The 57,671-nt window shown below is 42.3% G+C and carries 45 protein-coding genes and 2 tRNA genes (1 of these 47 running past the window's edge); 22 read left to right on the forward strand and 25 right to left on the reverse strand.

Translation table 11 applies throughout. The features are described from left to right. The 4 genes from ACSX1H_RS11785 to ACSX1H_RS11800 all read right to left on the reverse strand — a co-directional run. A partial coding sequence (locus ACSX1H_RS11785; protein WP_439184173.1) for an efflux RND transporter periplasmic adaptor subunit occupies positions 1-1,676 on the reverse strand: 1,676 nt, incomplete at its 3' end. Between the two features lie 26 nt (positions 1,677-1,702). Beyond that, positions 1,703-2,929, reverse strand: a complete 1,227-nt coding sequence (locus ACSX1H_RS11790; RefSeq protein WP_439184174.1) for a TolC family protein — start codon at positions 2,927-2,929, stop codon at positions 1,703-1,705. 12 nt (positions 2,930-2,941) lie between these two features. Beyond that, entirely contained in the window at positions 2,942-6,739 is a 3,798-nt protein-coding gene (locus ACSX1H_RS11795) for an efflux RND transporter permease subunit (RefSeq protein ID WP_439184175.1), read from the reverse strand. 93 nt (positions 6,740-6,832) lie between these two features. Then, positions 6,833-7,213, reverse strand: coding sequence for an HYC_CC_PP family protein (locus tag ACSX1H_RS11800; RefSeq protein WP_439184176.1), 381 nt, complete (start codon positions 7,211-7,213; stop codon positions 6,833-6,835). A 182-nt stretch (positions 7,214-7,395) separates the two neighbouring features. On the opposite strand from ACSX1H_RS11800, the gene porE reads away from it, so the two are divergent. Continuing rightward, the gene (gene porE, locus ACSX1H_RS11805; protein WP_439184178.1) at positions 7,396-9,372 is read left to right on the forward strand and encodes a PorE family type IX secretion system protein; all 1,977 of its coding nucleotides are present in this window, start codon (positions 7,396-7,398) and stop codon (positions 9,370-9,372) included. Between the two features lie 24 nt (positions 9,373-9,396). Here porE and ACSX1H_RS11810 read toward each other — a convergent pair whose 3' ends face one another. Both ACSX1H_RS11810 and ACSX1H_RS11815 read right to left on the reverse strand, forming a co-directional pair. Beyond that, positions 9,397-9,837: a VTT domain-containing protein gene (locus ACSX1H_RS11810; protein ID WP_439184179.1), complete on the reverse strand. Its 441-nt coding sequence runs from the start codon at positions 9,835-9,837 to the stop codon at positions 9,397-9,399. 79 nt (positions 9,838-9,916) lie between these two features. Continuing rightward, positions 9,917-10,885: a bile acid:sodium symporter family protein gene (locus ACSX1H_RS11815; protein ID WP_439184180.1), complete on the reverse strand. Its 969-nt coding sequence runs from the start codon at positions 10,883-10,885 to the stop codon at positions 9,917-9,919. A 168-nt stretch (positions 10,886-11,053) separates the two neighbouring features. Between ACSX1H_RS11815 and ACSX1H_RS11820 the strand changes: the two genes are divergently transcribed. The 11 genes from ACSX1H_RS11820 (at position 11,054) to ACSX1H_RS11870 (ending at position 24,954) form a co-directional block, all read left to right on the forward strand. Continuing rightward, complete coding sequence (locus ACSX1H_RS11820; protein ID WP_439184181.1) at positions 11,054-12,223, forward strand: AIR synthase related protein; 1,170 nt, start codon at positions 11,054-11,056, stop codon at positions 12,221-12,223. A gap of 73 nt (positions 12,224-12,296) precedes the next feature. After that, entirely contained in the window at positions 12,297-13,385 is a 1,089-nt protein-coding gene (gene prfA / locus ACSX1H_RS11825; RefSeq protein WP_439184183.1) for a peptide chain release factor 1, read from the forward strand. Positions 13,386-13,477: 92 nt separating this feature from the next. Continuing rightward, positions 13,478-14,305 carry an orotidine-5'-phosphate decarboxylase gene (gene pyrF / locus ACSX1H_RS11830; protein WP_439184184.1) on the forward strand — a complete coding sequence of 276 codons (828 nt, stop codon included), beginning with the start codon at positions 13,478-13,480 and terminating at the stop codon, positions 14,303-14,305. Between the two features lie 116 nt (positions 14,306-14,421). After that, complete coding sequence (locus ACSX1H_RS11835) at positions 14,422-15,693, forward strand: DUF2851 family protein (protein ID WP_439184185.1); 1,272 nt, start codon at positions 14,422-14,424, stop codon at positions 15,691-15,693. Then, on the forward strand, positions 15,681-16,736 hold the full coding sequence (locus ACSX1H_RS11840) for a potassium channel family protein (RefSeq protein ID WP_439184186.1): 1,056 nt from the start codon (positions 15,681-15,683) through the stop codon (positions 16,734-16,736). Before ACSX1H_RS11835 ends, ACSX1H_RS11840 begins: the two co-directional genes overlap by 13 nt. A 197-nt stretch (positions 16,737-16,933) precedes the next feature. After that, positions 16,934-17,521, forward strand: coding sequence for a hypothetical protein (locus tag ACSX1H_RS11845; RefSeq protein WP_439184187.1), 588 nt, complete (start codon positions 16,934-16,936; stop codon positions 17,519-17,521). 139 nt (positions 17,522-17,660) lie between these two features. Beyond that, the gene (gene rpsO / locus ACSX1H_RS11850; protein WP_439184188.1) at positions 17,661-17,930 is read left to right on the forward strand and encodes a 30S ribosomal protein S15; all 270 of its coding nucleotides are present in this window, start codon (positions 17,661-17,663) and stop codon (positions 17,928-17,930) included. 212 nt (positions 17,931-18,142) lie between these two features. Continuing rightward, positions 18,143-20,290: a polyribonucleotide nucleotidyltransferase gene (gene pnp / locus ACSX1H_RS11855; RefSeq protein ID WP_439184190.1), complete on the forward strand. Its 2,148-nt coding sequence runs from the start codon at positions 18,143-18,145 to the stop codon at positions 20,288-20,290. 110 nt (positions 20,291-20,400) lie between these two features. Next, a complete protein-coding gene (locus ACSX1H_RS11860; protein ID WP_439184191.1) occupies positions 20,401-20,880 on the forward strand; it encodes a hypothetical protein in 480 nt (159 codons plus the stop codon). Between the two features lie 9 nt (positions 20,881-20,889). After that, positions 20,890-23,016 carry a prolyl oligopeptidase family serine peptidase gene (locus tag ACSX1H_RS11865; protein WP_439184192.1) on the forward strand — a complete coding sequence of 709 codons (2,127 nt, stop codon included), beginning with the start codon at positions 20,890-20,892 and terminating at the stop codon, positions 23,014-23,016. 213 nt (positions 23,017-23,229) lie between these two features. Then, entirely contained in the window at positions 23,230-24,954 is a 1,725-nt protein-coding gene (locus ACSX1H_RS11870; protein ID WP_439184194.1) for a tetratricopeptide repeat protein, read from the forward strand. A gap of 74 nt (positions 24,955-25,028) precedes the next feature. Here ACSX1H_RS11870 and ACSX1H_RS11875 read toward each other — a convergent pair whose 3' ends face one another. Then, positions 25,029-25,559 (reverse strand): RNA methyltransferase, encoded by a 531-nt coding sequence (locus ACSX1H_RS11875; RefSeq protein ID WP_439184196.1) that lies wholly within the window; start codon positions 25,557-25,559, stop codon positions 25,029-25,031. A 94-nt stretch (positions 25,560-25,653) separates the two neighbouring features. On the opposite strand from ACSX1H_RS11875, the gene sucC reads away from it, so the two are divergent. Beyond that, positions 25,654-26,844 (forward strand): ADP-forming succinate--CoA ligase subunit beta, encoded by a 1,191-nt coding sequence (sucC, locus tag ACSX1H_RS11880; protein WP_439184198.1) that lies wholly within the window; start codon positions 25,654-25,656, stop codon positions 26,842-26,844. A gap of 86 nt (positions 26,845-26,930) precedes the next feature. Here the strand turns inward: sucC and ACSX1H_RS11885 are convergent, their stop codons facing one another. Together ACSX1H_RS11885 and ACSX1H_RS11890 are read right to left on the reverse strand one after the other, a co-directional pair. After that, the gene (locus tag ACSX1H_RS11885; RefSeq protein WP_439184199.1) at positions 26,931-28,193 is read right to left on the reverse strand and encodes an arginine deiminase; all 1,263 of its coding nucleotides are present in this window, start codon (positions 28,191-28,193) and stop codon (positions 26,931-26,933) included. Positions 28,194-28,325: 132 nt separating this feature from the next. Continuing rightward, a complete protein-coding gene (locus tag ACSX1H_RS11890; RefSeq protein WP_439184201.1) occupies positions 28,326-29,555 on the reverse strand; it encodes an NAD(P)/FAD-dependent oxidoreductase in 1,230 nt (409 codons plus the stop codon). A 102-nt stretch (positions 29,556-29,657) separates the two neighbouring features. On the opposite strand from ACSX1H_RS11890, the gene ACSX1H_RS11895 reads away from it, so the two are divergent. From ACSX1H_RS11895 to elbB, 6 genes are all read left to right on the forward strand, one after another. Next, positions 29,658-30,416, forward strand: a complete 759-nt coding sequence (locus ACSX1H_RS11895; protein WP_439184202.1) for a DUF2490 domain-containing protein — start codon at positions 29,658-29,660, stop codon at positions 30,414-30,416. A 50-nt stretch (positions 30,417-30,466) separates the two neighbouring features. Next, entirely contained in the window at positions 30,467-31,741 is a 1,275-nt protein-coding gene (locus tag ACSX1H_RS11900; RefSeq protein WP_439184204.1) for a cytochrome b N-terminal domain-containing protein, read from the forward strand. 113 nt (positions 31,742-31,854) lie between these two features. After that, entirely contained in the window at positions 31,855-32,328 is a 474-nt protein-coding gene (locus tag ACSX1H_RS11905) for a QcrA and Rieske domain-containing protein (RefSeq protein WP_439184205.1), read from the forward strand. Further along, a complete protein-coding gene (locus ACSX1H_RS11910; protein WP_439184206.1) occupies positions 32,329-34,647 on the forward strand; it encodes a multiheme c-type cytochrome in 2,319 nt (772 codons plus the stop codon). A gap of 227 nt (positions 34,648-34,874) precedes the next feature. Beyond that, entirely contained in the window at positions 34,875-37,688 is a 2,814-nt protein-coding gene (locus tag ACSX1H_RS11915) for a M16 family metallopeptidase (RefSeq protein ID WP_439184207.1), read from the forward strand. A gap of 266 nt (positions 37,689-37,954) precedes the next feature. Beyond that, entirely contained in the window at positions 37,955-38,611 is a 657-nt protein-coding gene (elbB, locus tag ACSX1H_RS11920) for an isoprenoid biosynthesis glyoxalase ElbB (RefSeq protein ID WP_439184208.1), read from the forward strand. Positions 38,612-38,705: 94 nt separating this feature from the next. On the opposite strand, the gene ACSX1H_RS11925 is transcribed toward elbB, so the two are convergent. The 3 genes from ACSX1H_RS11925 to ACSX1H_RS11935 form a co-directional block, all read right to left on the reverse strand. Continuing rightward, a complete protein-coding gene (locus ACSX1H_RS11925) occupies positions 38,706-40,895 on the reverse strand; it encodes a glutamine synthetase III family protein (RefSeq protein WP_439184209.1) in 2,190 nt (729 codons plus the stop codon). Between the two features lie 270 nt (positions 40,896-41,165). Further along, entirely contained in the window at positions 41,166-42,536 is a 1,371-nt protein-coding gene (locus tag ACSX1H_RS11930; protein WP_439184210.1) for a dipeptidase, read from the reverse strand. 178 nt (positions 42,537-42,714) lie between these two features. Next, positions 42,715-43,425, reverse strand: a complete 711-nt coding sequence (locus ACSX1H_RS11935; RefSeq protein ID WP_439184212.1) for a YebC/PmpR family DNA-binding transcriptional regulator — start codon at positions 43,423-43,425, stop codon at positions 42,715-42,717. Between the two features lie 198 nt (positions 43,426-43,623). On the opposite strand from ACSX1H_RS11935, the gene ACSX1H_RS11940 reads away from it, so the two are divergent. Beyond that, positions 43,624-43,875 carry a hypothetical protein gene (locus tag ACSX1H_RS11940; RefSeq protein ID WP_439184214.1) on the forward strand — a complete coding sequence of 84 codons (252 nt, stop codon included), beginning with the start codon at positions 43,624-43,626 and terminating at the stop codon, positions 43,873-43,875. A gap of 9 nt (positions 43,876-43,884) precedes the next feature. On the opposite strand, the gene ACSX1H_RS11945 is transcribed toward ACSX1H_RS11940, so the two are convergent. The 12 genes from ACSX1H_RS11945 to ACSX1H_RS12000 form a co-directional block, all read right to left on the reverse strand. Beyond that, entirely contained in the window at positions 43,885-45,363 is a 1,479-nt protein-coding gene (locus ACSX1H_RS11945; RefSeq protein ID WP_439184215.1) for a carboxypeptidase-like regulatory domain-containing protein, read from the reverse strand. A gap of 6 nt (positions 45,364-45,369) precedes the next feature. After that, positions 45,370-46,758, reverse strand: coding sequence for a CsgG/HfaB family protein (locus ACSX1H_RS11950; protein WP_439184216.1), 1,389 nt, complete (start codon positions 46,756-46,758; stop codon positions 45,370-45,372). Positions 46,759-46,785: 27 nt separating this feature from the next. Further along, entirely contained in the window at positions 46,786-47,199 is a 414-nt protein-coding gene (locus ACSX1H_RS11955; protein ID WP_439184217.1) for a curli production assembly/transport component CsgF, read from the reverse strand. A gap of 15 nt (positions 47,200-47,214) precedes the next feature. Continuing rightward, positions 47,215-47,643: a CsgE family curli-type amyloid fiber assembly protein gene (locus ACSX1H_RS11960; protein WP_439184219.1), complete on the reverse strand. Its 429-nt coding sequence runs from the start codon at positions 47,641-47,643 to the stop codon at positions 47,215-47,217. A gap of 86 nt (positions 47,644-47,729) precedes the next feature. Further along, a complete protein-coding gene (locus tag ACSX1H_RS11965) occupies positions 47,730-48,233 on the reverse strand; it encodes a hypothetical protein (RefSeq protein ID WP_439184221.1) in 504 nt (167 codons plus the stop codon). Between the two features lie 148 nt (positions 48,234-48,381). Beyond that, a complete protein-coding gene (locus ACSX1H_RS11970; RefSeq protein ID WP_439184223.1) occupies positions 48,382-50,037 on the reverse strand; it encodes a hypothetical protein in 1,656 nt (551 codons plus the stop codon). Positions 50,038-50,082: 45 nt separating this feature from the next. Continuing rightward, positions 50,083-50,853 (reverse strand): hypothetical protein, encoded by a 771-nt coding sequence (locus ACSX1H_RS11975; RefSeq protein WP_439184224.1) that lies wholly within the window; start codon positions 50,851-50,853, stop codon positions 50,083-50,085. Between the two features lie 334 nt (positions 50,854-51,187). Further along, complete coding sequence (locus tag ACSX1H_RS11980) at positions 51,188-52,546, reverse strand: sigma-54-dependent transcriptional regulator (RefSeq protein ID WP_439184226.1); 1,359 nt, start codon at positions 52,544-52,546, stop codon at positions 51,188-51,190. Between the two features lie 92 nt (positions 52,547-52,638). Continuing rightward, positions 52,639-54,105 (reverse strand): sensor histidine kinase, encoded by a 1,467-nt coding sequence (locus ACSX1H_RS11985; RefSeq protein WP_439184227.1) that lies wholly within the window; start codon positions 54,103-54,105, stop codon positions 52,639-52,641. A gap of 133 nt (positions 54,106-54,238) precedes the next feature. Further along, entirely contained in the window at positions 54,239-54,730 is a 492-nt protein-coding gene (locus ACSX1H_RS11990; RefSeq protein WP_439184228.1) for a flavodoxin, read from the reverse strand. Positions 54,731-54,780: 50 nt separating this feature from the next. Continuing rightward, the gene (locus tag ACSX1H_RS11995; protein WP_439184231.1) at positions 54,781-55,425 is read right to left on the reverse strand and encodes an O-methyltransferase; all 645 of its coding nucleotides are present in this window, start codon (positions 55,423-55,425) and stop codon (positions 54,781-54,783) included. Between the two features lie 2 nt (positions 55,426-55,427). Continuing rightward, the gene (locus ACSX1H_RS12000; RefSeq protein ID WP_439184234.1) at positions 55,428-56,651 is read right to left on the reverse strand and encodes a M16 family metallopeptidase; all 1,224 of its coding nucleotides are present in this window, start codon (positions 56,649-56,651) and stop codon (positions 55,428-55,430) included. A gap of 177 nt (positions 56,652-56,828) precedes the next feature. Between ACSX1H_RS12000 and ACSX1H_RS12005 the strand changes: the two genes are divergently transcribed. Together ACSX1H_RS12005 and ACSX1H_RS12010 are read left to right on the forward strand one after the other, a co-directional pair. Beyond that, positions 56,829-56,904, forward strand: a tRNA-Phe gene (locus ACSX1H_RS12005). 108 nt (positions 56,905-57,012) lie between these two features. Then, positions 57,013-57,085, forward strand: a tRNA-Phe gene (locus tag ACSX1H_RS12010). Positions 57,086-57,540: 455 nt separating this feature from the next. Here ACSX1H_RS12010 and cobT read toward each other — a convergent pair. Next, positions 57,541-57,671, reverse strand: partial view of a nicotinate-nucleotide--dimethylbenzimidazole phosphoribosyltransferase gene (gene cobT / locus ACSX1H_RS12015; RefSeq protein WP_439184236.1) — the final stretch only. The gene runs 937 nt beyond the window's last position; the window shows 131 of its 1,068 coding nt (coding positions 938-1,068); its start codon lies off the right edge, out of view; it ends in the stop codon at positions 57,541-57,543.

Genomic DNA, 57,671 nt, shown 5'->3' on the forward strand with positions numbered 1-57,671 from the left:
CATTTGGCAGAGCTCACTCCTTTTACCGACAGGGCGGCCTCTTCAATGCGCTCCTGACACATGCCACAGTTACCCGCCACCTTAAACATGGCGTGCTTAGCCTCTTTCGTTGGGCTGGTTGATGACTTTACAACAGCTTGCTGATCCAGCCGTTCATATAGGCAACAACTGTGTAACTCTTCGTAAACCGCATCATCGGCTTTATATTTTTCGGTATCGTGACCCACTTTCGCAATGGCCTTTTGAATGGCATCCACATTGCTATGCTCCGGATCAAATACCACTTCCACCTGCTGTGCATCGGCCGACCACTGGGCACTTACCACCCCAAACACCGACAAAGCCGCATTTTCGATGCGTTCCTTACACATATCGCAATTACCGGCTACCGTAAAACTGGCCGTCTGCTTATTTTCGGTATCAGGCGCATTCATCATGCTCTTCAGGCCCATAAGCTGCGCCGATGCATCAATTTTAAACACGCCGTTGGTAGCAATTTCCTCGCCTACCTCTAAGCCCTCTTTAACTACATAATGATCACCGGCATCAGGTCCAAGTGTAATTTCCCTGAACAAAAAGGTAGGCGTTTCGCGCTCCTTAACCTTGGTGTAAACAACCGCTCGCTTACCGGTCCATAGCACAGCTGATTTAGGAATGACGATCATGTTCTCATCAGACAGGCGCGTTTCTAAAACCGCATTGGCAAACATCTCCGGCTTTAATTGCAGACGACTATTATCCACCTCAACGCGCACTTTAGCCACGCGTGTTGTCGCATCAATCATCGGATCCACATAGCTCACTTTGGCAGTAAATGTTTCTCCGGGCAAAGCTTCGAGGGAAAAACTAACTTTATCCCCTTTATTTACCCATGGCAAATCAGATTCATAGGCATCAAACAGCGCCCACACGCGTCTGAGGTCCACCACCTGAAACAAGGGTACGCCTTCTTTCACATAGTCGCCCAAAGCAACATTACGCGCCATCACCGTGCCTGATATGGGTGATAAAATATCGAAATAGACCTGAGGCTCGCCACTTTTTTCGATGACGGCAATTTGCGCTTCGGTTAAATCCCAGGAGCGCAGTTTGGCTTTTGAGGCCTGGTATAAAGAAGGATTACTTTCCTTCACGGAAAAAGCCTCAATCAATTCCCGCTGGGCGCTAACCAGGTCGGGTGAATAGATGGTGGCCAGCTTCTGTCCTTTTCGCACATTCTGCCCTGTAAAATTGATGTCGAGCTTTTCAATACGCCCGCCAAAACGAGCCGTTAGTTCAGCAATACGGCGCTCATCCACACTTATCTTCCCTTGCAAATAAATTTCCTTCACAGGTAAGCCCCATTGCACGATGCTGGTTTGTACCTCAGCCAGTTTAGCGGCCGCTTCGGTCATCACCACTTCATTGGGGTCGGCCCCTTCAGCTGCCTCCATACCTTCCAGAGGAATCAGATCCATGGCGCAAATAGGACACAAACCCGGTTCATTCTGTTTAATTTGTGGGTGCATAGAGCAGGTCCATACCGTTTCTTTTTCATGCTGATGCGCCTCATGAGCATCGCCCTGAGTGCTGCTGTTTCCTGATGGTGCGATGGCCCATCCTACCAACAAACCGATAAGCAGTGTTATGAGTACCGGCTTGTAATTATCTTTTATATATTGAATGATTGTATTCATCTTATCCTTTATTAAATATTAACAAACTATTTACCCATCAGATAACTAATAAAGGCGATGGCCGCCTGCTTATCTGTTTTGGCCTTTTCCAACTCCAGCTGATACTGCAATAGACGACGCTCTATACGCAATATTTCTTCAAAATTTTTATTGGCGTAGGCATACTCTGTTTCCAACAGCTTCATGGCCTTTTGAGCCAAGCCTAGCTGAGCCTGAAATAGCTCAATCCGGCGGCGCGCATCGGTGTAATCTTTCCAGGTATTTTCAAAGATAACCTCCAGGGCATTGACCTTATCAACACGCTCAAAGTCTTTGGCCTTTTCGAGATAAACCACCTCCTGCACCATGCTCTTGTATTTATTTCGATACAAAGGAATGGTTATGCCCACTTTAGGAAAAGCAATGGCATCTTTGCCGGACATATTATTGGCGCCTTTACCGATGGATACATAATCAATTCCCAAACTAAACGACGGAGCGCCCTCCTTTTTAGCAATCTGCTTTCTTAGCTCCAGGGATTCAATTTGCCGGTCAATACTTAACAACTGGTGGTTATTGGCTTTTATTGAATCAAGCGCCGCTGTTTTATTCAAATAAAAATCGGTTGTCCACAAGCTATCGGGCCATGTGAGGGTAATGGGTTCCTGCACATTCAACAGTTTATTAAATTCCAACTCAAGCACATATTGCTTATCGCGCAAATCAGCCAGTTGATTCTCCAAATCATTTATTTCCATCTCAATACGATACTGATCCACCGCCGACACCTTTCCGGCCTCCACTTTAACAGTCGCCAGTTTTTTAAATGTGTTGAGAATATCAATGTTTTCCAAAGTGATGGCCACTGCCTTATTATTAAAATACAGGTTGTACCAACTGGCTTTAACCTCATTAAACAGTTTGGACCGCTTATCATTAAACATGCCATATTGAGCCATGGCCTGTTTAAATGTAGCTGTTTCTTTGGCTTTTAAGGTGCCAAACCATGGAAACATTTGAGTAGCCGAAATCTTAAATTCCTGCGGCCCGTTGCGCGTTTCCACCGGCTGAATAAAATAGCCGAAAGCCAACTGTGGATCGGGCAAAGAACCCGCTTGAGGCGCTTTTTCAAGTGCTGACAGGTAGTTGTTAAAAGCGGCCCTTAGCCCCGGGTTATTCTCTGCTGCAATGGTGAGGTACTTATTCAGCTCCTCCTGCCCTGCAGCCAACACCGGTAACAACATCGTCAGAATATATACTATTGTTCGTTTCATCACCTAAGTTGTTTACTGTTTTAACTTACGTTTAATTATCGTCTCCTGCCACAAACTATAGAGAACGGGCACCACAAACATGGTCATCACAGCAATGGTCATTCCTCCAAATACCGGTATAGCCATTGGCACCATGATATCAGACCCTTTTCCGGTTGATGTTAAAACCGGTAACAAGGCAATAATGGTTGTTGCAGTGGTCATTACGGCCGGACGCACCCGCTTGCTCCCCGCTTCGAGTACCAGCGCACGCACCTGGGCCACCGTTTGTGGATTGCGTTTATCCTGCAATTGCTTGATGTAGGTGCTGATGAGCACGCCATCGTCGGTTGCTACGCCAAACAAGGCAATAAACCCGACCCATACGGCCACGCTGAGGTTGATATTACTCACCTGGAAAAGGGTTCGCAAGCTCATGCCGGCCAAAGTACCATCCATAAACCAGGGCTGGGCATAGAGCCACAGCATGATAAATCCACCTGAAAATGCCACCAGTATCCCGGTAAAGATCAGACTGGTAGAAATAACCGAACGGAACTGAAAATATAAAATCAGGAAAATAATGATGAGTGATATCGGAATAACAATCATCAGGCGCTTGGTGGCCCGTATCTGATTTTCGTAGTTACCGGTAAACTTATAGCTCACGCCCGGAGGTAACACCAGTTTTCCTTCGTCCAACTGCTTATTGAGATAAGCCTGTGCTTTTTCCACCACATCGACCTCGGCATAGCCAGCCTGCTTATCAAAAATAACGTAGCCAACCAGGAAGGTATCTTCACTCTTAATCATTTGCGGACCGCGCTTGTACAGAATATCCACCAACTGGCCCAAAGGAACTTGTGCCCCTGTAGGCGTCGGAATCAGAATCTTCTTCAAATCTTCAGGGTTATCTCTGAACTCGCGTGCATAACGCAAACGTACCGGATAGCGCTCGCGGCCTTCCACCGTGCTGGTGAGCGGCATTCCCCCGATGGCACTACCAATAACTGCCTGTAGGCTCTGCACATCCAGTCCATAGCGTGCAATGGCATCGCGGTCAATGTCCAACTCAAGGTAGGGCTTACCAACCACACGATCGGCAAATACCGACATGCCATTAACGCCCTCTACATGTTTCAGCTCTTGCTCCAGCTTAAAGCCAGCCTGCTCAATACTTTCCAAATCTGGTCCATACACTTTCAAGCCCATTGGCGCTCGCATACCGGTTTGCAGCATTACCAAACGCGTTGAAATAGGCTGGAGCTTGGGGGCCGATGTTAAGCCCGGAATCGAACTTTTCTCCAGTATTTCGTCCCAGATATCGTCAGGCGATTGAATCTCCTTACGCCACTGCCTGAAATATTCCCCGTTTTTATCTTCTATCAACAGGCTTTTATCAATCAATCGGAACCCTTCCTTTTTAGGATGATACACGCTTCCGTCTTTCAATTTATAGGCTCCTTCGCGATTTACTTCAAAACGCATGCGGTGTCCTTTATCGTTAAGGATGTATTCCGGCTTGTAATTAATTACATTTTCATACATGGATACCGGTGCCGGATCCAATGCTGAATTCACACGGCCCCATTTACCAACTACCGACTCGACTTCGGGGATGGCATTTACTCGTTTATCCAGGATACGAATCACTTCCAGGTTCTCTTCAATCCCTGAATGTGGCATGGTAGTTGGCATTAGCAAGAAAGAACCTTCATCGAGCGAAGGCATAAACTCTTTACCTATACCCGGCAACTTCTTATCCAAATAGGCATACGTATCGGTGCCTTTAATTACCTGAGGTACGAACCCAAATAGCTTATCAAAGCCCTGCCAGCTGGTAATTCCAAACAGTACCACCAAAGCCGGCAACACTAAGAACTGCCATTTATGGCTCAAACACCAGTTCAAAATGCGTTGATAAAAAACGACCACCAGTGATAAACCACCCAATACAACAGTCACAACTGCAATAACAAATAAGAAGTTGGCGAACATTGAATTCTGAGCCCCCAGCGGCATCCAGGCTTTTGTTAGGAAAAATACAACCACCACAATGGTAATGGCTACATTAATAAAGTTAACCCATTGCTTCTTTGCCTCAGGCCACTGGTGAGCCACGAGCCCATTGATACCATAAGCCGTAATAGCTAAGGCGATATAATTTCCGCTTGCTACCGACAGAACAATACCTGCCACAACAAGAATGATATTCCGTAGTCGCTGGTAGCGGCGTTTTTCTATTTTAATGGAAAACACCAGATGCGCCAATGTAGGAATAATGATTAGACCTATCAGCAAGGCCGACATCATGGTAAAGGTCTTGGTGAATGCCAAGGGCTTGAATAATTTACCTTCGGCCGCTTCCATGGCAAATACCGGCAAGAAACTAATGATGGTGGTTGACAAGGCAGTGATAACCGCTCCTGCCACCTCGGTAGTGGCGGTGTAAACCACATGAAGCAGCTCTTTACCCCTTGCCCCTTTATTCTCCGGGAGCTCTATGTGCCGGATGATGTTTTCAACAAACACCACTCCCACATCCACCATCACACCAATGGCAATCGCAATACCCGAAAGGGCAACAATATTGGCATCAACCCCAAACTGCCGCATGGTAATGAAGGTGATAAGCACCCCAATGGGTAATAAACTTGATATCAGGAAGGAGGCGCGCAGGTTAAACACCAAGACAATCACCACCAAAATACTGATCAGCAATTCGAGTGAGATAGCCTCTTCCAAGGTACCTAAGGTTTCTTTAATCAGTCCGGTACGATCGTAAAAGGGTACGATGGTCACTTTCGATACCGTGCCATCTGCCAATGTTTTTGTGGGCAAACCGGGGGCAATCTCCGCAATCTTAGCCTTCATATTCTCGATAGCCTTTAAAGGGTTGGTGCCATAGCGGGCCACCACAACGCCTCCAACAGCTTCGGCACCTCCTTTATCAAGTCCTCCCCTGCGAGCAGCCGGACCAAATGTAACCTTGGCCACATCTTTGATACGAATAGGCACATTGTCCTTAACCGTCACCACACTTTTCTCAATATCCTCAAGGTTCTTTATATATCCTAGTGCCCTTACCAAATATTCCACACGGTTAAACTCAATAGTACGCGCACCAATGTCGAGGTTACTGTTTTTGATGGCCTTCATTACCTGTGCCACCGTTACACCATGCGCCTTCATGGCATTCGGGTCAATATCTATCTGGTATTCTTTCACAAAGCCACCGATAGAGGCCACTTCGGCCACCCCTTCAGCGGCTGTTAGCGCATAACGAATATGAAAATCCTGTATACTGCGCAACTCATGAGGATCCCAGCCACCGGTTGGGTTTCCATCCTTATCACGCCCTTCCAGGGTGTACCAATAAATCTGCCCCAAAGCTGTAGCATCGGGGCCCAGCGCCGGACTCACATCAGGTGGCAGCGTCCCGGCAGGTAAGGAGTTGAGCTTCTCCAGGATACGCGTGCGGCTCCAGTAGAACTCCACATCTTCGTCAAAAATAACATAGATGCTTGACAGACCAAATATGGAGTTACTACGAATAGTTTTCACACCCGGAATGCCTAATAAGGATGTTGTTAGCGGATACGATATCTGATCCTCAATATCCTGGGGTGAGCGGCCAGGCCACTCGGTATATACAATTTGCTGATTCTCCCCAATATCCGGAATCGCATCAACGGGCACCGGATCACTTGGTAACACACCTGTATCCCACCCAAATGGCGAATTAATAATACCCCAACTGATAAATATTATAAGTACCAGAAAGGTGACTAATTTGTTTTCGAGAAAAAAACGAATAAATGAATTAATCATTCTTTAATATAATTAGATAATACATGCTTTTCACTCACATACCTAAACAGACTCCTAATAATAAGTCAATGAATAGATTAAGTCAAGCAATATCTAACAAAGAAATGATTGCAATAAAGAGAGGCGCTCACTCACCGTAACCGGCGGCGACAAGGTGTCCTGAAACGACTTCTTTACTGGAAGAGTGCAAGTAAAATCAACATCTGCCTCGTAATAAATCAGTGCAATAAATAAATCCAATTCTATAGCAGGTGCCACGTCTGTAATTGCCGGACTGGTAAAGTCCTCTTCTACTTCATAATGAATATTCTTGTTTTCACAACAGCCACACCCATCATCGCAGCACGTATCCATCTCTACATATAAACTGGTAGACACGTACTTACCCCCGCAATAATGCATAGAGAAAGTGATGCCCGTGGTGGATACCAGGAGTATCAGAGATAAAATAATATGTAAGCCTTTTCTGTGCATCGTTAACAAAGAAACGATTTATTGGCTAAATAGTTTTGGTATAGCCACCGCATTAACATGATTTTAACAGAGACGACCAATATTGTGCACGAACACCCCCATCACAATAAATACTCGCCCTCCCCGTTTTTTATGTGTCTAATAATTATTTATTTTTGGTTCTTTAATAAATTTCGGACCTAATGCCCACAATGCAAGTTAATTTCAGACTATTCACATACAATTTTATTGGCCTTTTGCTTTTATCTGGCTGTATAGGAGGCAGTAAACTCGGCAATGCCAACAAGGCTTACCTGATAGGCGAGTACGATCGCGCTGCCGAACAGTTTAAAAAAGCATATAAGAAGGAGAATAATAAATACACCAAAGGAGAAATCTCCTATTACCTGGGCGAATGCTACCGAAAAACCAATAAACCGAAGAAAGCGAGTCTGCAATATGCGCGAGCCGTTCGCTACAATTACGAAATGGCCGACGCAGGGCTGTACCTGGGCGATTGCTACCTGGCAGCTCAAAAATACGAGGAAGCGATTGAAGCATATGAAGAGTACCTGCAAAAAGAACCTTTGGACAAGCGGGCACACAATGGGATTGCCTCCTGCAAGCTGGCCATGAACGATTCGATTGAAACAAGATATACGCTTACAAAACTAAAAACAGTCAATCATACGCGTTACAGCGACTTCTCGCCCGGCTATGCGAGCACAAATTACGATCAGATATACTTTTCATCGATGCGCACCGAAAAAAAGAAGCGTCGAAAAAGTCGGATTACCGGTCAGGGAGGCTCAAATATCTACATGGCCAAGATAGATGCCAAAGGGGAATGGACCGAACCCGAACTATTAGACGAAGCCGTTAATTCAGAGTTTGATGAGGGAAGTGCCACCATGTCGGCCAATGGCAAAGAGATGTTCTTTACCCGCTGCCGCTACGATAACGAACAACCACGCAGTGCTGAAATGTATATGGTAAGTCGCTCCGGTGGCAAATGGGGCGAAGCCGTTCAAATAGAAGTAGGCGGCGACAGTCTGCTGGTTGCACATCCGGCAATTTCAAACGATGGTGAAACCCTCTATTTCGTTAGTGACATGCCTGGAGGCTTTGGCGGTAAAGACATATGGAAAACAACGAAAAGCAACGAAGGTGGCTGGGGACAACCCGTAAATATGGGAAGTGTGATTAATACCGCCGGTGATGAAGTATTCCCATCGGTACGCATGGATGGTTCGCTTTACTTCAGTTCCAACGCCCACATTGGCTATGGAGGATTAGATATTTATCGGGCCGCCTATAACGATGAGAAACAATACTGGGAAGTGCATAATCTGGGACGTCCATTGAACAGTGAAGGAGATGACTTTGGCATTGCCTTTAAAGGCATGGAAGAGGCTGGCCTCCTGAGTTCATCACGCGGCAGTTCCAGAGCTGTTGATAACATTTACGAATTCACACTGCCCAAGCTCGAGTTTAGTCTCAAAGGAATGGTTTACAGCGAAAAGAATGATGAGCCTGTGGCCGATGCCTACCTCCGCCTTATCGGCACCGATGGCACCAATGTGAAGCTGAGCGTTCGCGAAGATGGCAGCTTCGGCGCTAAGCTGGCTCCCAAAACCGAATACGTGTTTATGGTGGCGGCCAAAGGCTATTTCAACCACAAACACAAATTATCAACCGTTGGCCTGGGTAACAACAAAGAGTTTAATATTGAAGTGGGCATGCTCCCCATGGAAGATGCCATTGTTCTGAAAAACATTCAGTTTGAAAAAGAGAAATATGAACTCAATAAGGATGCACAGCAAGAACTTAACCGTTTGGCAGCCATATTAAATTTGAATACATCCATCATTTTGGATATTAAGGCCCATGCATCGGGCGAAGGCTCAGCTTCGGAAGCTTTGCAGCTATCGCAAAAAAGAGCTGAATCGGTAATGAACTACCTCCAGACAAAAGGCATCCCCGCTGAGCGGCTGTCTGTTAATGGCGTGGGTAATGCCGAGCCCGTAACAGTAACAAAACGGCAAGCTCAAAAAGCTAGTTTCTTAAAGGAAGGTGATGTATTGACCGACCAATTTATCAGACGAATAAGAGGTAACAGCAATAGAGAAGTAGCGCACAGCCTGAACCGACGCATTGAATTCCTTATTAATAAAGAGTAGAAAAAGTGCTGAGCGATTGGCTGCTTACAACAGCCCCTTAACCAGCTGCACCACAGGCTCGGTCAGGTAAGTCAGTCCAAACGACCACAATACAATGCCAGCAAGCAGGTAAAACAAAAATTTACGTGTATTGTCGAGCAGGGCCATGCCAATAATTAAGGCAATAAAGGGCCCCAGTAATCCGGTCACCATGAGCCCCAGACCCGGCACCCCGTACTTTTCCATCCACTTTGAAAAACGGGCCTTTTTGTGTTCAAAAGTTTCTGTTCCGTATTTGTTTAATAGCCATTTTCGAAAAGGTTCGCCTGAAAAATAGACTAATAGGGCTGACGATATGGCGCCAAAAGCAACCACTGAAGCTATCATCAATGGCTTTAGCCCCAAAGCAATACCCACTGGTATCCCTTTATAAATACCAGTTGCACCGGCGATATAAACGGCAATATATTTGGCAATCTCCTCCATGTAACATTTGAATTGGCTGCAATATTAGTAAAAATTAAAGTCCGCATCAATTAGCGCTTTACCAATGCCAGGCAGCCACTTACTCAACTACCTCCTGCCCTTTTCGTTGGGCGATAAAACTTACGATAATCAACTGAAATGCATGATAAACCATGATGGGCACTAAAAATAGTCCCTGGCTTGCCACATGCTGAAAGAGTACTTTTGAAAAAACCGTTCCGTGCACCAGCGACTTCTTGGAACCACAAAACAACGCTGCAATCCTATCTTCGCGATTAAAATGCATGCGGCCGGCCATCCAGGCAATACAATAATACACCAGGCCAAACAAAGCCACCGAAGCCAGGCCAACTATCAGCAAGGAAAGAAGGCTTACTGTGCTAAATAACCCTGATGAGAATGAGTTACTAAAACTCTTATAAACAATCAGCAAAATAACCGTTTTATCAAATCTGGCCAGCAGCTTAAGGTGCCGTTTAACAAGTGCGCCCCAGTAGCGATGCAACAACAATCCCGCAATAACCGGCACGAGAATTTTTATCAGCAGACTTTGAAAAATACTTGTAAAATCAAAGCTAGCGCCTTCCACTTTCCAAAACAAGCCCATCCACAAAGGGGTAACCACAATCCCTATTAAGCCCGAAATACTTGCATTAAAAATGGCGCCAGGCATATTCCCTTTGGCCAGCACCACCATCACAACTGATGAGGACACGGTTGACGGGAGCGCTGCTAAAAAAAACATGGCCAGCCACAAAATATACTGCTCTTCGGTTTGCATGAGTGGTAAAAATACAAGCACCAGCAGAGGGAAAAGCAAAAAGGTACTCAACTGCACAAGCACGTGCAACCGATAGTTACTCAGTCCTTCCTTCATCTGTTGTGGACTCAGTTTTAGCCCGTAAAAAAAGAAGATAAGTGCAATCCCAATATCCGTTAACACCTCTAGGTTAACAGCTCCTTTGTATACACCGGCCTGCGGAAATATCCAGGCTAAAAAAATCATCCCGATAAGCCCAAGGATAAACCCATCAATTTTCTTTAACATACTGCGTATTTTGCACACAAAACTAATGAAAATACCTTCACGACACAGCTATTGTTGTTCAAGTGCTTCTGGCCTGCTGAATAACATCTTTCTAACTTTTTTGACGATGCCGAAAGATTGTGCTATTTTTGCACTCCTAATAGGTAAAAAACTGATAAAATAATACTTGTGAGCTCAGATTCGAGATACAACCTACGCGGCGTTTCAGCCTCTAAAGAAGATGTACACAACGCAATCAAAAACATTGATAAAGGAATATTTCCACAGGCCTTCTGTAAAATTGTTCCCGATATACTTGGAGGCGACGAAGCATACTGCAACATCATGCATGCCGATGGTGCCGGCACTAAATCATCATTAGCCTATTTGTACTGGAAAGAAACGGGCGATTTAGCGGTATGGAAAGGCATTGCCCAAGATGCGATTATCATGAATGTGGACGACCTGCTCTGCGTTGGAGCCACTGAAAACATTCTGGTTTCTTCAACCATTGGCCGTAACAAAAACCTCATACCGGGCGAAGTCATCTCCGCCATTATCAATGGAACAGATGAGCTATTGGCCGAGCTGCGGGAGATGGGTGTCAGCATCTATCCTACCGGCGGAGAAACAGCCGATGTAGGCGACCTGGTAAAAACAATTATTGTTGACAGTACCGTAACATGCCGCATGAAGCGCAGCGATGTTATCTCTAATCATACCATTCAACCAGGTGATGTAATCGTTGGATTGTCCTCATCGGGTCAGGCAACCTACGAAAAAGAATATAACGGTGGCATGGGAAGCAACGGCTTAACCTCAGCCCGTCACGATGTTTTCGCGAAATATCTAGCAGGTAAATACCCCGAAAGCTACGATAGCTCCGTACCGGAAGATTTGGTGTACTCGGGCAACTACCAGCTTACCGACAGCGTTAAAGATGCGCCATTGGATGCTGGCAAACTGGTGCTTTCACCAACCCGAACCTATGCGCCGGTTATCAAAAAAGTATTGGATGAAATGCGCAGTGACATACACGGTATGGTCCACTGTTCGGGAGGTGCTCAAACCAAAGTTCTGCATTTCGTCGACAATGTACATGTGATTAAAGACAATATGTTTGATGTACCGCCACTTTTCAGAACGATTCAGGAAGAATCGGGTACCGACTGGAAAGAGATGTACAAAGTATTCAACATGGGCCACCGGTTCGAAATTTACCTGTCGCCGGAAAAAGCGGAGCGCATTATTGAGGTTGCAAAATCATTTAATATAGATGCACAAATTGTTGGGCGTGTAGAAGCCCACGATGGGAAAAAGCTGACTATCGAAAGTGAATTTGGTACTTTTGAGTACTAGCAAAACACGATAGTCTGCACGCGGAAGGCAATAAAGCCGTTCCGATTATTTAACGCTATTCAAGGAATAAAATATGTCGCAATCACACGATTTGTTAGAAAAACTGGAAGGTATTCGCCTGCGCTTCGAAGAAGTGGCAGAGCAAATTACCAATCCGGAAGTTATAGCCGACACTAAGCGATACGTTAAGCTTAATAAGGAATATAAAGACCTGAATAAGGTAGTTGAAGCTCGTAAAGAGTTTAAAAATGCTTTGGATAATATTGATTCAGCCCGCCAGATTCTTAAAGAAGAGTCGGACCCTGAATTGCGTGAGATGGCCAAGATGGAGCTGGACGAACTGGAAGAACAGCTGCCTGATATGGAAGAAAACATTAAGCTGCTATTGATTCCAACCGATCCACAGGATGCTAAAAATGCAGTGTTGGAGATTCGTGCAGGAACAGGTGGTGATGAAGCCAGTATTTTTGCCGGAGACCTGTATCGCATGTACACCAAGTATTGCCAGGAAAAAGGCTGGCGCATAGAGGTGACCAACAGTAGCGAAGGCACATCTGGCGGCTTCAAAGAAATTGTAATGAATGTGAGCGGCGAAGGCGTTTACGGCATTCTAAAGTACGAGTCTGGGGTGCATCGTGTTCAGCGTGTCCCTCAAACAGAAACTCAGGGGCGTGTGCACACATCAGCAGCTACCGTTGCTGTATTGCCAGAAGCTGAGGAGTTTGACATTGAACTACGTCAGGAAGACATCAGAAAAGACACCTACTGCTCATCTGGTCCTGGAGGTCAGTCGGTGAACACCACCTATTCAGCCATTCGATTAACACACATCCCTTCAGGAATTGTTGTAACCTGCCAGGATCAAAAATCGCAGTTAAAAAACCTGGATAAGGCAATGGCCGAATTACGAACCCGCCTTTACAACCTGGAATATCAAAAATATCTCGATGAAATTTCATCGCAGCGAAAAACAATGGTATCCTCAGGTGACCGGTCGGCAAAGATTCGCACCTACAATTACCCTCAAGGACGGGTAACCGATCACCGAATCAACCTAACGCTTTATAATTTACCTGCTATTATGGATGGTGATATTCAGCAAATTATCGACAAACTGATTGTTGAAGAAAATGCTGAGCGCCTGAAAGCTAGTGATTTATAAAAGAGACGACAGCTGCTGGCCACCGGCTGGCAGCTCATTAAATCAGTAAACAACAACAAGTCAGTCTAACTGACTGCTAACCGCTGGAAATCATGACGTCACAAGAACTTTTTGAAAACATTAAAAAGAAAAAGAGTTTTTTATGTGTTGGTTTAGATACCGATATCAATAAAATCCCTCGTCATTTATTAGACACCACCGACCCTATCTTCGCTTTCAATAAGCAAATTATTGATGCCACCCACGATGTAACCATTGCCTATAAACCGAACCTGGCTTTTTATGAAAGCCTTGGGGTGAATGGCTGGAACTCCCTGGAAAAAACAGTTAATTACATCAAGTACAATCACCCGGATATTTTCATCATTGCCGATGCCAAGCGCGGCGACATTGGCAACACATCGGCCATGTATGCCAAAGCCTTTTTCGACCACATGGAGTTCGACTCGGTAACCGTTGCACCATACATGGGCGAAGATTCGGTAAAACCTTTCTTAACACATGTTGATAAGTGGGTTATCCTTTTGGCATTAACCTCTAACAAAGGTGCTTTCGACTTTCAGTTTATGGAGCAGGACAACGAAAAGCTCTATGAGAAAGTGATTAAAACAAGTGCCCAGTGGGGAACCGAAGAGAACCTGATGTATGTAGTGGGCGCCACTAAAGCTGAAATGCTGGCCGACATTCGGAAACTGATTCCAAACCACTTTCTGTTGGTTCCTGGTGTTGGAGCACAAGGCGGCAGCCTGGAGGAAGTAGCTAAAAATGGTATGAACAAGAAATGTGGCCTGTTGGTCAACTCCAGCCGTGGCATTATTTACGCCAGCGACAATGAAGACTTTGCTGTTAAAGCACGTGAAAACGCTATTGCTGTGCAAAAAGACATGGAAAAACTATTAGAGGCACATGGCCTGATATAGTCATCACAATAACATTACCTAAAGCCCGGAACATTTCTATGCTCCGGGCTTTATTTTTTATCTAGCTTGCACTTTTTGGCAGAATAATTTAATTTCATAGAACAAACCAAACCTCTATGAACGAAGACTTTCTGCACTTCATCTGGAAATACAAACTCTATCAGCCCGAACTTTTTTCAACAGATGGGCAACCTATTCAGGTCATACATCCGGGCATAAAAAATACTGATGGCGGTCCAGATTTTTTTAATGCAAAAATTAAAATAGATGGAACACTGTGGGCCGGAAATGTGGAGATTCACCAGAGTGAACACGAATGGTACCAGCACCAGCATCACCTCGACCCCGGCTACAATAATGTAATTTTGCATGTTGTGGCCAAACAAAACAAGCATACCATTAACGCCAGCAACAGAAAGGTAACCGTTTGCAGCTTACCCATTCCACAAGCATTGGAACAGCGCTATCAAACACTACTTACAAACGATAACTGGATAGCCTGCGAAGAAGCTATTAGCAGCGTCACCCCCCTAACGCTTAACCAGTGGCTTGATCGCCTGCTGATAGAGCGGCTCGAAAACAAATCCGAATTAATTAACGAACTGTTGGCAAGCACTAAAAACAATTGGGATCAGGTGTTTTTTGTTTTGCTGGCACGTAGCTTTGGGTTTGGGGTAAATGGTTTGCCCTTTGAAATAATGGCCCGGCAAACACCATTATCTGTTTTACTAAAACACTCTAACAGCCTCTTCCAGGTGGAGGCGCTGCTGTTTGGTCAAGCGGGCTTTTTAAGCAAGCTGTCGCCCCCTGATGCCCATATTAGGGATTTAAAAAAGGAGTACGACTTTTTGAGGTCAAAATATCAACTTCAACCAATAAACAGCAGCATGTGGAAGTTTTTGCGCCTGCGCCCCGTTAACTTTCCAACCATCCGCATTGCACAACTTGCGTCTTTTATTTGCCAGACAAAAGGACACTTCGAAAGCTTATTTACGCTCAACAACACCCAAAACCGATTATCAACTCTACAAACTGAAGCTTCGGCCTACTGGAGCACTCATTACCTGCCGGGGAAAAAATCGGCAAAAACGGAAAGAAAGACACTTGGTAAACAATCAAAGCTGCGCATCATCTATAACACAATCATTCCATACCTGTTTATTTATTATTCAAAACACAGCAACGAAGAACAAAAAGAAAAAATCATTGATTATCTTTATCAGCAGCCTGCAGAAAAGAATAGGATAGTTAACAAATGGGCTGAACTAAACTTAGTTGCTGAAAATGAAGCGCAAGCACAAGCTCTTCTTCATTTAAAATACAACTATTGTAACCATAAAAAGTGCTTAAATTGCCGCATCGGACACGAGGTGTTATGCAAAAACTAAATAATAATACCGTTTACCACAATACAATTAAGGCCCTGCTCACCGCAGCAGGATTGCTCATTTCAACCATAGCAATTGGCTCGGCAGGTTTTATTCTTATCGAAGGCTACCGCTTTGTCGATGCTGTTTACATGACTGTAATCACTATGGCCACTGTTGGGTTTAGAGAAGTTGTGCCATTAACCGATGCCGGCAAGATTTTTACCATTTTTCTTATTATTTTTAGTTTAGGTATTTTTGGTTACGTCATAACTCAGGTAACCCGTATTATATTTGAAGGCGTATTACATCAATCGTATAAAGCATATCAATTGAGAAAAAAAATTGTAAAACTGGAAGACCATGTAATCGTATGCGGTTATGGAAGAAACGGCTACCAAGCCTGCGTTGAGCTGGCCGAGCATGGCGAAAAGTTTGTGATTGTTGAAAAGCGGGATCATGTTGTGTCACGTATCCTGGAAGACCCAGAACTACTATATGTTCAGGGAGATGCTAGCTCAGAGGAGGTGCTTGATGCCGCTCAAATACGAAAAGCGAGGGCGTTAATCACAGCCCTTCCTAACGATGCCGACAACATGTTTGTCGTTCTGACAGCTGCCGAGATGAATCCGTCCTTAAAAATTATTAGTCGGGCCAGTGATTTTCGTTCTGATACAAAATTAAGACGTGCAGGGGCCACTAACGTGATTATGCCCGACCGAATTGGAGGCCAGCGCATGGCAAAGCTGGTAACCCAACCTGATGTTGTAGAGTTTGTCGAATATATCCTTTTGCAACGCTCACAGGATGTGCAGTTAACGGAGATCAACTGTAACAAGTTGGCCGTGTCCAACTACAAAAAAACAATCCGGGAATTAAAACTTCGCGAAAAGTCGGGAGCCAACCTGGTTGGTATAAAAACAGGCGAAGGCGCCTACCTGTTTAACCCATCGCCCGATATAGAAATTACCCCGGCCGATAAGCTTTTTGTGCTTGGTTCACCAAATCAGATTGATCAATTTAAAGCTATTTTAACCAGCGAACCACAAACAATAAACAGCTAATCACCAGACAAATTTAGCAAGACAAGCACTTCTTGCAGCAAATAATTACAGGTCCACACCCGAACCTTTTTCAACAAATTAAGTATACAGTTACTTCAACCGTCCGTCAGAATTATTAAGGAATGTTAATTTTTGGTTCGCTTTTTGATAGCTGTTGGACAGTTAACTTTAAATAGAAACCCAAATACATATTAATTATGAATACAAGAAGATTTTTTGGAATAGCCATCTTATCATTGGTTGTAATGTTTAGTCTAGACAGCTGTAAGTCGAAAGAAAAAGTTTCTACAAACAGCGAAGTAGGTACCATTCTTGAAGACTTACCATGCGAAGATAAAGGCCGTTCCGATAAGAACTTTTTCCGTGCCAGCGCAATGGCTACGAGCTCCGATTTAAGTTTAGCCGAGGAAAAGGCACTTCTTAATGCCAAACAAAGACTGGTTACCTTGATCAACTCCAATACCAAATCGGTTACCGACCGCTATGTGAACGAACGTGAGTTTGGGGATGCCGCGGAATTCGAGCAAAAGTTTGAAAACTTAACACGTGAAGTGGCTGACGAAACAATTAACAACATCGTAATTGCATGTCAAAAAAAGAGTGTATTGCCCAATGGTAAGTACCGCGGTTTTATTGCCATAGAAGTGAGCAAGGAAGACATCCTAAACGGCATTAACGATCGTTTGTCAAACAACCAAAAGCTACAGGTTGACTATGACAAGGCAAAGTTTGAAGAAATTTTCAATCAGGAAATGCAAAAAATGGCCGAAGAACGTGGCTACTAGGCATTAACCGCAAAGGCACAAAAGGGCAGTTTAGTTTGACTAGATTGCCTTTTTTTGTAAAAAACTAGTTTTCATCTGCTTGCCGCTTCAATATTATTACCTATCTTTGCACCCGCTAAATATATTTAAACAGAGTATTATGTACTTATCAAAAGAAAAGAAGCAAGAAATCTTCGAGAAGTACGGGAAGTCGAATACTGATACTGGTTCTACTGAAGGCCAGATTGCATTATTTTCATACCGTATCTCTCATTTGACTGGACACTTAAAGTCAAATCGCAAAGATTATAGCACGCAACACGCATTAATTAAATTAGTTGGTAAGCGCCGTAGCCTGCTTGACTACTTGAAGAAAAAAGATATCGAAAGATATCGTACACTAATTGCCGAGCTTGGTATTCGTAAGTAAGCAATTCAAAACGTATTTAAAGAGCAATTACCCACGGGTAGTTGCTCTTTTTTTTATAATAAAAAAGCAGGTTTCTTAACATTCAAGAGCCCTTTTTTGCTTAATTTATTGAGTATAAATAAAAACATTCCACCGGTTTTTTATACTAATCAAAGTATATTACATATCTTTGGCTGTGATAAAAGAAGGATAAAAAAGATAAGAAAATTGTCATGATTAAACCATTTGAAAAAGTTATTGAACTGGGTGATGGCAGAACAATTACCATTGAAACAGGAAAGTTGGCGAAACAAGCCGACGGATCGGTAGTTGTAAAAATGGGTAATACCTATTTGTTAGCGACAGTTGTTTCTGCAAAAGAAGCAAAGCCTGATGTAGATTTTATGCCGCTAACTGTTGAGTACAAAGAGAAATATGCAGCTGTTGGACGTTTCCCAGGTGGATTTCAGAAACGAGAGGCACGTCCCTCAGACTATGAAATATTAGTATCACGCTTAATTGACCGCGCACTGCGTCCTCTTTTCCCAGAGGATTACCATGCAGATACATTTGTTACTGTTAACCTAATTTCTGCTGACGAAGAAGTATTACCAGATCAGTTAGCTGGTTTGGCAGCCTCTGCCTGTTTAGCAGTTTCCGATATTCCGTTTAACGGTCCAATATCAGAAGTTCGCGTAGCACGTGTTGACGGCCAACTATTGGTTAACCCAACTGCAACGCAGTTAGAATCTGCAGACATGGACATCATTGTTGCCGCTACATTGGAAAACATTATGATGGTGGAAGGTGAAATGTCTGAGGTTTCTGAAGCTGACCTACTGGATGCTATGAAAGTAGCACACGATGCAATTAAAGTTCAGTGCCAGGCTCAGATTGAAATGATGGAAGCGTTAGGCAAAACTGAAAAACGCGAGTATTGCCACGAAGAAAAAGACGAAGAACTCGAAAAGAAGATCTGGGAAGCAACTTACGATAAAGCTTATGCGGTGGCTAAATCAGCCAACCCTAACAAGCATGAGCGCATTGATGCGTTTGCCGCTATTATCGATGAGTACATCGCTGAGAACTACCCAGAGGGTTCTGAAGAAGAAGTGCCTGAGTCACTTATCAAAAAATACTACCACGACGTAGAAAAAGAAGCCGTACGTAAAGTGGTGCTGGAAGAGAAATTCAGATTAGATGGCCGGAAAACTGACGAAATCCGTCCAATCTGGAGTGAAATTGACTACTTGCCAGGAGCACACGGTTCTGCAGTATTTACCCGTGGAGAAACCCAATCATTAACAACTGTTACTTTGGGTACCAAGCTAGATGAGAAACTGATTGATGATGTAATGAATAAGAGCTACGAGCGCTTTTTACTGCATTACAACTTCCCTCCGTTCTCAACTGGTGATGCACGTCCGGCACGAGGAATCAGCCGCCGTGAAATTGGTCATGGTAACCTGGCCTTCCGTGCTTTGAAGCGAATGCTACCTGAAGACTATGAGTACACGGTGCGTATTGTATCAGATATTCTGGAGTCAAACGGTTCATCTTCAATGGCAACAGTTTGTGCCGGAACACTCGCCTTAATGGACGCAGGTGTACCAATTAAAAAGCCGGTATCGGGTATTGCCATGGGCCTCATCTCTGATAAGGAAACCGGTGAATTCGCGGTTCTTTCCGATATTTTGGGCGATGAAGACCATTTAGGTGACATGGACTTTAAAGTAACAGGAACCCGTGATGGTATTACGGCCACGCAAATGGATATCAAAGTTGATGGACTATCCTATGAAGTACTGGAAAAAGCATTAAACCAGGCAAAAGCTGGCCGTTTGCATATTCTCGACAAAATAGATGAAACCATCACTGAGCCACGTGAAGATTACAAACCACATGCTCCACGAATTGTTAAGTTTAGCATTCCAAAAGACATGATTGGGTCGGTAATTGGTCCGGGTGGTAAAATCATTCAGGAAATTCAGGCAACCACCGAAACGGTGATCACTATTGAAGAAGAAGGAAATATTGGTAAAGTAGCCATCTCTGCTTCAAACAAAGACTCAATTGATGCCGCTGTTGCCAAAGTTAAAGCCATTGTGGCTGTACCTGAAGTGGGCGAAGTATACCGTGGTAAAGTAAAATCAATTGTACCTTTTGGTGCCTTTGTAGAGGTATTACCAGGAAAAGACGGCTTATTGCACATTTCGGAAATCGAATGGCGACGTCTTGAAAAGGTAGAAGATGCTTTGAAAGAAGGCGAAGAGGTTGAAGTGAAGTTGATAGAAATTGATCAGCGAACTGGTAAGCTAAAGCTTTCGCGAAAAGTATTGCTGCCAAAACCTGAGCGCAAAGAAAAGCCTAAGAAAGACTAATGAAAAAATTACATATACAGGCTAAGCCGTCTCTCAATGAGGCGGCTTTTTTTTGATGCCCTCACTTCTTTTTTCTATTTTAAGCCCTGAAAACACCTAAATAGTCCATCATGAACCAGCAAGAAGCATTCGACTTGCTTAATGAACAACTGCAGGATATTCCTAAGGTTCAGATTCGCTCAATGAGTTTAGCCGTATTACCCCGGCTGATGAATACATTAGATCGGAACCACGACACCTGTACGCACTGTAAGAAGTTTAGTGCAGAAGGAGAAATCTTCGTCAGGGATATCCGTCCGCTTTTTGAGCAAAATATCTCGACCATAAAAAAATTTGAACAGTGGGTTGACGAGGCTCAGAAACATTTAACTAACGCTCATCAGCAACAGGTAAAAGGCCGAATCACCTCTACTTATACCGCAGTGGGAATGGGCCTTGGTATTGCCATAGCGGCCGCCTACTCCTTGCTAGCTGCCCATACAATTACCATAACCAGCATCAGCTTAGGATGGGCCATTGGAATGCTCACCGGATTTATAGCCGGAAAAATCAAAGAAAATAAGCTTAACCAAAATAAAAAACTCTATTAATCAATCCCTATGAAAAACCATTTACTAATTGCAATAGTATTTATGCTTGTATTATCTGCCTGCAACAGCAACAAGAGCCCCTTTAACTATCCTGAAACAAAAAAAGTGGATGTGGTAGATGATTACTTTGGCACCAAAGTGGCTGATCCATACCGATGGCTCGAAGATGATCGCTCAGCTGAAACAGCGCAATGGGTCAAGGAACAAAATGCCGTGACCAACGCCTACCTGAATGACATTCCCTATCGTGAGAATATTAAAGCACGCCTCACCGAAATATGGAATTACCCACGCACATCGGCTCCTTTCAAAGCGGGTGGCAGATACTTTTTTTCAAAGAATAATGGCCTGCAAAACCAAAGTGTTTTTTACATGCAGGAGAGTTTGGACAGTGACCCAGAATTATTTCTCGATCCCAATACACTCTCAGAAGACGGAACCGTGTCCTTAACCAACTTTGCCATTTCCAAAAATGGCAAATACCTGGGCTATGGCATTTCTCGTGGAGGCTCCGACTGGTGCGAGTTTTTTGTGAAAGACATTGAATCGGGAGAAGTATTGAGCGACCACCTGAAATGGATCAAATTTTCTGGTATTGCCTGGTACAAAGATGGATTTTTCTACAACCGCTATCCAACACCTGCAAAAGGTGATGAGTTAAAAGCTGAAAACAAAAACAGTCAGCTCTACTATCATAAAGTTGGAACGCCGCAAAGCGAGGACGTACTGATTTATGAAGATCCTGAAAATCCGGAATGGAGTTTCAGTGCCTCAGTAACCGAAGATGAAAAGTACCTGATAATTGGAGTCACTGAGTCTACTTCTGGCAATGCGCTCTACTTTAAAAACCTGGAAGCAGATTCTCCAGTTGTAAAGGTAATTACCACTTTTGAGAAAGACTATTCGGTGATTGATCACCACGATGGAAAACTATGGGTCTACACCAATGATGGCGCTCCTAAATATCAGTTGTTGGCGCTGGACACCGAGCAGCCAGAACGCTCAAAATGGTCAACAATACTGCCGGAGGATGAGCACAATGTTCTTGAAAACATCTCATTAACCGGAGGTAAAATTTTTGCCAATTATCAGCAAGACGCCCATTCTTTAGTTAAAGTATTCACCCCAAAGGGCGAGTTTCTTTATACTGTGGATCTTCCAACTCTGGGAACTGTGAGTGGTTTTAGAGGAAAAAAAGACGAGACAGAAACATTTTATACCTTCTCGTCTTACACCTATCCCGCTGTAGTGTATAAGTACGATACAGAGAAGAATGAATCGGAAGTATACAGCCAAACAGAGATAGATTTTAATATTGAAAAATACGAAACCAAGCAAATAAAATACAAAAGCAAGGATGGCACAGAAGTGCCCATGTTTATTGTACATAAAAAAGGCCTCAAGCTCGATGGCAATAACCCAACATGGCTGTATGGCTATGGTGGATTTAATGTTAGTTTGAACCCTGGCTTTGATGTGCGACGACTTCTCTGGCTCGAAAATGGAGGGATCTATGCCGTCGCCAACCTAAGAGGAGGAGGTGAATACGGTGAGACTTGGCATAAAGCAGGTACAAAAATGCAAAAGCAAAATGTATTTGATGATTTTATAGCCGCGGCCAATTACTTGATTGACAACAAATACACAAAACCTAAATACCTGGCAATCCAGGGTGGCTCCAACGGTGGACTCCTTGTAGGGGCTGTGATCAACCAAACACCCGATTTATTTCGCGTGGCCATTCCTCAAGTCGGTGTAATGGATATGCTCAGATACCAGCACTTTACAATTGGCCGCTACTGGGCTACCGATTATGGCACGAGTGAGGACAGCAAGGAAATGTTTGAATACCTGTATAAATACTCCCCCATTCATGCGATCAATCCCAGGCTGAACTACCCGGCGGTAATGGTAACTACGGCAGATCATGACGACCGCGTCGTACCTGCTCATTCATTTAAATACATTGCTACGCTCCAAAATGCCTATAAAGGTTCGCGGCCAATGCTCATACGCATAGAAACAGATGCCGGGCACGGAGCCGGAACACCAACCTCTAAACAAATAGAAACCTGGACAGATTTATATGCATTTACTTTTGACCAAATGGGATTAATGCCTAAATTGGATCACTAGAAACTGACCGATAAGATTTGACGGAAATAGCCTTTACTGAAGATTAGCAACATGTTTTTGCTGATTAAACTGTATCTTTTCCGTTATTTCTTTATCTTTAAAGAATGATTATGTCATTTAATGGTATATCGCTATTTAATTTTTTAAAAACATTTATAATTTTGCAGGAAACACTGTAGATTAAAGTCAAAAACAAATAATTGGGTAAACATTATGAAAAGAATTAGAATTTCTCTAATTGCATCTGTAGCTGTAGCAGCTTTGTTAGCGAGCTGTTCTGGCTTAGACAAGATGAACAAAGGTGCAGAGGACGTTAGTTATTCAGTTAATCCTCCAGTATTGGAAGCTCACGCTGGTAAAGTTAACTTGGATGTGACTGTTCAGTTCCCTGAAAAATACTTCGACAAAAATGTTAGTATTGAGGCCACTCCTGTTTTAGTTTATGAAGGAGGCGAAACTGCTTTTCCATCATACCGTGTACAAGGTGAAAATGTAGATGGAAATGATAAAGTAATTTCAAGCGCTACAGGCGGAACCTACACTTACAGCAACTCAGTTCCTTACAATGAGAACATGAGAGTATCTGAATTAGTGGTTCGCATTAAAGCTACTAAAGGTTCTAAAACAAAAGAATTTGAAGATTATAAAATTGCTGATGGTGTAATCGCTACCTCTGAATTAGTAGCTGATCAAGGCGCTCAGTCGACTATCGGTGACGATGCTTTCCAAAGAATCATTGCTCAGTCGAAAGCTGCTGACATCTTCTTCTTAATCCAGCAAGCAAACATTCGTGGTTCTGAATTAAGAAAAGAAGACATTGCTGCTATCAAAGAGTACATGAAGGAAATCAAAAATGCTGAAAACATTAACTTCACAGGTATTGACATTTCAGCTTATGCTTCTCCTGACGGACCAACGGACTTAAACAGCAAATTAGCAACTCGTCGTGAGAAAGTAGCTAAAGACTACCTGGTTCGCGAAATGAAAAAAGCTAAAGTAGAAGGTGCTACTAACGAAGAGCTTTACACTTTGAAAAACACTCCTGAAGACTGGGAAGGTTTCAAAGAGTTAATGGAAAACTCTAACATTCAAGATAAAGAGCTAATCTTGCGTGTTCTTTCTATGTATAGCGATCCTGAAGTACGTGAGCGTGAAATCAAGAACATGTCTGCAACATTTGATGTAATTGCTGACGAGATTCTTCCTCAATTGCGTCGTTCTAAACTATCTGTTAATGCAGAAGTTATTGGTAAGAGTGATGAAGAAATTGCTGAGTTAGCTGCCAGCAATCCTAGCGAGCTTAATATTGAAGAAATTCTTTATGCTGCAACTTTGACTGACAATGTTGATGAGCAACTTAAGATTTATCAAGATGCTGCTGCTAACTTCCCTAAATGCTGGAGAGCACAAAACAACATTGGTTGTGCAAAATACGTTAAAGGTGACTTAGCTGGTGCTAAAGCTGCTTTCGAAAAAGCAAACAGCATCAAGTCTGGTGTTGCTGAAGTAAATAACAACTTAGGTGTTATCGCTCTTCGCGAAGGTGATGTAGCTAAAGCTGAGGAGTTCTTCGGTGCTGCTGCTGGTGCTGGTGCTGAGCTTGACAATAACTTAGGTATTGTTGCTATCCACAAAGGTGACTACGATGCAGCTATGCGTTATTTCGGTAACAGCACTAACTGTAACGCTGCCTTAGCTAAAATCTTAGCTGGTAAATATGATGCAGCCCTATCAACAATCAATGCCAACACAATGGAAGTAGGTTTCAAATACTACTTAAAAGCCATTCTGGGTGCAAGAACTGCTGACAACGACATGATGTTTGACAGCTTGCGCAAAGCTTGTGAGATGGATGCTAAATTTAAAGCAGCTGCCGCTACTGACATGGAATTTGCTAAATTCTTCGAAGACGCAACATTCAAGTCAATCGTTCAGTAATTTATTTCTGAAAAGCATATATAAAAAGGGCCCTTTTGCAGGGCCCTTTTTTTGTGTATTAAAAATATCAGTGCTTAAGCATTCAGTTTGCGAAAAAGCTCCCAAAGTACAATACCTGCACTCACCGATACATTGAATGAGTGCTTGGTTCCAAACTGCGGAATCTCGATGCAAACATCACTCATGTTCACAACTTTTTGCTGAACGCCCTTTACTTCATTGCCAAGTACAATTGCATATTTGCTATCCTTGCTGGGTTCAAAATCCAGTAACGAAGTACTATTCTCCACTTGTTCCAGACTGCAAATAACATAACCTTCCTCTTTAAGCTGTCGGATGGCCTCTTCTGTTTCCTCAAAATACTGCCAGTCAACAGCGTCCTCTGCCCCCAGGGCCGTTTTATGAATTTCCTTATTAGGCGGTGTGGCAGTGATCCCACATAAAACTATTTTTTCGATTTTTAGCGCATCTGACGTTCTGAAAACTGAGCCCACATTATTCAAGCTCCTGATATTATCCATCACAACAGTTATGGGCATTTTCGAGCTGCTCTTAAACTCCTCTATTGTCAGTCGCTTCAGTTCGCTAGTTCTTAATTTTCTCATTCTCGGTAATTTTGACAACAAAAATAGCACTATTCCTGTTTTTAAATGAAAATAAATAAGATACCCTTTTTAGAAACACTAAATCTCTCGAATTATGAATATACACGAGTACCAAGGAAAGCAAATACTAAAATCTTTTGGCGTTGCCATACAGGAAGGAATTGTTGCCGATACCCCCGGAAAAGCCGTTGAAGCAGCCAAGCAACTGCAGGCCGAAACCGGCACCAACTGGTGGGTGATTAAAGCACAAATACATGCTGGAGGCCGCGGTAAAGGTGGCGGAGTCAAACTGGCTAAATCACTGGATGAAGTAAAGGAACTGGCCACAAACATTATTGGCATGAACCTGGTGACTCACCAAACCGGCCCGGCTGGTAAACTGGTTAATAAGGTGTTGGTGGCTCAGGATGTATATTATCCGGGAGAAAGTGAGACTGATGAATTTTACATGAGTGTTTTATTGAACCGCCAAAGTGGAAAAAATATCATCATGTATTCAACAGAAGGAGGTATGGATATTGAAGAAGTGGCCGAAAAAACCCCTCACCTCATTTACAAGGAAGAAGTTGAACCGGGACTAGGGCTGCAGGCGTTTCAGGCGCGTAAAATTGCGTTTAACCTGGGACTGTCGGGGACAGCTTTTAAAGAGATGACCAACTTTGTTGCAGCCCTGTATAAGGCCTATGTTGAAACGGACTCCTCAATGTTTGAAATCAACCCGGTTTTAAAAACATCCGATAACAAAATACTGGCTGTTGATGCCAAAGTTAACCTGGATGACAACGCCTTGTTTCGCCATGCCGAATATGCGGCAATGCGCGATTTATCAGAAGAAGATCCGGCAGAAACCGAAGCCAGTAAAAGTGATCTGAATTTTGTGAAGCTGGATGGTAATGTGGGATGTATGGTCAACGGTGCCGGACTGGCCATGGCCACCATGGACATTATCAAGCTGTCGGGCGGCGAGCCGGCTAACTTTCTGGATGTAGGCGGCAGTGCCAATGCAACAACTGTTGAAGCCGGCTTAAAAATTATTCTGGATGACCCCAATGTCAAAGCCATCCTCATTAATATATTTGGTGGTATTGTGCGTTGCGACAGAGTTGCCAACGGCGTTGTTGAAGCCTACAAAAATATTGGTGAAATTGACGTACCTATTATTGTTCGCCTGCAAGGCACCAACGCTGAAGGTGGTAAAAAGATTATTGATGAATCAGGACTTAAAGTTCACTCTGCCATTACTCTGAAAGAAGCTTCAGACCTGGTACAGCAGATTGTTAATTAAATTCATCTTTTCATAAACAATAAAAGAGGGACTTGCCATAAGCAGCAGTCCCTCTTTTTTTAAATTGTGCTTTTATATTTCGTTGATTACCAGTTAACGCCCTTGCGACGCACAGGCATACTCATACAACGAGCTCCACCACCCCCGCGCGACAACTCTGAGCCACCAATAGTCACAACATATTTCTCATATTCGGCCAAATCTACATTGCCGCTTATGACATCATTCGCCTTAATAATTTCAAAACCATTGTTATTCATCTCCTGCATGGTATATACATTTCGGGCGTAACCCAACACCTTACCAGGCCCCATGGCAAAAAAGTTAGCGCCGCTGTGCCATTGCTCACGTTCCTGTGTCCATATATCACTTGAGCCGCCACAGAATATAGGTTTAAGGTCCATCCCCAAACCTTTTAAACAGCTAACCAGGTTACCTTTTTTCTCGATGGATTGCACCTCTCCATTATCAATTGTGATAAGAATGGTGCTGTATCGGCTGTCCTTCATGATTAATGGTTCATAAACCATACAAGCATCCTTATCCAAAAACGTAAACACCATGTCCAGGTGAATAAACGACTCAGGTGCTGCAGGTAACTGCTGCACCACCACATAGTGACGCTCCTTTTTCTGTTTTAGCTGATTAATGATGAAGTCAATACCTTGAGATGACGTACGGGCACTGTTTCCGATGACAAGGATGTCTTCGCGGGCAATTTGGACATCGCCTCCTTCTATCATGGTTTCATTACCCACGTTATAGAAGTTATGTGGATTTACCGTCTGTGTTCTAAATCGATCCGAATGATTAAAAATAGCTTCCATAACAATCGCCTCGCGCTCGCGCACCTTATTGGCCATTTTGGATATCAGCACCTTATCATACATGGTAACACTGGCATCGCGCGTAAAAAAGAAGTTGTGCAATGGTCGTAAGGAATACCTGTCGTCTGATAAGAATGTCGTTAGCGAATCGGTCTTCAGGCTCACCCCTTCAATGAGCTGACGCGCCAGCTCGGGAGCCGGCAGCTCTAATAAATCCTCTTTGATATTCAGCACCTGCTCATAGGTACAAATTTTTTCAATGAGACTAAGCTTTATCTTGGGCTGCTCTAATATTTCGGCTAACAGGTCTTTCACCTGATAGGTTTGTGTTACCTTTTCTAAAACACCTGAAAACTGCTGATACTCCTCAACGGCTACTGACAAATTCAGAATATCGCTATACAAAGCGCGTTCTGCATTCGAGGGTGTCATGTTCTCCACTTCTTTGCCCGGCGTGTGCAAAATCACACCTTCCAATTCCCCTATCTCAGAGAATACACCGGTATCAATGGTCTTAATCATGAACAAATGGTTTAAATTATTAGGAATTCTTCTTGTCGCAAATTTAAAAACCAAATGCAATTAAAAAAATGATTGAACACACTCTTTTAGCAACATCCATGCAAGCAACTAAATAACTATCAATTAACTGCATTACTTGCCAAAAGATGGTGTAAAAGAAAATTCCATTTTGGGCGGCAGGGGCAAGTTGGCCGCAACTGTTTCCTTATCCCATTTCTCAAAAAGGGCCAGCTGGTAGGTTTTCGCCCGGGCTCCATCGTTTAGAAACACAGCTGCCTTTAAGCGATCGTCAGTATAGTACATAACCCGCCTTATCTCCCCACTTATCTCTTCAATCGCTTCATCAACTCCGGGAATAACCGTATCATAAGCTCCCGAAAACATAAACAGGTCAAACACCTCCGTTTTTAATCGAAATGGTGGTAACAAATGGGCTTCTGCCTGACCTAGTAAATTTAATGCCGCCAGTTTACCCTGATATTCTGCCGCATGCCATAGGCCGGTAACCACTCCGCGAGCATGCTGGGCCACATCACCGGCTGCCAGGATATCTTCATCTGAAGTTTGAAGATACTCATCTACCAAAATACCCCGTTCCACTTTCAGGCCGGCCTTGAGCCCTAACTCTACGTTAGGCACTGCACCCGTGCAGGCAATTAAGGCATCAAATTCCACCTCCTGCCCCTGAAGGTTAATACTGTAACCGCCTTCGTTTTTTGGCTGAACAGAGGTGACACTAACGCCTTTAAACAGCTTCACGCCCCGGCCCACCATTTTCTTCTCCAGCACCTCTAGCAGGTTCTTAGGAAAAAGTTTCTGAAGCGGATAGTTCATTCGGTTAGCCATAATTACTTTTTTTCCTTTTCGAACTAACTGATCCGCTGTTTCAACTCCTTCAACACCACCACCAACTATCAGGAAACGATCTTGCACACCACACGCATGCAGTACCTTATCCACATCGCTGGCATTTTGAACAGTATGTATCTGATTTTGGCTGATACCAGCAATTTGAGGGATCACCGAAGTGGCACCTGTAGCCAGCAAAAGTTTATCATAGCCATACACCTGCCCTTTCTTTGTACTAATATATTTTTCGTTACTATCCACGTGAATAACCCTATCGTAAATAAGCTCTACATGATTATCCTCGTACCATTGACTATCAGTAATTTTAAAATCATCCTTTTCAAACCCACGCACCATGTGCTTATTAATTTTCGTCCGCTTATAGGGCAGTCTGTCCTCTCCATGAACCAATAACACTTTTCGGGTATCATTATGTTCGCGAAGAGTTCTTATAAAACTGATGGCTGCAATGCTCGCTCCTATAGCAATTACGGGGTAATTATTTGAGTTCATAAGTATCTTTAGGTATTTAATAAAAAATGATATTTAATATATTTGTAGTTCTTACTATTTATAACAATCCGAAGCAATTTGGGTTGAATATATCTGTAGAGAATGAGGAAAATATTCGTACTCCTGTGCATATCACTGACTTCGGTTATTGCTATTAAATCGCAACAACAGTATGACTTCAACCTATTCAACGGTGCAGGAGAGCTACGCACTATTTATGTCCAACGCCACCGGCTCAATGAGCTTTATGCACTTAATCTTGATGCAGGCTCATATATTGGACTGGGTGAAAAAGTATGGACCCGTTGGGGTTTTAGAGGCGCCATACAACGCAGCCTATCAGACCTGTTCAAAGCTGATATTGGCTTTATGTATAATCGAGTTAAGTTCCCCGAACCCATCAGGAGCGATGAACCTACCTCCAATAAGTATATAAGGCACGAATATCGCCCACACCAGTCAGTAAGCGTTAGCTACCCGCGCTTTAAAGCATCGGCACTGAAACACAGGCTGCGGTTAGAAGAACGTATATTTCATGATGAATTTAAAGACGAGACCGTCTTTAAAATGCGGCTGCGCTACCGTTTACAGCACCAGGCACGATTCGATGGGCAGCCAATTGCACCAAAATCGTTGTATTACAATACATCTGCCGAATTCAATTTCAATATTTATCAGGAGGCAAAAGATGTGTTTTGGGTGAGAGGAAGGTACAATCTGGGACTCGGCTATCAGTTTAATTCAAAATTAAGTGGCGATTTAAATTACTTTTTCGAGCACAATAAAACTGCTAAGGGTCAGGACCAAGCTATTCTGCATATTTTCCAAATAAACCTGAGGCAAACAATTTATTGGATGTAATACTCGATGAAACAAATAATTGCTACTATTTTAGCACCAAATTTTAAGGCATGAATCAACCTGCAACACAAAAGGCTATCTCAAAATTTTTATTGCACCTTCACCCGGTTAAAGTTAACTCCCAATCCATCAGGTATTCGCGCACCTTTGGTTTAGGAGGCATAGCCGCATTGCTTTTTGTGCTGCTGTTTATTACAGGGATGTTCCTCCGCTTCACTTATGTTCCTTCGCAGAGGGGAGCTTATGATTCAATCATTTATCTGCAAAACAGCGTCTTGTTTGGACAACTGCTGCGAAACATGCACTACTGGTGCGGAATGCTGTTGGTAGTGGTATCCTTTTTACATGTAATACGGGTATTCTATAGTCAATCGCTTTATGCCGAGCGCCGCAAAAACTGGCTGTATGGCTTATTTCTTATGTTCCTGGTTGTTATGTCCAACTTCACGGGCTATCTGCTGCCATGGGACCAGCTGGCCTACTGGGCAGTTACTATTATGACCAATATGCTGAGTTACATTCCAATTATTGGCGATGGCTTAGCATCTTTAGTACGTGGAGGAGCCGAAGTAAACGAAGCAACACTGTTGCGTTTTTACCATTTCCACACCGGTCTTCTGCCTTTACTAATGGTTTTTACAATGAGCATCCATTTTTGGCTGGTAAGAAAAGCCAAAGGAGTAACCGTGGCTGATAATACCCAAAAAAACATGGTAAGTACCAACCCGGAATTGGTGTATAAAGAAATTGTGGTTGCGTTAGCATCTATATTAGTTCTTCTTCTGTTTTCCATGCTGGTTGATGCCCCTTTACAGGCAAAAGCGAACCCGCTGGAGAGCCCAAACCCCAGTAAGGCTCCCTGGTATTTTATGGGCTTTCAGGAATTATTGCTTCATCTGCATCCGGGCTTCGGAATCTTTATCGTACCCGTTCTGGTCATCGCCTTTTTTATTTATATCCCCTACATAAAAGGTCTAAATATCAATGTTGGTGTTTGGTTTCATTCAGCCAAAGGAAAGAAAATAACGATTTGGTCAGGATTGTATGCGATTGTCTTTACGCTGATTATAATTGTTAGCACTGAGTTTGTGTTGAAATTTCAGGCGTGGCTACCAGAAGTCGATATCCTGATTACAAGCGGCTTACTTCCATTCATAAGCTATGTATTGCCAACCGCTGCTTTTGTGTTTTTTATAAAAAAACAATTAAAGGCTGACAAAGCCGAACTAATTATAAGTTTGGTCACAATTTTGCTGACCGCCTATCTGGTAATGACCTTGGTAGGAAGTTTATTACGAGGAGAAGGCATGCATTTATTTGCCTAAATAAAGAATCTGAAATGTACCGGTTGCCGTTTCAATCCTTTATCTCGCAAATGGCGGCAGATTGAAATGAACTGAATAATTTCTGATGACCTTTAGCGTATAATTTTGAATACATGAAGTTTATAAAGAAAATAACAAGACGCGGCTTTATAAAAAAAGCCATTATCACTCTGGCCTCGCTGGAACTGCTGTATGTGTTTGTGAACTTACTAAACAAAGGCAGCGAAGCAAAGGAAGCCACTCACCTTTTTAATGCGGGCGACACAGACCTGTTCGAACACGGCAAATTATACCCATTCAGTAACGAACGTTTTTATTTATCGCGCCTTACTGACGGTGGTTTTTTGGCCATCTCAACCAAATGTACTCACCTGGGCTGTACGGTGCAGTTTAAAAACAAAGACAATAAATTTATTTGTCCCTGCCATGCATCGGCATTTAATAAATTTGGAGAGGTACTGGCACCACCCGCCACCCGTGCACTCGATATTTTGCCAATTACCATTGCAAACAACAAGGTAATGATAGACCTTAACAAACCCCAGAAACGCCTGAAGCACAATAGCTCACAAATAACCTATGCATAAATGATTAACACCCGATTATATAACAATTTAATGTTGGCACTGGTGGGAGCACTGGTACTTCTCCTCCCTGCCTATCTGCTGATTAAAACCTATGCTTCGCGCCCCGATGAAAGCATGCAAGAAGCACCTCACTTTGTTGGACGGGAAACATGTATAGAATGCCACCTCCCTGAGTATAACGACTGGCTGGGTTCGCATCACGATAGAGCCATGGATGAAGCTAATGACTCTACCGTTTTAGCCAACTTTAATAACGTACGCATCAAAGGTAACGGCATGGTGCATAAAGCATTTATGCAAAATGGCAAGTTCATGGTTAATACAGATGGTGCGGATGGAACCATGCAGGACTTTGAAATAAAATATGTGTTTGGATTCACCCCTTTACAACAGTTTCTGGTTGAGTTTGAAGGAGGACGCCTGCAAACACTTCCGCTCACCTGGAACACCCTCGACAGCGTTTGGTATCACATGGCCGATTCGGTTTACGCCAATCAGGACATCCATCATAACAACTGGCTACACTGGACCAATCAGGCCCAGAACTGGAACAGTATGTGTGCCGATTGCCACTCTACCAACTTGCAAAAGAACTACGACCACATCACGGACACCTATGCCACTACCTGGTCGGAAATTGATGTGAGCTGCGAAGCCTGTCATGGCCCTTCATCTAACCACCTGAAATGGGCCGCACTGCCTGAGTATGCCCGCGATGAATATGAGAATTATGGTCTTCCTATAAAAACCAGCGGCATTAATAACGAACAATACGTCGACAATTGTGCCCGCTGCCATTCGCGCCGCAGTGCATTGGGTGATTTTGACTATACTACACAAAATATACACGACCACATCATTCCCAACCTGCCAGATGTTCCCACCTGGCACATCGATGGACAGATTCTGGATGAAGATTACGTGTATGCCTCATTTACGCAGAGTAAGATGTACACCAAGCACCGCGAGGTACAATGCAACGACTGCCACAATGTACATAGTGGCAAATTGTTGTTTGGCACAGACTATAACAAACTGTGCCTGCAATGCCATAGCGCCGATGTATATGACTCTCACTCCCATCATTTTCATAAAGAAGCTGGAATGCCGGGCGAAGCAGTGATATCGGATTCCGGGGTTAAATTCGACGTGGGCTCAGGCACACTTTGTATTAATTGCCACATGCACGGACAGTATTACATGGGGGTTGACTACCGACGTGATCACAGTTTCAGAGTGCCACGCCCTGACCTGTCCATCAAATATGATGTACCTAACGCTTGTAACCAGTGTCATGCCGATAAAAGCAATCAGTGGTCAGAAAACTACATTACGCAATGGCATGGCGAAAGCCGTTCGCACCATTTTGCTGAAACATTTGATGCCGCGCGCAATGGCAAAGCTGAGGCGCTGGGCCAGCTAAAAAACATTATCGACGATGAGCTTTATCCGCACAACATTCGCAGCCTGTCTATCCAATACATGGGAAACTATTTTCAGGATTCACTAAAACAGGAAGTAGAAAACTACCTGAGTAACCTCTACCCGGATATGCGACTGGCAGCTATTCGTGCCATTCAGCTTACCAGCGAAAAAGATGTGGACATCCTTTTAACAATGCTGGGCGACAACACAAAAGCGGTTCGCACAGAAGCGGCGCGTATGCTATCATCCATTGGCAAAGAGCAAATTCCTGATAAATACAAAACAGTCTATCAGGCAGCGCTTAAAGAATACGAAGCCATTTTGAAATACAACGCCGATTTCCCCTTAGGCAAGTTCAACCTGGCTAACTACTATTACAATCAGGGCCTATACAGCGAAGCTGAAGAGTTTTATTTGAGGGCCTTGAAACAAGATGAAGAGCTGCATTTCATCAAACTCAACATGGCCTATCTCTACAATAAAATTCAGAAAAATGATAAGGCTGAACTCCTGTTTAGAGAATACCTCAAGCATGAACCCACAGATGCGGTAGCCATGTATTCTTTTGGCTTACTGCTCTCTGAAATGAAAAAATACGATGAGTCGCTCTCAATCCTCATCAAGTCACATGATTTACAGCCCGAGCGCCCACGCATCGCCCATAATATCGCTATGATGCACGATTTTATGGGAAACAAAGCAGAAGCCGAAAAGTACCTAAAACAAGAGGCTGCGCTGATAAACAACTATAACACAAGGGCCGAACTGCTGCGCTTTTACATTAATAACAACCTAACTCAAAAAGCACTAAAGCTGGCAACTGAGCTTAAAGAAGCGTACCCGGATGCAGCTGAGCTGGATCAGGTAATTGAACAATTACAACAACGTAATTAAAACAACACAAGCACGCACCTGCTGATTTTCCAGGAGAATCGGCGGGTGCGTGCTCGTGTCAGTGCGTGCCAATAATCATGTTTTCGGTACATTGAAAAAATATATATTTGTTGGCACTGTGAATATTACATTGGCAGTTTGTCCCATTCTGGTAACTTACACCAGCAACATAGTTCTATAATACATACCTCAAAGCGTTACTTAATTGAGGTTTAAAAACTAACCAAATGAAACAATTATTTTTTCTAGTTGTCTTTTGCTGTTTAATTGGAGGTAAAGCAGCAGCGCAATACGATTTAAATGCTCCAGTACCAATCGATCCGGAAATTAGAACCGGCGTTTTAGAAAATGGATTAACATATTACATTCGCTCAAACCAGGAACCTAAAGAGCGTGCCAGCTTCTACATCATTCAAAATGTTGGTGGTATTTTGGAAGATGATTCGCAAGACGGACTTGCTCACTTTTTGGAGCATATGGCCTTTAACGGAACAGAACATTTCCCGGGCAAAGGAGTGATCTCTACCCTTGAAAAGCACGGAATTGCTTTCGGACGCAATATCAACGCTTACACAGCTCAGGATGAAACAGTTTATAACATTTCAAACGTGCCAGTAGCTCCAGAAGGACTGATAGACACCTGCTTGCTCGTGCTACACGACTGGTCAAACTATCTGTCGCTTGAGGAAGAGGAAATTGATGCTGAACGAGGCGTAATTGCTGAAGAGTGGCGCACACGTCGTGATGCAGGCTTCCGAACAAGAGCTCAAATGATGCCGGCACTGCTGAATAACTCAAAGTATGCCTACAGGGATGTGATTGGCGAACTGGATGTTATCAAAGGCTTTGAATACAGTGAGTTGCGTCGATTTTATCACGATTGGTACCGCACCGATCTACAGGCTATTGCTGTAGTTGGTGATTTCGATGCTGCTGAAATTGAGCAAAAAGTAATTAAACTGTTTTCGAAAATTCCTGCGGTTGAAAATCCTACGGAGCGTTACGAAATTAAAATAGCGCCCAAAGCTGAAACCACTTTTACGCAGGCACTTGATAAGGAGAATCCACAGTCGAGCGTAGCCATGTACATCAGACATCAGGCCGAAGCTGCCGGAGATAAAGATCATGGAACGCTAAAAACAAACTACATGCGTGCCTTAATTAAAAACATGATGTCGGCGCGTATTAATGAGCTACTTCAAAAAGGTAACCCACCGTTTATCAGCGGTTCACTAGGCTTTTCTGATTACCCCCGAACAAACAGTATGCTAAGCATTAGTGCTACTGCTAAAGAAAACCAGGAAGCTACCGCCTTTGAGGCAATGCTGACAGAAGCAGAACGTGTGAAGCGATTTGGTTTTACCGAAGGAGAACTCGAAAGAGCCAAAACTTCGATGTTGCTGAGCTTTGAAAACTACTATAAGCAACGTGATAAAATAAATCATGATGCTTTTTGTGAGGAAATTGCAGACCTATACCTTACTAATTCACCAATGCCGGGCATTGAGTATGAATTTAAATTTGCTCAATCGGTAATTCCTGCAATTACAACCAGCGACTTAAGCAACTATTTTAACTCACTATACACCAAAGAAAATCGGGTAATCATTGTGAGTGGTCCTGATAAGGAAGAAATTAAGCACCTGACTAAAGAAGAGGCCCTAGCGATTGTTGAGCGTGTTGAAAACAGCACTGATATTACTGCATATGTTGACGAAGCAGTGAGCTCAAACCTGGTTGAAGATCTGCCAACTGAAGGTCAGGTAGTAGCTGAACGTTTACTGCCTGAATTTGATGCGGTTGAATGGACACTCAAAAATAACACCAAGGTGGTGTATCGTTTTGCTGACTATAACAAGAACCAGGTGGCATTATCCAGCTATAGTAAAGGAGGTTCATCCTTATACGATGTAGAGGATCTGCCATCAGTTAACATGGCTTCAGATTTTATTCCGTCTTTTGGAATTGGTAAGTACGATGCTATCAAACTGAAAAAAGCCTTAAACGGTAAAAAAGCAAACGTAGGATTCAAAATAAGTGGACTTTCCGAATCGATTAATGGCAGCTGCCGCTCCGAAGACTTTGAAACGATGATGCAGTTAGCCTATCTGCATTTTGAACAACCCCGATTTGACCAAGAAGCCTATAATGCATTGATGACTCGCTACATGGCATATGTAGCCAACATGGGCGATAACCCTAAAAAAATAATGCAAGACAGTATTAGCCAAATCAGGACGAATTACCACGAGCGCAACCTCATTTTCAATACCGACTATTTGAAAAAAGTTTCGTTTGAACGAATGGAAACCATCTACAAAGAGCGCTTTAACAATGCTGCCGATTTCACGTTCTTCATTGTGGGCGACATCGACAAAGAAACAGCTAAAGCACTAGCCAGTAAATACCTTGGCGCCATCTCTTCAACTGATAATAAAGAAAACTGGGTTGATAACAAGGTGGACGGCCCTAAAGGAGTAACTCAAAAAACCATTCCTCTAAAGCTGTCAGAGCCCAAAGCGACGATTCAAATTTTCTATAATGGCGATTTGGCTTACACAGCAGAGAACCGTATCGGTATGTCATTCATCAGTGCCGTGCTGCGTTTGCGCTACACTGAAAGCATTCGCGAAAAAGAAGGCGGAACTTATGGCGTTGGAGTCAATGCCAGTACCAGTCATTATCCAAATGCTGAAGGTAACCTGAGCGTCCAGTTTGACTGCGATCCGGAACGTGCTCATGAGCTACTTCCGTTGGTGTATGCCGAAATTGAGAAGCTAACAAAAACAGGTGCTTCGTCTGAAGATTTAGATAAAACACGAAAAAACTTCTTGAAAAGCAGAGCCGAAAGCAAAGAAAATAACAGCTATTGGATGAATAATATCTATAGCTATTATGTAAATGGCATCAATATGACCTTGGCTGAAAACTACGAAGATGTAATTGAGCAAATGGACGCCAAAACCATCAAAAAAGTGGCAAAGAAATTCTTTAAGAAAGCAGACAAAATTGAAGTTGTGTTTGTTCCAAAGGCAGACTAAACTTAAGATGATATTCTCTCAAAAGGCAATCTTCGGGTTGCCTTTTTTTATTCTCCGTTTCGTCAATAAATCACCTCCCCAACTGAATTCACTTACACGCTGAGGCAATCAGTACGCCACGCAGTGTTAGGCAACCCTGAATAAAACAGCTCGCACTGCTTTCTAAAATTTAAGGTTCTAGAGAGAGGAATACAGAGCATTTATCAATGGACCTAGCATAGAATACTTATTTATTGTAAATTTATTTCCACAAAACACAAATGAATATGAGTAATAAAAAACAAGTTGCTGTTATCCTTTCGGGATGCGGTGTATATGACGGAGCTGAGATTCACGAATCAGTTTTAACCATGCTGGCTATTGCCAAGCAAGGAGCTGAATACACCATCTTTGCTCCAGATGTTGAACAACACCATGTAATCAATCACGTAAAAGGAGAGCAGACCGAAGAAAAACGCAATGTGCTGGTTGAAGCAGCCCGTATTGCTCGTGGAAACATCAAGGCTCTAAGCGAATACAAAGCCGCCCAGTTCGATGCTTTAGTGCTGCCAGGTGGCTTTGGTGCAGCTAAAAACCTTAGCTCTGTGGCCTTCGATGGTCCCAATTGTAAGGTAGAAGCAGAAACCGAACGCGCAGTAAAAGAAACGCATGCCGCCGGCAAACCCATTGGTGCTCTGTGCATTGCCCCTGCTGTTATTGCTAAAATATTGAACGAAGTAACTGTAACCATTGGTCAGGATGAAGGAACGGCTCAAGCCATTGAAGCCATGGGAGGCAACCACATAACAACCGATCATGGAGAAGTAATCGTTGATGAAGCCAATAAGCTTGCAACAACTCCTTGCTATATGCTGGATGCTAATATTCTGCAAATTGCCGAAGGAGCAGATAATGTAGTAAAAGCAGTATTAGAGATGGCCTAAGGGCAAAAACAAATATCAGAATGTATTTATAAAAAAAGGTCGCAACATCCGCTGCGACCTTTTTCTTTTGTAGATTTATTTTCAGTACTATCTGCTATCTGAAAAATAGTAATTCGCGATATTTAGGTAACGGCCACATTTCGTTATCCACAACCAGCTCAAGCTTGTCAATGTGGTAACGAATCACATCAAGGAAAGGACGAACTTCTTTATCGTAAGCATAGGCTTTTTCGGTTTCCGACTCAATAACGTTACATTTCTTACGTGCCTCAATCATTTCTGCCGTCTTGGCTTTAATAATTGAAATATGTCCGGAAATAGACCTGATCAAGTTCATACGGGCACCAGCCAGCTCCTGAAACTCTTTCTCATCGAAGATATCGCGCATGCCCTGCACATTATGAATCAGCTCGGTTTGGTATTGAATGGCTGTTGGCACAATGTGGTTAATAGCTAAATCGCCCAGTACACGTGCTTCAATCTGAATCTTTTTAGTAAACTTCTCCATTTCAACCTCAACGCGTGCTTCCAGCTCACGCTCCGACATCACACCAGCACCAATCAACACATCTTTTGAAGCTTTATCCAGATACTTCGACAAGGCCTCAGGAACCGAAGTAATATTGGTCAGTCCACGACGGGCAGCTTCTTTTTTCCACTCGTCGGAATAGCCATCCCCATTAAATCGAATCGGACTAGACTCCAGAATCAGCTTCTTAATGTTTTGGAATATCGCCTCATCCTTTTTGATTCCTTTGTCAATGAGTGCATCCACATCTTTCTTAAACTCCTCCAATTGAATAGCCATGGCCGCACTTAAAGCAGCCAACGGAGCGGCACAATTAGTTTGTGAGCCCACCGCTCGGAATTCGAAACGATTACCAGTAAAAGCAAAAGGCGATGTACGGTTACGATCGGTATTGTCCAGCAAAATTTCAGGAATACGTCCAATACCCAATTTTAAAGCTGTTTTCTCATCTGGCGTCATCTTTTGATCAGTAATGCGCTCAGCCAGATTATCAAGCATATCAGCTATTTGAGAACCGGTAAACACCGAAATAATAGCCGGAGGTGCTTCATTGGCGCCTAAACGGTGACTATTGGATGCTGTTAGTATAGATGCTCTTAATAAATCTTGGGCTTTGTAAACTGCTGTAATAGCGTTAACCACAAAAGTAAGGAACTGCAGGTTACCTTTAGGGTTTTTTCCAGGTGCCAGCAGTACAACTCCTTTATCAGTCTGTAACGACCAGTTATTGTGCTTGCCGGATCCATTGATACCTGCAAATGGCTTTTCGTGGAATATGACCTCAAATTTATGGTGACGCGCAACGCGCTTCATCAAGTCCATTAAAAGCTGGTTATGATCGTTGGCCAGATTGGCTTCCTCATAAATTGGAGCAAGCTCAAACTGATTAGGGGCCACCTCATTATGACGTGTTTTGACGGGAATACCTAATTTGTGGCACTCAATCTCCAGCTCGATCATAAATTTTGACACCCGCTCAGGAATTGAACCAAAATAATGATCGTCTAACTGCTGATCTTTTGCAGAAGAGTGGCCCATCAACGTGCGCCCGGTCAACATCAGGTCAGGACGTGCCTGGTACAAAGCCTGATCAATCAAAAAGTACTCCTGCTCCCATCCAAGGTTAGTATGTACCTTTTTTACATCCTTATCAAAATACTGCGCAACGCCAACTGCTGCCTTATCAACAGCTGCCAGTGCTTTAAGCAGTGGTGTTTTATAATCTAAAGCTTCCCCGGTGTATGAGATAAAAACGGTAGGAATACATAAAGTTGTTCCAATAATAAAGGCCGGCGATGAAACATCCCAGGCAGTGTAGCCTCGAGCTTCAAATGTTTGACGAATCCCTCCCGATGGAAATGATGAGGCATCAGGCTCCTGTTGTGCCAGCAACTTTCCTGAAAAAGCTTCTATCATGTGCCCATTATCTCCATAGTCAATGAACCCATCATGCTTTTCTGCAGTTCCATCGGTGAGCGGTTGAAACCAGTGAGTATAGTGTGTTGCTCCCCGTTCCATTGCCCAGGCTTTCATTCCCGAAGCTACATTATCAGCAACTTTCCTGTCAATGGTTTCACCTTTATCAATCGCTTCTTTAACGGCCTCGTAGGCATCTCTCGACAAGTATTTAGACATTGCCTCTTTGTTAAAAACTAATTGACCGTAATAATCAGTGGCCTTGGTCGAAGGAAATGTTACTTCTTTGGGCTCTCTGTTCATCATTTCTGACAGCGCCCGAAATCTTAATTTTGCCATAGTATCTCTATTTTTACCGAGTTAGCTATTGCAAAAATACACTTTTCATCATTTCAACCATCATTTTTACTACCCTAATTGGATTTTTTTTCATTTTACACGCCAGAACCCTCAAATAATATAGGGTGTAAAATAGCTTTTTTTAATTAAAAAATTAGTTACCCCCCTAAAAAACGAGACTATAAGAATGCAAAAAAGACTACTCCTTTAAAATAGAAGTAGTCTTTTATATAGTTTATAGCTGTTCAACCAGCTAATTGCATCAGAATGCTACTTTTCCATCTCGGAATAGTATTTATAAAAATATGGTATGGCGTTAATTCCGTTAAAAAACTGCTCCAAAGGAAAGTTCTCGTTAGGCGAGTGAATCGCATCTGCTTCCAAACCAAAGCCCATCAGTACCGATTTAACCCCTAATATCTGCTCGAAAGTAGAAATAATTGGAATAGAACCACCACTGCGAACAGGAACAGGACGCTTGCCGTACACCTGCTCACAAGCTTTTTCGGCCGCCTGATAAGCTGGTAAATCAATTGGACAACCATAAGCCTGGCCACCATGTAAGTGTCTGATATTTATTTTTACGCTTTTAGGGGCTACAGACTCAAAATGCCTACAGAACAATTCTGCAATCTTTTCATGATCCTGATCGGGTACTAAGCGCGAAGAAATTTTGGCATAGGCTTTTGAAGGCAGTACTGTTTTTGCTCCTTCACCTGTATAACCACCCCAAATACCGCAAATATCGAACGACGGACGAATACCGGTACGCTCATTGGTGGTATAGCCTTTTTCGCCAGCTAACTCTTCCACATCCAAAGCCTTTTTATAGGCGTCTTCACTAAATGGTGCTTTGGCCATCATGGCGCGCTCTTCTTGCGACACCTCAATAACATCATCATAAAATCCAGGAACCGTAATGTGCCCGTTCTCATCCACCATTTGAGTAATCATTTTGGCCAATACATTGATTGGGTTAGCTACAGCTCCACCAAACAGGCCTGAGTGTAAATCGCGGTTTGGACCCGTTACTTCAACTTCCCAATAGCATAGGCCCCTTAAACCAGTAGTAATAGTTGGCACGTCAGGAGCAATCATCCCGGTATCTGAAACCAAAATCACGTCAGACTTCAGCAATTCTTTATTCTCTTCACAAAACTTAGGCAAACTTGGAGAACCAACTTCTTCCTCTCCTTCAATCAGGAATTTAACATTGCATTTAAGCTGATTGGTATTCACCAAATACTCAAACGCCTTTGTATGCATAAAGCCCTGACCTTTATCATCGTCGGCTCCACGAGCAAAAATCTTTCCATCGCGAATTTCCGGCTCAAATGGAGGCGACTTCCATAATTCCAGTGGTTCAGCTGGCTGCACGTCATAGTGTGCATACACTAATACTGTTGGATAGGAGGCATCGAGAATTTTTTCTCCATAAACAACAGGGTTACCTTCGGTTTCCATAACTTCAGCCTTATCAGCACCTCCCTGAAGCAATAATTGCTTCCAAAGCTCTGCACATTTATACATGTCGGCTTTATGTTCAGGCTTGGAACTAATGGATGGAATACGTATTAGTTCAAACAGCTCATCCAGAAAACGCTGCTTGTTGTCTTCAATGTATTGTTTTAAATCTTGCATAATATTGTTGCTTTATTTGAATTTCTGTTTGAAAAGTACATATCTCGTCGTCAATATGCAAGAACATATCTCATGCTTTACAGCAATACTATCACATATTGATGAAACTCATCTATATTAAAAAGCGGTAACCCGAAATGTTCAGATTACCGCTTAATATTTTTAAAATACTAAAGAGCTACTTAATATTGTTAAAGACGTTACTCACATCGTCATCTTCTTCGAATTTAGCCAATAGCTTATCTATTTCAACCATTTGTTCATCAGTCAACTCAATGGTATCTTGAGGTATTCTCTCAAATTCAGCCTTATCAATCTCAAAGTCATTTTCCTCAAGGTATTTCTGAATCGGACCAAAGGACTCAAAATCGCCATAAATCATGATGAAGCCATCTTCCTCAAAAATTTCCTGGACACCTAAATCAATCAACTCCAGCTCTAGTTCTTCCAGGTCAACCCCTTCTTTCATCACTACCCTGAAGTTACACTTATGCTCAAACATGTAGTCGACACAGCCACTGGTTCCGAGCGAACCTCCATATTTATTAAAGTAAGAGCGTACGTTTGCAACAGTGCGAGTGGTATTATCAGTCGCTGTCTCAATCATAAAAGCTGTTCCGAAAGGACCATAACCTTCGTAGACAACTTCTTTATAGTCTGCAGTGTCTTTATTGGTTGCCTTCTTAATTGCCCTCTCAACGTTATCTTTGGGCATATTGGCGGCCTTGGCATTTTGAATCAGCACCCGTAAACGAGAGTTACTATGCGGATCTGGGCCTCCATCTTTAACAGCAATAGTAATTTGCTTTCCGATCTTCGTAAATGTTTTGGCCATTGTTCCCCAGCGTTTCAGCTTTGTGGCCTTTCTGTATTCAAATGCGCGTCCCATTTCTAATTAATTCTTCATTAAACTATTTCGCAAATTTATAAGGGATTTTTAATATTTCTACTTTTCCCCTCATTTTTCTATACAGACAGATGAGATTACGCTGCAATTTTATTTCATTCATCTGGACCATTCCCCTTGTCATACCCAATTGCAATTAAGTAATTTTATTATTTTTGCACTGGTAATCACTACTTGCTAATGGCAAAAAAGGCTAAAAGACAACACAAGAAAATCATCTCTCGCGAGCAGGCACTTCGACGCAAACACAAAGCTACTTTTTTACTTAACGATAAAGAAAGGGATGCTGTGGATGTATATTGTAAAAAGTATAAGATTGCCAATAAATCAAAGTTTATGCGCGAGGCTGTTATGCGGGTGGTAATGGAGCAGTTTTTGGAAGATTATCCCACTCTTTTTGAGAAGCAAGCTCTGGACCGCCTTATCGAATAGCCCCTTCGGCTACCTCCACTCAGGCATCTCTGCATTCTCGAAATAAAGCTCTCTGTTCTCGCCGTCGACATCCATTACATAGATATTCTTCTGCCCAGTTCCGGTGTTAGGGGTATTAACAAATATTATTTGCGACCCATCAGGTGAATAACGTGGCTGCAAATCATTTGTCCCATCCGCTTTTTCTTTATAAGAAATATCCGTCACCGCTGAAGTTGCTAGTTCAAAAACCTTAATTCTTGAATCATACATTCTGCCATATGGATCATTTACATTCGCATGGTCATGGGTAAAGATTACATATTTACCATCGATACTAAATGTCGGATATTCAGTTCTCCCATCTTCATTTTCCACAATAGGCACCATATCGGTACCATCCGGGTTCATCAGGTAAATTTCACTATCGTAGATATTAACACCCCGTGTTTGAACAACTATTTTATCAGCTATGCCAGACCAATCGACAAACACATAGTTTCTGCCAGCTGGTGCGGTTGAAACTTTAAATAAGCCACTTCCGTCCTTATTGATTCGATAAAGTTTATCGTAATGACAGAAAAGCACATGCTCACCTGTTGGCGACCAGCAAAAACCAATACCTTTAGAATGATTACCTCCGATTTCAAGGCTTGACACGCGTTTGGCATCTCCTCCTTGCTCATTCAAAACAAACAACTTAGAAGAACCATCCTCAACTGCAGAAAATAATATTTCATCCGTATGGCGATTCACTCTTGGAAAACTATTTTGCAAGGTGGTCACCTTTAGCAACCTGTGGTTTTCTTCGCCTTTAGCAGGTGCCGCATAAATTTTTTTTTCGGATTGCCCCTTAACAAATATGAAAGGGAAAGCAGGCATTGAAGAAGTCATAAAGCTCCAAACAGGGCTTTGCCCAAGCAACTGTTCGTTTTTTTTTGCCACTACTTGCCAAAGATGGGCCTTTCCATAATCCAGCTCATCAGCAACAAAGAAAGTATCTGCAATCTGATCGACTTCAAATATTGGAGTGGCTGAATCACTGCCATATACCGTTAATTGAAAAACAAGGTCCTCATCCACAATACTGGACTTCCATCGAAACACACAACTCACATCAATATCTTCCTGGTTATCTGCCGGTATGGGATTTGAGATATTAACAGAACCCAGAGCCTCATCGCTTAATTCAAGCTGTACGATTACCTTGCTAATCTTATCTTTTCTGATTTTTACATTTTCCAGGCCGCTATCATAGCCAAAACGCTTAGCTGTAACAACGTAATCTCCAGCCTCTAATTCTTCCAGCACAAAACGCCCCTCGGCATCTGTCATGGTCGACTGGCTGGCCGGGTTGGTTGAAATCAGAGCATTTACAATGGGTGTTTGCGTTTGCGCATCAATAACCACCCCTTCTAAAACACCAAGTGCAAATTCATCATTGGCATCTTCGCAGCTAGTTGCAATAAAAGAAAAGGCCACAAACAAAAAGAAATATCTAATTACCATTTGTATCTATTTTTTTCCGATTAAACTATTTTTCCCGCCTTTATGTCCAAAAATAAAGGATATGCCTATATTCCCTTCCCATAACATATCTCGATATGCTCCTCCTTTAACCCCTTCAATATGATCCACTGAAAAGGTATTATTAACCACTGCCAGATTTAATTTTAGATGTTTTGATAGGAGATAATTTATGCCTACTGATGAAGTGAAAGCCCCAAATGTAGTTTCATCAGCACTATTCACTTTATTGATTTTATGAAACCACCCATATCCAACCGACACATAAGGAGTAAATCGCTCTTTAGGCAACATATCAAACTTAATTTTAGGAACGATGGATACATATTGATTATCTGGCAGAACCCGATGGTCCATTTGCCCAAAGCTAGACTCCAATTCCAGAGAAATAACTTGACTAACCCTTAGGTTAAAATTTAAACCAGACTTAAACCCACCATTCTTACTTTCAATATCACTATCCAGAAACAGGCCACCTCCAACAATACCCACACTTAGCATTCCTGCCCTGTTGTAAAACTCTCTGCCTAAATGATCTATTTGTGAATTTTCTTCCTTTTCCTTGTTGTACGCATCAATCAAGTCCTGCTTTTCGGCCACCGTGGCCTCAGTATCCCAAAGCCCGGCTTGCAATCCCTCAACAATTAAACTATATACCGATTTCTCAATCGCCTCGGTCACTGCTACTTCCGATGGCTCATTATAGGTGACACCGGTCTCAGCTTCCAACAATCGTTTAAACTTAACATACCTAAAAACACCAAAATCAATTTGCTGAGAAAGAATAGATTTACTGGAATAAACGGTTTTGAGAATTTCCCCGTTTTTTGTGGATACTGCTCTTAAATAGACGGTAACACGGTCTTCTCGATATTGCCCGGAAGCACCTGTACCAAAATACCTCACTCCAACACCTCCTGTCCGAACATTCGATTCATATGAAATAATGCCTCCTTCAAGAATTATCCCGGCAAACAATAACGGACTTAATGCTGTCGCTCTCTTCCCTTCGTAGGTTGCCAGCGTATTTGTTATTATTTGGCGCTCGGCACTTAAATTTCCCAAATTTTCTCTCTCCAAGGGACGAAACCAGCCCGACTCTTCCAATGTTCTAATCAGAATTGTAGTAGCTCCCTGCGTAACAGCTGTAGACCAACTGGACCCCAATTCGGTAGGTTTATATTGACCCGTTTGATCACGAAACTTATAAACTGCTGCGATCAATTTATCCTTCGGTGGTGGCAAGCTCTTAAGTTCTGAATGAAATGGAGTTTCAGGTCCCAGGCGTGCGGGTTCGGTAAAATAAGGCTGATGAACAGTTGGGCTACAAGCCTGGATAAGTATCACCAGCACTATCAAGTATTTTAAGATGTGCATTTTGAGTAGGGGGTTTATCAGTTGACGTTATTGAAGATTAGGCACTAATACATTCGTCTTACTACCTGTAGCAACATCGAGTATTGAAACACTAATACCGTCCGCACTTTCAGTAATCTCAATCTGATATGAACCAACCTCGTAGGTCCCCGCCTCCAGGCCATCTGATCCAAATTGCTGACTCACCAATTGTCTGCTTAATTGATATAATATCTGTCGATTCAAGTTATTCTCAAAATCTTCAAGGGGATCGCGCGTGGCAGATGATGTGCTTGCTGATGGGTCTTTATAAGTATCCTGTGCCTGAGCCGAACTCAATAGCCATTGATAATTAAAAGTGTCACCTCCAAATGCCGGATTTTTAGGCTTGTATACTAAATCTTGTGCAAAAAGAGAGCAACTTATTACAACACCAGCAAATAATAAGACGAGTAATTTCATAGCTTTTTAGGTTAGTTAAAAATATGATTGCCTCAAATTTATTTTATCCTGCTTTAGTTTATTGATGTATGCCAAGGTGTAATCTTTTGCTAATTTGACCATATCCACAATGTCATCATATCGTCTTTTAAGCACTGCCTGATAAATTAAAACTTCACTTACATACACCTCAATAAGTGTCGTATTCATACGAAATGGCCGCTCTTTAATTTTTATATAATAGTTTTTAAAATCCTTGGGCTTTACCCAACTGGAAAAAAAAACTTCATAAAAATCTCGCCCTGCTTTCGACATAGTTTCATCCATAACAATGCCGTCTATTTCCATAGGCGGCGGATCAACAATGTGAACGTCTATTTTCTTTTTTGCTTCCTCTTTTTGCCTTTCAAACTCCTTGACCATTTCTATTAACGCGTCCGGAGCTGTCTTTATGTTTTTTTTCACCGTATCGGGAGGGTTGGTTTGTGCCAACAAATGCTGTACTAATAAGCACATACACCAAACAATTATTCCTCGCCTTAAATAGTTCATTACAAAGTTCCTTGTTGCCCTTGCTCAACAGTTATTGATATTGGGGGACCTTCTTGTGTAACCACCACCCCCTGGGCATTACCATATGTTTTATAAGTGAATTTATGTCCATCACCAATCTGAGTCACCTCATGATGGGTATCTGTTCCCAAGTGAATAATATTTTGAGTGTTATCATTTCCTACCTGGAGACTCTTTAAGCTGTTATCAGAACCAACAAATTTATTAAACACCACATTTCTATCGCCTTCCTGCACAATATCTGTAGTATTTCCTGCCCCTAACTGAATAACATGAATATAGTTATTCTCTCCAGCCTGGGTTGCATCAACAAGCCCACCGGTTCCAACCTGAGCAATAAATACGGAATTATTAACACCGGTATTTTGAGCTACCTGCTGAATAATCACCATTTCATTCACACTCGCAACGCTTTCTTCCTGCGCATTGGTACTGTAAACAAAAATTACAGCTAAAAAAAATACGGCTAGCAATGGTTTCATAATTGTGAATTTAAGGTAAAATAACTTAAAAAAAAAGAAGTGCATAAATATAATTGATGAATTACCAACCATTTACGCAGGAATACTCTGATTTCATCGAAGTAAAAAATCAAGGAGTCCTGAAAGGACTCCCTGATAACTTAAAATATTATGGCCAGTTCTGCTGAACTAATGCATTATTTCCTCCACCTGTCTGAGTAATCGTTCCAGTATTATTACTAGCTCCCTGCTGTAATACAGCTGTATTTAAAGGCGTGTAAAGACCATACTGGTTGATGGTACCAACATGACCAGTACCTGTTTGCTGGATGGTAGCAGTACCAACATCATGTCCTGATTGGTTGATGGTAGCATTTACATTATCAGCATTGAATTGGTCAACTAGTGCTTCATTAGCAGATCCTAATACATCCTGATTAATTGTAGCAACCGAATTTGTTGTCCCAACATTTTGGTAAACCATTGCAGAAGAAGTTCCATAATAATTATCCTGGTTGTTCTGATGAATGCTTGCAACATTGCCAGATTCTGCCTGATAAATCTCAGCTGTCGACCCAATGTTTACTCCATCCTGAAGAATTGTAGCTTGGTTATAAGAACCAGTTTGGTCAACCTTGGCAAAACTATTAGAAGGGAAGTCTACTTGACTAATAGTGGCAACGTTCATGTAAGAACCATCATGCTGATCTACCACTGCCTCATTATCAAATCCGCCCTGAGTAACAAATGCATCATTAAAGTTTCCACTCTGATCAACTGTTACAAGACCTGAAATACCTGTCTGCTCAATGAAAATCTCATTGTTTGGATTCTGCCATTCAGCCCCGTCATTTTCTTGAGTCGTGTAAGCTTCATTTTCATCACCTACCTGACGAATACTTACAAAATCATTATACATACCACTCTGCAATGCTGTAGCTGTATTATCATTTCCTTCCTGATAAACGATAGCCGTATTATTTGGAGCAACCTCATCGGTACCCCACTGCTCGGTTGTAGCTGAGTTATTGTTACCAATCTGGTCGATATCCGCTATGTGACGAGTTCCATCCTGCCATGCTTTCGCATAGTTACCTTCTCCGTCCTGATCGATTGTAACGATATTCTTGATTTCAGGATCTTTGACTGGGGTATTCTGGTCAACAATTGCATCATTACCAACACCAAGCTGGTTAACAGTCGCTTCATTCCACTGCTCTGTTTGATGAATATCAGCGTTGTTACCATCACCATTCTGGTAGACCACTGCACTATTTCCTCCAATTCCTTCCCATGGCTTATCTTGCATAACAGTTGCTGTATTGCCGGTTCCCATCTGGTCAACATCGGCCACTTGGTCGAGACCCGATTGAGTTACATTGGCAACATTACCTGCGCCCATCTGATCAACATTAGCCAACTGTGATTCTCCAGACTGAGTTACTGTGGCTTCATTTAATGCAACTCCTGTTCCATCTTGGTTAACATATGCCTGCTGGAAACTTCCAGACTGAGTTACTGTGGCCTTACTAAGATCCCCAGTTTGAGTAGTTGCAGCGTAGTTTTCATTGCCTGACTGTGTAGTGTATGCTTCGTTATTATTGCCTGTTACAGTCTGCATAGCAGTTTGCAAATCTCCACTTTGAGTAATCTCTGTTGTGTTGTTATCTCCAACAATGGTCTGCGTTGCAGTAGAGTTAGTACCAGTCTGTGTAACTGTTGCATTATTATTAGAACCTGTTTGATTAGTTGTCGATGTATTTGACTGAGCAAACGCGACAAGAGCGAGTACACTAAGGGCACTTGTTAAAATCAATTTTTTCATGATAATCTGTTTTAGGTAAATAAATGTTAGCGATTAATTTAATTCTTACTGTATTTGTCTAATTATTGCCTGATTGTTATTTCCTGATTGCCAAACTTTTGAATAATTACTATTCCCCTGCTGACTGACATCAATTCGGTTGGAAGTCCCATTTTGCCAAAGCTCCGTGGTATTAAAATCCCCCCTTTTCTGAACGACCTTGACCTCATTTAAACTCCCGTACTGCTCGATATCGGCATACTGCTGCTGACGCAACTGATCCACTTCGGCTGCATTATAGTCTCCATGTTGCATCAAGTACACTTCATTATTGATATGGCTGCCATCTCCATATTGATAGACATCCCCTTCATTACCTTCGCCGACTTGATTAATGAAAACCAAACTATTCCGGAGTCTCTGATTTATTTTCACTTTGTTAGCAACTCCATCCTGATAGACGTCAGCTGTATTACTTCCCTTATTATAGGCGTCACTTTGCTTTATACTTATCTCATTCCCTTCGCCTGTTTGGTAAGTATTGGCCGAATGACCAGTATTGGACTGCCTGATATCCAGCATATTCATATCTCCAAGCTGAATATGCTCTCCACGGTTGTTTGCTCCACTAATCTCTCCAACAACTTCATTGCCCACTCCTTGCTGATAAACTTGATGGATATGGGCTTTCCCGAGCTGATTTAAAACGGCTTGATTCTTTTCACCTTCCTGATACAAACTAGCTGTATTCTGTCCCTGAGCCATTAGTTGGCTATTAAACAAAAATCCTATAAGCAGGCAGATGATTACAAATGTGGGGTGTGTGTATCGTTTCATTGTGGCGATCCTTATTTTAGGTCATCAGCACCATTCAAAATCAGCACCAAACAACATTAATGTCTGACTATCTGTTAGTTATGTGCATCCGAATTACTTTGAGCCACAGCAAAACGACCATTTTCGGCCGGCTATGTATTGTACTAACGCAGGTAACAGTATGTTAACGACTGTTATATAGGCAATTACAAAACTTAAGTGGAGTTTAAAATAAAATGACCCTTATTGGACACCATTGGAATGCACTTGCAATACGTGAAGGATTAACCACAAGTTAGAAGTGTTGTAAAAACGAAAGTGAGCAAAACAAAAAAGCGACCAAAAACGGTCGCTTCTATTCAATGCCATGCTTTTTAAGCTTTCGGTTAAGGGCCTGCCTGGTTATATTCAGCTTCTCGGCCGTGTGGGTTTTATTATGACTACACACCTTCATCGCCTTAAGAATGGTTTGCTTCTCAACTGCTTCCAAACTATAATCAACCTCATGCCCTCTACTTCCATTACTGTACTCAGTGAAGTTAAGATGTCTGGGCTTAATGACATTTGAATCACACATCAGTATGGCCCTTTCAATGATATTCTTTAATTCGCGGATATTCCCAGGGTAATGATGATTAAGTAACAAATTCATTGCCCTTGAGTGCAGGCTAACACTGCCTTTATTATGCATTTCTGAAAAGAATCGAACAAAGTGATTAACCAAAACAGGAATATCTTCAAGCCGCTCCCTTAAAGGTGGAATATGAATATGAAATGAATTTAAACGGTGATACAAATCCAGCCTGAATTGACCATCTTCAATCATTTGCTTCAAATTCTTATTGGTAGCACAAACAATACGGGCATTCACCGCTATCATGTCGTGTGACCCAATACGATTCACTTTCCGCTCATCCAGCACTCTCAATAATTTCGATTGTAAGGACAGATTCATATCCCCGATTTCATCCAAAAACAAGGTACCTCCGTTTGCCCGCTCAAACCATCCTTCATGATTCGACAGGGCCCCGGTGAAAGCACCTTTCTGATAGCCAAAAAACTCACTTTCGAAAAGCGAATCGGGAATGGCGGTGCAGTTAACCGGATAAAATGGTGCGCCTCGCCGATCACTCATACTGTGTATCCCCCTGGCTATTAACTCCTTCCCGCTTCCACTCTCACCTGTAATCATAACAGATGTCATATCGGCCTGAGCGACTCTTTTCATTAGTGAATTAATCTCTTTAATGGGCTGACTTACGCCAATAAATTCAATCCCCCAATGGGCTTCAAACTTCTTTCGCGATTCCTCAAACTGTCGATCAACCACATAGTTCTTTATCCGAAATTGTTTATAACTCTCACACCGCTCAATTGAGTCTCTTAACTCTTTACTTCTAAAAGGTTTCTCAATAAAGTCTGTGATGCCCAGCTTCAATGAGGCGATAGCATTTTTAAGGCTGGCCTGCCCTGTAATGATAATGCCTTCAATCTCGGCATAGCGCTCCCTTAACTCATAAAAAATGGTTAGTCCATCTTTATCAAGCAAATTAATATCCAGTATAGCCAGCCGGGGCACACTATCTAACTTAACCTCTTTGAAAGAAGCCCAGGAATCAAAAGTGAACACCTCAACTTTATCAAGCACAATGCTGTCTTTGATTTCTTGTTGGAGCTCAACTTCATCTTCAAAAAGCAGAATCGTATACTTCATTGATACATTGTTTTAGTGCCTGTTGATACCGACATATATTAGAGAATTAGACTATTCTTAACATCTCCGAATCTACTTTCAATAAACCCTTGTTAATTTTCAACAACGGGAAATGAAAGTGTTGTTTTAAAATACCGTCCTTCCTCTGCTTCCAGAGCTATACTTCCATTCATTTTGCGCATTAGGTTATTAATGATGAACAAGCCCAGGCCGGTACCTCCAACATCTTTTTTGGTTGTGTAGAAGGGTTTAAAAACATTCTCAAGTTCTTTCTGACTCGCACCCAATCCATTATCAATAAACACAACCGTAACGCGCTCCTCGTTCTTTTTAATGGTTACTTCAAGTTTTGGCTTAAACTGCTTATCAACAGTTTGTTTTTGCCGCAAAGACTGAATACTATTCGTAATAATGTTTACAAAAACCTGCTCCAACTCATTAGCTGTTCCTTTTATCGTGACATCAGCAACTTGATTAACCACCAGAATCATCCCAGCAACGTAGCAATAACTAACATCCTCCAAAGCGCAGTTAAGCACTGTTTTTACATCTACCATTTCATCTCTGCTGTCGGGGATGCATGAGAACTGCTTCATCTCGTCAATGATACCTCTCATGCGCTGAATTTGCCGTTGAATTTGCTCGGTCTTACTTCGCAAATACTCTTCTGTCACTTCATTTCTTTGCCAGCTTTCGAGCATATTATCTATTTTCAGACTTAAGTGTGTAAGGGGCTGATTGAGCTCATGAAAAATACCAGAAGCTATCTCTCCAAGCGACTCTAACCTGTTTTTTTTCAGCAACTCCAGTTCATACGACCTATTCAGCTCAAACTCTTCCTGCACTTGTCTGCACAGCTCCTGATTTTGATCTTCCAGGTTTTGCTGCACCTCAATAAACTGAGTTAAATCTTTGATACTGGCCATATACAAAGTCTCATCAGAGCCATTTACAGGGATCAAATTGAGCAGAAATGTTTGGTTGTTTTCGGCACCTTTATAATGACATAGAACCGCTCTTGAGTTAGCGTCCGTCTTGATCATTTTTCGATAATCAAAGCGCTCGGGAGACAAGATATTCGTTTTTATAATATCCTGAATAAAAAGTGGTTTAACAAACACTTTATCTTCAATAAAGTAATCAATAAAGGGCCGATTCAGCTGATTGATCTCACCACTTTTTTTCACTACTGCAATGGGGTATGGCAGTTTATCAATAGGAATTAAGTTGTTTGATTCAACGTTTTCGTCCATCAAACCTTTCAACTCAATGGTACCATCCCCATTTTTAGAAAAGCAGCAGTTAACTTCCAACACCTCATTATCAAAGCAAACTTGCAGGCTGCAATGAAAACGTGTATCAAAATCGTTCGTAAACCGGTAGAAATCTTTCAGAACCTGGTCCGGTAAAAGTTCAGCAACACTCTTATTGCCTTGAAGTAGACCCTTCGTAATAAAATCTCCATGATAACGAATAATATTACCTTGACTATCCAGTAAATAACAAAATACTTCCCGAAGGGAGGTGGCGCCTTTATTTATCTGTTCATTAAGATACATAGATTTGTTTCATCTGATCATGGACAAATAAATGTATGATGAAATAATCAATTTTGCTTGAAAAATTGATTTATGGCGAATTTAATAAGACTATCGCGAGATTTTTTTAGACTAAACCCCTGTTAATGAAATACTAACTAAATCCCAACTGCTCTACCCATTTTTGGATTCTAACATCGGTAAGGTCGGGCTCATTATCCTCATCGAGGGCCAGTCCAACCAATTCATCACCAATCAAAGCTTCAGACTCCGAAAAATCATAGCCATCTGCCGATGTTTGACCAATGATCTTCCAGCCTTTCTCATTAAGCAGGTGGTAGAGCTTACCCATCCCGTTGCAGAAGGTATCGGGATAGGTATGCTGGTCTCCCAGACCAAAAAGCGCAAAGGTAGTCTCCGACATATCTATCGACAGCAATAAATCAACAAACAACTCAAAATCATCCTGTAAATTCCCAAGCCCCCAGGTTGACGTTCCTAAAATTATTTTATCGTACTTACGTATATCGGCTACTGTAAGGTTATTAACAGGTAAGCAGTCAGCCCCTGGCAGTAGCTGATGTATTTTTTCTGCTACAAATTGAGTGTTGCCTAAAGATGAGCCATAAAAAATTGCTGTACGCATAAATGATGGTTTTGAGTTCTGCATTTAAACACAAATCAGAAAGAAAGGTTCTACTTTTTTCGAATAATAGAAATACCGTCTCTAAAAGGCAGAATAACTTTCTCTACCCGTTCGTCTTCCTGAACCATTTTATTAAAAGCCAATATCTCCTTTGTATAAGTATCATTCGGGTCCAAAGGCTGCGCCACTTTGCCATCCCACAGGACATTATCGGCCAGAATGTAGCCGCCCGGATTTAATTGATTCATCACCAATTGATAGTACTCCCGGTATTGACGCTTATCGCCGTCCATAAACACTAAATCGTAGGTTTTATTGAGGGTTGGAATAATATCAATCGCACTGCCAATATGCAGGTTGATTACATCACTAAGCCCTGCCTTCTCAATAAATGAGCTGATAAATTCCTCCTGCTCATCATTAATTTCAATTGTGTCGATTGTTGCACCTTTTTTGCGCAGGCCAAGCGCCATGCTAATTGCCGAATAGCCAGTAAAAGTACCAATCTCCAGAATGTTTTGCGGATTAATCATCAGGCAAAACATCTTAAGGATTTGTCCCTGCAAATGGCCGCTCAACATACGCGGTTGCAACATTTTGATATGCGTTTGGCGATTCAGATCGCTTAAAATTTCATTTTCACCATCAATATGGTTCAGTACATACTGTTCTAAATCAATAGATATATTGGTCATGCTTACTTGTAAATTAAATAGGATAAACGATTGGGGTTCAGAATATCGTTAGCCACTTCCTGCAGTTCTGCCGCTTTTATCGAATCAATTTTGTTGTAGATAACATCCAAATCATCAATCTGATCGTATAGTAAAAAGCTTTTACCCATTGATAACATGAGGTTTTCCCGGTTATCAGACGATATTGTGATCTGGCCTTTCAACTGCCGGGCAGCCTTATGCAATTGCAGCGTTCCCAATGATTTATCGCGCAACAACTTGAGCTCACGATCGATAATACCAAAGGAACGCATCAAGTTCTCCTCATCGGTGCCAAAATAAATATTAAACACTCCGGTACCATAATAAGGCGCATAACTCGACTCCACATTGTATGCGATTCCGTTTTTTTCCCTTAGCGCCATATTCAGGCGCGAATTCATACCTGGTCCGCCCAACAAATTGTTCAAAAGGTGGAGATGCAGCCGCCTGTCGTGTTTAAAATCATAAGCCACATTACCAATCATTACGTGACACTGGTGAGTATCACGTTCGATTGTCTGCGACTCAGGAATGTACTGTCCCACAACCGGCCGATCAAAAGTGCGGATGCTCTCTTCAACATCGCTAAAATACTTCTCGGCCCACTTCACCACTTTTTTAAATGACACGTTGCCTACCGAACAAAACACCATCTGATCGGTATTGTAGTTCGCCTTCATGAACTGGCGTATCATGGGCACGTCAAAAGTTTTCAGTTTCTGCTCTGTTCCCAGTATATTGCGTCCCATTGGGTCGCCTTTAAAGAGCATTTCTTCAAACTCATCGAAAATAAACTCAGCCGGACTATCCTTATAAGAGTTTATTTCATCAACAATAACCTCCTTTTCCTTTGCCAGTTCTTTTGGCGGAAAGGTAGAATTAAAGGTAATGTCATGAATCAATTCGATAGCTCGTTCATAATCCTGCTTCAGAAAAGACGCATAGATACAGGTTTCTTCCTTTGTGGTATAGGCATTCAATTCTCCACCCACATCATCGAGGCGACTCAGAACATGATACGCCCGTCGCTTCTTGGTTCCCTTAAAAATTACATGCTCAATAAAATGAGCCATCCCATGCTCACTATCTTTCTCATCGCGCGAGCCGGCATTAATAATGAGGCCACAATACCCTACAGGTGACTTATCCTGACGGTGAATAACGCGAATCCCATTTTGCAAAGTATATATTTGATGTTCCATCATTTTTTTTTGAGGGTGCAAAAATACTAAACATCAGGCAAATTCACACGATCGACAAAGAAAAGCAACACTAAAAATTGAAAAATGTTTTTGTGATATAAAATCTTTGCCTATATTTGCAACCGCAATTCGGAAGAGATGCAACGAAAAGTCCCGATACGCGGGGGTTTGACAAAGATTGGTGCCATAGCTCAGTTGGTAGAGCAACGGACTGAAAATCCGTGTGTCCCTGGTTCGATTCCAGGTGGCACCACCAGTCGTAAGGCTGATTTTAGGGTTTGTTAATAGCCTGTGGGGACAGGTTATTAATATAAAAGGGTAAAGGGTTATTGTTTATGTTATTTTTACGTTGTAAAAATAACTCGGTGCCATAGCTCAGTTGGTAGAGCAACGGACTGAAAATCCGTGTGTCCCTGGTTCGATTCCAGGTGGCACCACTCAAAAAGGGAAAGGTGAAAATCTTTCCCTTTTTTTGTATCCCATTCTCATTTTTAAAGTACTAATTCTTTAAGCCGAAAGAAGAATGAACGAATGCACAATGAAATAAAAAGTGTATTGCCAGTATCTGTGACATACCAACAATCGATTAAACTCAAAGTAAAGTCATATTAAACTCATACTAAACTCAAATTAAATTCGATTTTTAACAAGTTTAATATGACTGAAATATGTAACTATTCTGACTTAATATTGAGTTTGTATCATTTCTGCTATTAGGATGGTGCGCCCATGCTCTTAAGAAGATTGGCTATTAGACAACCTGAGTATCCTTTGAGGAATGCCAGAAAACGTTAACGCCTGGACCCAGATTTTATATCCGATCCGCTAAACCATCTACAAAAAAGGCCGATTTGATACCAAATCAGCCTCTCTACTGCCTTCAATCCTTTTTCTAATCTATTCTAATACCGTCGTTGGCCGTGTTGTATATAGCCGCCTCATCAAAAGACGTCATTTTATTTAGCATGGCAACCGAGCCTTTAATAACAGAATAGGCTACGGCCGAACCGGTTCCTTCTCCCA

The organism is Carboxylicivirga taeanensis, assembly GCF_051851475.1.
Classification (GTDB): domain Bacteria; phylum Bacteroidota; class Bacteroidia; order Bacteroidales; family Marinilabiliaceae; genus Carboxylicivirga; species Carboxylicivirga taeanensis.

What these genes read in the sequence shown, in the direction of transcription:
- ACSX1H_RS11790 (WP_439184174.1), bottom strand. Translation starts at nt 2,929, where the DNA reads ATGAAACGAACAATAGTATATATTCTGACGATGTTGTTACCGGTGTTG.
- ACSX1H_RS11795 (WP_439184175.1), bottom strand. Translation starts at nt 6,739, where the DNA reads ATGATTAATTCATTTATTCGTTTTTTTCTCGAAAACAAATTAGTCACC.
- ACSX1H_RS11800 (WP_439184176.1), bottom strand. Translation starts at nt 7,213, where the DNA reads ATGCACAGAAAAGGCTTACATATTATTTTATCTCTGATACTCCTGGTA.
- porE (WP_439184178.1), top strand. Translation starts at nt 7,396, where the DNA reads ATGCCCACAATGCAAGTTAATTTCAGACTATTCACATACAATTTTATT.
- ACSX1H_RS11810 (WP_439184179.1), bottom strand. Translation starts at nt 9,837, where the DNA reads ATGGAGGAGATTGCCAAATATATTGCCGTTTATATCGCCGGTGCAACT.
- ACSX1H_RS11815 (WP_439184180.1), bottom strand. Translation starts at nt 10,885, where the DNA reads ATGTTAAAGAAAATTGATGGGTTTATCCTTGGGCTTATCGGGATGATT.
- prfA (WP_439184183.1), top strand. Translation starts at nt 12,297, where the DNA reads ATGTCGCAATCACACGATTTGTTAGAAAAACTGGAAGGTATTCGCCTG.
- pyrF (WP_439184184.1), top strand. Translation starts at nt 13,478, where the DNA reads ATGACGTCACAAGAACTTTTTGAAAACATTAAAAAGAAAAAGAGTTTT.
- ACSX1H_RS11835 (WP_439184185.1), top strand. Translation starts at nt 14,422, where the DNA reads ATGAACGAAGACTTTCTGCACTTCATCTGGAAATACAAACTCTATCAG.
- ACSX1H_RS11840 (WP_439184186.1), top strand. Translation starts at nt 15,681, where the DNA reads ATGCAAAAACTAAATAATAATACCGTTTACCACAATACAATTAAGGCC.
- ACSX1H_RS11845 (WP_439184187.1), top strand. Translation starts at nt 16,934, where the DNA reads ATGAATACAAGAAGATTTTTTGGAATAGCCATCTTATCATTGGTTGTA.
- rpsO (WP_439184188.1), top strand. Translation starts at nt 17,661, where the DNA reads ATGTACTTATCAAAAGAAAAGAAGCAAGAAATCTTCGAGAAGTACGGG.
- pnp (WP_439184190.1), top strand. Translation starts at nt 18,143, where the DNA reads ATGATTAAACCATTTGAAAAAGTTATTGAACTGGGTGATGGCAGAACA.
- ACSX1H_RS11860 (WP_439184191.1), top strand. Translation starts at nt 20,401, where the DNA reads ATGAACCAGCAAGAAGCATTCGACTTGCTTAATGAACAACTGCAGGAT.
- ACSX1H_RS11865 (WP_439184192.1), top strand. Translation starts at nt 20,890, where the DNA reads ATGAAAAACCATTTACTAATTGCAATAGTATTTATGCTTGTATTATCT.
- ACSX1H_RS11870 (WP_439184194.1), top strand. Translation starts at nt 23,230, where the DNA reads ATGAAAAGAATTAGAATTTCTCTAATTGCATCTGTAGCTGTAGCAGCT.
- ACSX1H_RS11875 (WP_439184196.1), bottom strand. Translation starts at nt 25,559, where the DNA reads ATGAGAAAATTAAGAACTAGCGAACTGAAGCGACTGACAATAGAGGAG.
- sucC (WP_439184198.1), top strand. Translation starts at nt 25,654, where the DNA reads ATGAATATACACGAGTACCAAGGAAAGCAAATACTAAAATCTTTTGGC.
- ACSX1H_RS11885 (WP_439184199.1), bottom strand. Translation starts at nt 28,193, where the DNA reads ATGATTAAGACCATTGATACCGGTGTATTCTCTGAGATAGGGGAATTG.
- ACSX1H_RS11890 (WP_439184201.1), bottom strand. Translation starts at nt 29,555, where the DNA reads ATGAACTCAAATAATTACCCCGTAATTGCTATAGGAGCGAGCATTGCA.
- ACSX1H_RS11895 (WP_439184202.1), top strand. Translation starts at nt 29,658, where the DNA reads ATGAGGAAAATATTCGTACTCCTGTGCATATCACTGACTTCGGTTATT.
- ACSX1H_RS11900 (WP_439184204.1), top strand. Translation starts at nt 30,467, where the DNA reads ATGAATCAACCTGCAACACAAAAGGCTATCTCAAAATTTTTATTGCAC.
- ACSX1H_RS11905 (WP_439184205.1), top strand. Translation starts at nt 31,855, where the DNA reads ATGAAGTTTATAAAGAAAATAACAAGACGCGGCTTTATAAAAAAAGCC.
- ACSX1H_RS11910 (WP_439184206.1), top strand. Translation starts at nt 32,329, where the DNA reads ATGATTAACACCCGATTATATAACAATTTAATGTTGGCACTGGTGGGA.
- ACSX1H_RS11915 (WP_439184207.1), top strand. Translation starts at nt 34,875, where the DNA reads ATGAAACAATTATTTTTTCTAGTTGTCTTTTGCTGTTTAATTGGAGGT.
- elbB (WP_439184208.1), top strand. Translation starts at nt 37,955, where the DNA reads ATGAGTAATAAAAAACAAGTTGCTGTTATCCTTTCGGGATGCGGTGTA.
- ACSX1H_RS11925 (WP_439184209.1), bottom strand. Translation starts at nt 40,895, where the DNA reads ATGGCAAAATTAAGATTTCGGGCGCTGTCAGAAATGATGAACAGAGAG.
- ACSX1H_RS11930 (WP_439184210.1), bottom strand. Translation starts at nt 42,536, where the DNA reads ATGCAAGATTTAAAACAATACATTGAAGACAACAAGCAGCGTTTTCTG.
- ACSX1H_RS11935 (WP_439184212.1), bottom strand. Translation starts at nt 43,425, where the DNA reads ATGGGACGCGCATTTGAATACAGAAAGGCCACAAAGCTGAAACGCTGG.
- ACSX1H_RS11940 (WP_439184214.1), top strand. Translation starts at nt 43,624, where the DNA reads ATGGCAAAAAAGGCTAAAAGACAACACAAGAAAATCATCTCTCGCGAG.
- ACSX1H_RS11945 (WP_439184215.1), bottom strand. Translation starts at nt 45,363, where the DNA reads ATGGTAATTAGATATTTCTTTTTGTTTGTGGCCTTTTCTTTTATTGCA.
- ACSX1H_RS11950 (WP_439184216.1), bottom strand. Translation starts at nt 46,758, where the DNA reads ATGCACATCTTAAAATACTTGATAGTGCTGGTGATACTTATCCAGGCT.
- ACSX1H_RS11955 (WP_439184217.1), bottom strand. Translation starts at nt 47,199, where the DNA reads ATGAAATTACTCGTCTTATTATTTGCTGGTGTTGTAATAAGTTGCTCT.
- ACSX1H_RS11965 (WP_439184221.1), bottom strand. Translation starts at nt 48,233, where the DNA reads ATGAAACCATTGCTAGCCGTATTTTTTTTAGCTGTAATTTTTGTTTAC.
- ACSX1H_RS11970 (WP_439184223.1), bottom strand. Translation starts at nt 50,037, where the DNA reads ATGAAAAAATTGATTTTAACAAGTGCCCTTAGTGTACTCGCTCTTGTC.
- ACSX1H_RS11975 (WP_439184224.1), bottom strand. Translation starts at nt 50,853, where the DNA reads ATGAAACGATACACACACCCCACATTTGTAATCATCTGCCTGCTTATA.
- ACSX1H_RS11980 (WP_439184226.1), bottom strand. Translation starts at nt 52,546, where the DNA reads ATGAAGTATACGATTCTGCTTTTTGAAGATGAAGTTGAGCTCCAACAA.
- ACSX1H_RS11985 (WP_439184227.1), bottom strand. Translation starts at nt 54,105, where the DNA reads ATGTATCTTAATGAACAGATAAATAAAGGCGCCACCTCCCTTCGGGAA.
- ACSX1H_RS11990 (WP_439184228.1), bottom strand. Translation starts at nt 54,730, where the DNA reads ATGCGTACAGCAATTTTTTATGGCTCATCTTTAGGCAACACTCAATTT.
- ACSX1H_RS11995 (WP_439184231.1), bottom strand. Translation starts at nt 55,425, where the DNA reads ATGACCAATATATCTATTGATTTAGAACAGTATGTACTGAACCATATT.
- ACSX1H_RS12000 (WP_439184234.1), bottom strand. Translation starts at nt 56,651, where the DNA reads ATGATGGAACATCAAATATATACTTTGCAAAATGGGATTCGCGTTATT.